The 46,637-nt window shown below is 59.4% G+C and carries 42 protein-coding genes (1 of these 42 only partly in view); 25 read left to right on the forward strand and 17 right to left on the reverse strand.

Annotated features, from left to right (window positions below):
* The 5 genes from AKL28_RS12810 to AKL28_RS12830 form a co-directional block, all read left to right on the forward strand.
* On the forward strand, positions 1–672 hold the 3' portion of the coding sequence (locus AKL28_RS12810; protein ID WP_050468530.1) for a type IV pilus twitching motility protein PilT. The gene continues 426 nt to the left of window position 1, outside the view; 672 of the gene's 1,098 nt are visible here — the last part of the coding sequence; its start codon lies beyond the left edge, outside the window; it ends in the stop codon at positions 670–672.
* Between the two features lie 215 nt (positions 673–887).
* Complete coding sequence (locus tag AKL28_RS12815; protein ID WP_050468531.1) at positions 888–1,289, forward strand: CesT family type III secretion system chaperone; 402 nt, start codon at positions 888–890, stop codon at positions 1,287–1,289.
* Between the two features lie 49 nt (positions 1,290–1,338).
* Positions 1,339–2,793: a hypothetical protein gene (locus AKL28_RS12820; protein WP_050468532.1), complete on the forward strand. Its 1,455-nt coding sequence runs from the start codon at positions 1,339–1,341 to the stop codon at positions 2,791–2,793.
* The gene (locus tag AKL28_RS12825; RefSeq protein ID WP_231602420.1) at positions 2,793–3,320 is read left to right on the forward strand and encodes a phosphoribosyltransferase; all 528 of its coding nucleotides are present in this window, start codon (positions 2,793–2,795) and stop codon (positions 3,318–3,320) included. Before AKL28_RS12820 ends, AKL28_RS12825 begins: the two co-directional genes overlap by 1 nt.
* Positions 3,321–3,645: 325 nt before the next feature.
* Positions 3,646–6,312, forward strand: a complete 2,667-nt coding sequence (locus AKL28_RS12830; RefSeq protein WP_050468533.1) for a hypothetical protein — start codon at positions 3,646–3,648, stop codon at positions 6,310–6,312.
* A gap of 132 nt (positions 6,313–6,444) precedes the next feature.
* Here AKL28_RS12830 and AKL28_RS12835 read toward each other — a convergent pair whose 3' ends face one another.
* Positions 6,445–7,290 carry an enoyl-CoA hydratase-related protein gene (locus AKL28_RS12835; RefSeq protein WP_169801841.1) on the reverse strand — a complete coding sequence of 282 codons (846 nt, stop codon included), beginning with the start codon at positions 7,288–7,290 and terminating at the stop codon, positions 6,445–6,447.
* Positions 7,291–7,688: 398 nt separating this feature from the next.
* On the reverse strand, positions 7,689–8,414 hold the full coding sequence (locus AKL28_RS12840; protein WP_050468535.1) for a response regulator transcription factor: 726 nt from the start codon (positions 8,412–8,414) through the stop codon (positions 7,689–7,691).
* A 331-nt stretch (positions 8,415–8,745) separates the two neighbouring features.
* On the opposite strand from AKL28_RS12840, the gene AKL28_RS12845 reads away from it, so the two are divergent.
* Positions 8,746–9,504, forward strand: a complete 759-nt coding sequence (locus tag AKL28_RS12845; RefSeq protein WP_050468536.1) for a TrmB family transcriptional regulator — start codon at positions 8,746–8,748, stop codon at positions 9,502–9,504.
* A gap of 51 nt (positions 9,505–9,555) precedes the next feature.
* Here the strand turns inward: AKL28_RS12845 and AKL28_RS12850 are convergent, their stop codons facing one another.
* The 8 genes from AKL28_RS12850 to AKL28_RS24475 form a co-directional block, all read right to left on the reverse strand.
* Entirely contained in the window at positions 9,556–10,554 is a 999-nt protein-coding gene (locus AKL28_RS12850) for a porin (protein ID WP_050468537.1), read from the reverse strand.
* Between the two features lie 339 nt (positions 10,555–10,893).
* Positions 10,894–11,580: an ABC transporter ATP-binding protein gene (locus AKL28_RS12855; protein WP_050468538.1), complete on the reverse strand. Its 687-nt coding sequence runs from the start codon at positions 11,578–11,580 to the stop codon at positions 10,894–10,896.
* 3 nt (positions 11,581–11,583) lie between these two features.
* A complete protein-coding gene (locus tag AKL28_RS12860; protein ID WP_050468566.1) occupies positions 11,584–12,309 on the reverse strand; it encodes an ATP-binding cassette domain-containing protein in 726 nt (241 codons plus the stop codon).
* Positions 12,306–13,337: a branched-chain amino acid ABC transporter permease gene (locus AKL28_RS12865; protein WP_082221478.1), complete on the reverse strand. Its 1,032-nt coding sequence runs from the start codon at positions 13,335–13,337 to the stop codon at positions 12,306–12,308. The genes AKL28_RS12860 and AKL28_RS12865 overlap by 4 nt, the downstream gene beginning before the upstream one ends.
* Before the next feature lies 1 nt (position 13,338).
* On the reverse strand, positions 13,339–14,205 hold the full coding sequence (locus tag AKL28_RS12870; RefSeq protein WP_050468539.1) for a branched-chain amino acid ABC transporter permease: 867 nt from the start codon (positions 14,203–14,205) through the stop codon (positions 13,339–13,341).
* A 30-nt stretch (positions 14,206–14,235) separates the two neighbouring features.
* Positions 14,236–15,462, reverse strand: a complete 1,227-nt coding sequence (locus AKL28_RS12875; protein ID WP_050468540.1) for an urea ABC transporter substrate-binding protein — start codon at positions 15,460–15,462, stop codon at positions 14,236–14,238.
* 69 nt (positions 15,463–15,531) lie between these two features.
* The gene (locus AKL28_RS12880; protein WP_050468541.1) at positions 15,532–17,049 is read right to left on the reverse strand and encodes an amidase; all 1,518 of its coding nucleotides are present in this window, start codon (positions 17,047–17,049) and stop codon (positions 15,532–15,534) included.
* A 247-nt stretch (positions 17,050–17,296) separates the two neighbouring features.
* Positions 17,297–17,593: a hypothetical protein gene (locus AKL28_RS24475; protein ID WP_156226328.1), complete on the reverse strand. Its 297-nt coding sequence runs from the start codon at positions 17,591–17,593 to the stop codon at positions 17,297–17,299.
* A 38-nt stretch (positions 17,594–17,631) separates the two neighbouring features.
* Here AKL28_RS24475 and AKL28_RS12885 point away from each other — a divergent pair, with 38 nt between their 5' ends.
* Positions 17,632–18,696: a phenylacetaldoxime dehydratase family protein gene (locus tag AKL28_RS12885; RefSeq protein ID WP_050468542.1), complete on the forward strand. Its 1,065-nt coding sequence runs from the start codon at positions 17,632–17,634 to the stop codon at positions 18,694–18,696.
* Positions 18,697–18,764: 68 nt separating this feature from the next.
* Here the strand turns inward: AKL28_RS12885 and AKL28_RS12890 are convergent, their stop codons facing one another.
* Positions 18,765–19,502, reverse strand: a complete 738-nt coding sequence (locus AKL28_RS12890) for a TrmB family transcriptional regulator (RefSeq protein ID WP_050468543.1) — start codon at positions 19,500–19,502, stop codon at positions 18,765–18,767.
* Between the two features lie 170 nt (positions 19,503–19,672).
* On the opposite strand from AKL28_RS12890, the gene AKL28_RS12895 reads away from it, so the two are divergent.
* Genes AKL28_RS12895 through AKL28_RS24480 form a run of 8 tightly spaced genes read left to right on the forward strand, consistent with a single transcriptional unit; the run spans position 19,673 to position 26,754 of the window.
* A complete protein-coding gene (locus AKL28_RS12895; protein WP_156226329.1) occupies positions 19,673–20,854 on the forward strand; it encodes an ABC transporter substrate-binding protein in 1,182 nt (393 codons plus the stop codon).
* A gap of 18 nt (positions 20,855–20,872) precedes the next feature.
* Positions 20,873–21,739: a branched-chain amino acid ABC transporter permease gene (locus AKL28_RS12900; RefSeq protein WP_050468545.1), complete on the forward strand. Its 867-nt coding sequence runs from the start codon at positions 20,873–20,875 to the stop codon at positions 21,737–21,739.
* Positions 21,736–22,704, forward strand: a complete 969-nt coding sequence (locus AKL28_RS12905; RefSeq protein ID WP_050468546.1) for a branched-chain amino acid ABC transporter permease — start codon at positions 21,736–21,738, stop codon at positions 22,702–22,704. Before AKL28_RS12900 ends, AKL28_RS12905 begins: the two co-directional genes overlap by 4 nt.
* Positions 22,701–23,432 (forward strand): ABC transporter ATP-binding protein, encoded by a 732-nt coding sequence (locus AKL28_RS12910; protein ID WP_050468547.1) that lies wholly within the window; start codon positions 22,701–22,703, stop codon positions 23,430–23,432. The genes AKL28_RS12905 and AKL28_RS12910 overlap by 4 nt, the downstream gene beginning before the upstream one ends.
* Complete coding sequence (locus AKL28_RS12915; protein WP_050468548.1) at positions 23,416–24,117, forward strand: ABC transporter ATP-binding protein; 702 nt, start codon at positions 23,416–23,418, stop codon at positions 24,115–24,117. Before AKL28_RS12910 ends, AKL28_RS12915 begins: the two co-directional genes overlap by 17 nt.
* Before the next feature lie 12 nt (positions 24,118–24,129).
* Complete coding sequence (locus AKL28_RS12920; RefSeq protein ID WP_050468549.1) at positions 24,130–25,062, forward strand: nitrilase-related carbon-nitrogen hydrolase; 933 nt, start codon at positions 24,130–24,132, stop codon at positions 25,060–25,062.
* 31 nt (positions 25,063–25,093) lie between these two features.
* The gene (locus tag AKL28_RS12925) at positions 25,094–26,578 is read left to right on the forward strand and encodes a methyl-accepting chemotaxis protein (RefSeq protein ID WP_050468550.1); all 1,485 of its coding nucleotides are present in this window, start codon (positions 25,094–25,096) and stop codon (positions 26,576–26,578) included.
* A 20-nt stretch (positions 26,579–26,598) separates the two neighbouring features.
* Positions 26,599–26,754, forward strand: coding sequence for a hypothetical protein (locus tag AKL28_RS24480; RefSeq protein WP_156226331.1), 156 nt, complete (start codon positions 26,599–26,601; stop codon positions 26,752–26,754).
* Positions 26,755–26,757: 3 nt separating this feature from the next.
* Here the strand turns inward: AKL28_RS24480 and AKL28_RS12930 are convergent, their stop codons facing one another.
* The gene (locus tag AKL28_RS12930) at positions 26,758–28,071 is read right to left on the reverse strand and encodes a hypothetical protein (RefSeq protein ID WP_050468551.1); all 1,314 of its coding nucleotides are present in this window, start codon (positions 28,069–28,071) and stop codon (positions 26,758–26,760) included.
* A 142-nt stretch (positions 28,072–28,213) separates the two neighbouring features.
* Positions 28,214–28,570, reverse strand: a complete 357-nt coding sequence (locus AKL28_RS12935; RefSeq protein ID WP_050468552.1) for a hypothetical protein — start codon at positions 28,568–28,570, stop codon at positions 28,214–28,216.
* A 421-nt stretch (positions 28,571–28,991) separates the two neighbouring features.
* Between AKL28_RS12935 and AKL28_RS12940 the strand changes: the two genes are divergently transcribed.
* The 9 genes from AKL28_RS12940 (at position 28,992) to AKL28_RS12980 (ending at position 37,898) form a co-directional block, all read left to right on the forward strand.
* A complete protein-coding gene (locus AKL28_RS12940; protein WP_082221481.1) occupies positions 28,992–29,567 on the forward strand; it encodes an RNA polymerase sigma factor in 576 nt (191 codons plus the stop codon).
* Positions 29,564–30,517, forward strand: a complete 954-nt coding sequence (locus AKL28_RS12945) for a FecR family protein (RefSeq protein ID WP_050468553.1) — start codon at positions 29,564–29,566, stop codon at positions 30,515–30,517. The genes AKL28_RS12940 and AKL28_RS12945 overlap by 4 nt, the downstream gene beginning before the upstream one ends.
* 147 nt (positions 30,518–30,664) lie before the next feature.
* A complete protein-coding gene (locus AKL28_RS12950) occupies positions 30,665–33,133 on the forward strand; it encodes a TonB-dependent receptor (RefSeq protein ID WP_231602421.1) in 2,469 nt (822 codons plus the stop codon).
* Positions 33,134–33,155: 22 nt separating this feature from the next.
* Positions 33,156–34,421 (forward strand): ComEC/Rec2 family competence protein, encoded by a 1,266-nt coding sequence (locus AKL28_RS12955; protein WP_050468554.1) that lies wholly within the window; start codon positions 33,156–33,158, stop codon positions 34,419–34,421.
* A gap of 41 nt (positions 34,422–34,462) precedes the next feature.
* Positions 34,463–35,470 (forward strand): purine-nucleoside phosphorylase, encoded by a 1,008-nt coding sequence (locus tag AKL28_RS12960; protein WP_231602422.1) that lies wholly within the window; start codon positions 34,463–34,465, stop codon positions 35,468–35,470.
* Positions 35,471–35,505: 35 nt separating this feature from the next.
* Entirely contained in the window at positions 35,506–36,156 is a 651-nt protein-coding gene (locus AKL28_RS25040; RefSeq protein WP_082221483.1) for an energy transducer TonB, read from the forward strand.
* 46 nt (positions 36,157–36,202) lie between these two features.
* Complete coding sequence (locus AKL28_RS12970; protein ID WP_050468555.1) at positions 36,203–36,991, forward strand: MotA/TolQ/ExbB proton channel family protein; 789 nt, start codon at positions 36,203–36,205, stop codon at positions 36,989–36,991.
* Positions 36,992–36,993: 2 nt separating this feature from the next.
* Positions 36,994–37,422 (forward strand): ExbD/TolR family protein, encoded by a 429-nt coding sequence (locus AKL28_RS12975; RefSeq protein ID WP_174525373.1) that lies wholly within the window; start codon positions 36,994–36,996, stop codon positions 37,420–37,422.
* Positions 37,423–37,460: 38 nt separating this feature from the next.
* A complete protein-coding gene (locus tag AKL28_RS12980; protein ID WP_050468556.1) occupies positions 37,461–37,898 on the forward strand; it encodes an ExbD/TolR family protein in 438 nt (145 codons plus the stop codon).
* Positions 37,899–37,944: 46 nt separating this feature from the next.
* On the opposite strand, the gene AKL28_RS12985 is transcribed toward AKL28_RS12980, so the two are convergent.
* The 3 genes from AKL28_RS12985 to AKL28_RS12995 all read right to left on the reverse strand — a co-directional run bounded on the left by AKL28_RS12985 (position 37,945) and on the right by AKL28_RS12995 (position 43,310).
* On the reverse strand, positions 37,945–38,364 hold the full coding sequence (locus AKL28_RS12985; protein ID WP_050468557.1) for a CesT family type III secretion system chaperone: 420 nt from the start codon (positions 38,362–38,364) through the stop codon (positions 37,945–37,947).
* The gene (locus AKL28_RS12990; protein WP_156226332.1) at positions 38,361–41,081 is read right to left on the reverse strand and encodes a hypothetical protein; all 2,721 of its coding nucleotides are present in this window, start codon (positions 41,079–41,081) and stop codon (positions 38,361–38,363) included. The genes AKL28_RS12985 and AKL28_RS12990 overlap by 4 nt, the downstream gene beginning before the upstream one ends.
* A gap of 168 nt (positions 41,082–41,249) precedes the next feature.
* A complete protein-coding gene (locus tag AKL28_RS12995) occupies positions 41,250–43,310 on the reverse strand; it encodes a hypothetical protein (protein ID WP_156226333.1) in 2,061 nt (686 codons plus the stop codon).
* 473 nt (positions 43,311–43,783) lie between these two features.
* On the opposite strand from AKL28_RS12995, the gene AKL28_RS24485 reads away from it, so the two are divergent.
* The gene (locus AKL28_RS24485; protein ID WP_174525374.1) at positions 43,784–44,113 is read left to right on the forward strand and encodes a hypothetical protein; all 330 of its coding nucleotides are present in this window, start codon (positions 43,784–43,786) and stop codon (positions 44,111–44,113) included.
* Between the two features lie 300 nt (positions 44,114–44,413).
* Here AKL28_RS24485 and AKL28_RS13000 read toward each other — a convergent pair whose 3' ends face one another.
* Entirely contained in the window at positions 44,414–46,105 is a 1,692-nt protein-coding gene (locus tag AKL28_RS13000; protein WP_050468560.1) for a phosphoethanolamine transferase, read from the reverse strand.
* Positions 46,106–46,637: the final 532 nt, after the last annotated feature.

The raw sequence follows: 46,637 nt of genomic DNA on the forward strand, positions 1-46,637 counted from the left end.
GCCGGCAAGACCACCACCATTGCGTCGATGCTCGATTACATCAATTCGACCCGGCATGGCCACATCATCACCATCGAAGAGCCGATCGAATACGAGCTGCAACGCAAGCAGTCGCTGATTTCGCAAAAAGAGGTTCCGACCGACACTGAAAGCTTTTCGTCAGGATTGCGCGAGGCGTTGCGGCAAAAGCCGGATGTGCTGATGGTCGGCGAGATCCGTGATTTCGATACCGCCGACACCGTCTTGCACGCCGGCGAATCGGGCCACCTAGTGCTGGCTACGCTGCATACCAGCAGCGCCGTGCGCGCCATCACCAAACTGTTGAGTTTCTTTCCGCAGGACCAGCGCGCCCAGCGGGCTGCCACGCTGGCCGAGAGCCTGGTGGGGGTGATCTTCCAGAGCCTGTTGCCGTCCGAAGACGGCGAGCATCACGTCATGGCCAGTGAAATGGTGTTCAACAACAACCAGCAGATCGCCGCCTACATCAATGACCCGGCCAAGCTGCACATGATCAATGACTTCATGAAACGCAAGGAAGACAACATGTCGCGCAGCCTCAACGAAGTGCTGTTGCAACTGGTGCACAAGAAGAGCGTATCGGCGCGCGATGCGCTGCGGGTGGCCTACAACCGGCTGGAACTGCATGAAATGCTCAACAGCGCCAAGCGCTAGATAGCGTACACGGCGTCATGCCCGGAAGCGACCTTCGAATGAAGGTCGCTTTTTTTATGCCTTCCGTATCCCGATGGGCCAACCGGGATAGGGCGGGCGCGCGGCCACCTGTTCCTGTGTCCTGGGGCATGAATTTTCTCTCAACGATCTTCAATGTCCGGAACCACACTTGCTGCACCGGGCACCCATGGGTGAAACCACAACAAGAGGAACCCATGTCCAGAAGCCGCTTTATTGAATTGACCAATGACTTCTGCGCGATCGCCAATATCGATCAGCCAGAACTGATGGTGCAAGGTAACGCCATCGAAGTCGATGGCATCGATTTTTTCGTCCAGTACGATGAGGAGTTCTCGCCCGATCACCTCATCGTCTATTGCGATTTCGGCACGCCCCCCCAGGAGCGCCTGCTGGACGCCTATCAGGCCCTGCTCGAAACCAACATGCTGATCTACGCAGCCAATTCTCCCGCCTTCATGCTGGGGCCGGACCAGCGCGTAACGTTCGGCTACCAATGCCGGCTCAACGAGCTGCGTGCACCCGAACTGATGACGATCCTGCTCAACCTGGCCGAACAGGCCAGGGATTGGCGCACCGACCATTTCCTGGACGCCTGAGCATATCGCTGGCGCCCCCCGAGACAACCGTATTCAACCAGGAGCCATCATGGGTCCCATCGATAACAAGCCCGTCAATTCCCCGGGCTACTTCCACCACATTGACGACGCGAGCAAGACCTCCACTGCGCTGCGCTCGACCTTTAATCCCAGCCCCAACAACAAGATCACCAACATGCTGGCGCGCCACCATATGCCGCGCGCGGCCGGCATGGTCAACGCGGTGCGCGACCTGGACCTGTCGATACGCAAGTCCTGGAGCCAGCGACGGCTCGACAGCGCCCGGAGCAAGCTTGAAAAAATGACCGGAGCGGAAGAAAAGCCTGGCGCCTTCGACTTGCAGCGCCAGCGCGCGGAACAGCACGAGCACAACATCCGTCGCCTGAACGGAAAGCAGTTCATAGGTCAGGATGCCAGGGCTGGCCGCCTGGATCATCAAACTGTTAGTGAGTTAGATGAGGCCCTGCAATCGCATCTGCAAGGGAAAGGCTATGTTCCCTTGTCCGGCTTGAGCGATGCCAAGCCCGAGAGCGTTCGAAGCCGGTATCTGAGCGACATCAACGACAACCATCGCATCAAGGTGCATTCCGATGGGCCACCCCGGTTGGCCAGCTATGTCGCCAATCGGGTCAGCGCTGCTTATGATCGCGGCGCAAGCGGCGCCGCCAGCCGCACTCGCAGCACGCTGCAGCACGCGCTGGTAGGGATCCAGGGCGCGGCCTTGTCCGTCAAGGGGGCGGTGGCGGGAAGCCTGATCGAGAGCAAGCACCTGGATGCGGGTGGCCGGGCGCGCATGGACGTGCGGGCGGCGCGTAGCGAGCAGAAGCGCACCATGTTGCAGGCTTCCCTGAAGGGAAATGAAGTGCTCAAGCAGGCCTATCGCGATGTCGTGGAGGAGCAGGCCAAGTCGGCCCGTGCCAGGTTCGCGCCCAGCGACAACCCGGATCAACCCAGCTATGTGGTTCGCTCGGCTGGGGACGGCAAGGCGCCTCCGCAGACGCGCTCCTGGGAGCGTCGTATCAATCAGCTCCGCCAGCAGCCTGATGTCGCGCCGGCAGCGGCGACGCTGGAGTCGCAGTCGACCGGTTACAGCACGGATGGCAGCATAGACAAGCCCGATGCCGAACAAGGTGCGCCACGCAAGCCTGGACGGCTGGCGCGCTTTGCCCTGGCCGCGAGCAATCTGCGCAACAAACGCGACTTGCACAAGGCCAGCGGAGATATGACATTGGTTTTTGCCAAGGTCATCGGCGTCAACAGCGAGCAACAGCATGCCGCTCACATGAGGGATTTGAAGCAGAGTCTCACCGCCAGCGACAAGGCCGGCCATAAGTATGTGGCACGCCGTTCTTTGCTGCAGGGGACGTTGATCGAGACCCTGGCAAAACCGGAGATGCGAGAAATGTTGGACAGATCGTTCCCGACCCAGAGGCGGGTGCATGATGACCTGCCGTGGCAGTCGCGGCCCACGCGACCCACGCCGCGCGATGACGAAGAGGCTTGATGACCATCATGCTTGACCTGACCCAATCGCAACCGCCATCGTGGATGGCCTTTGAACATACCCGCCACGTGCGCTGGCACGAGATCGAGGCCATGGTGCAGCGGCACCAGGCCGAGATTGCGGCGCGCTACGACTTGCTGGTGGCGATCCTGCGCGCCGGCAGTCCGGTCGCGGCTCTGATTTCCCGCAGTACCGGTTTGCCCATCGACTATCTGGTCTGCAGTCGACGCAATCCCCAGCCGCAGTTCCTGGATGGTCCGGCGCGGGCGCCGCACGGGCGCCGTATCCTGCTGGTGGACGATGTCTGCGGCAGTGGCTGGACCTTTGAACGCTGCCGGCGCTACTGCGAAAGGCTGGACAACCAGGTCGGCACCTTCAGCGTGTTTCGCTGTGACGCGCCTGGCATGTTCGCACCCGATTTCAGCATGGACGCCGATCCGCGCCATTACCTGCGCTGGCCCTGGGAGTACCAGGTTGAAAGCGAGATGCCGGGGTATGCGCAGGCGATCGCGGATCACGCGGCGTAGCCGGACCGCCGTGCCGTATTACATAAGTTTATTGACTGCACTGATGCAAAAGGCGCCCGTCGGCGCCTTTTTGCTTTTCTACCTACTGCTATTACTGCGGGACGCAGGAAGGCCAACACCCGGTGTTTCGCGTCGTGCCGTTTGTCATGGAACTGTCATGCCGGCCGTCGTTACCAATGGTCGGACGGGCAGCTTGAAGATCGCAAATCCGGTTTCGCCGCCTGTCTCCGCATAACTTATACGCATCGTTGGCGCCAATGCCCGATGCGACACCTGGCGCGATATTGCGCCCCAATCAACAACGCATACGAAAGAACGCAAGATCATGACTAGCATCGCAAACACACCTGGCCTGCATCCGACCCAGTCTATCCAATCAATTCAGTCCGACTTCACCACCGCCACAACCAGTTCGGACGCCACCGCCGGCTCCAAGAAACTGCACGTCTCTCTGGAAGAATTTGCCGCCCGCCAGCCCAATAGCCAGGTCAACCATCGCATCATCGTTGGCGCCGGTCCACGCGGTACGGCACAGGTCTGCGAAGACCTGCTGTTCATGCTGGAGCACAAGAAAGACTTCCTGAAGCTGGGCCAGAACAAGGACTACCGCATGGAGACCACCCTGATCGAACGCAAGCCCAAGGATTGGGTAGCGCGCGGTAACGGCTGGGGTCCCGACCAAGGCGTGGGTACCGTCAATACCTCGCCAGAAAAAGCACAGAAGCACAAAGAGCGCCTGAGCGCGCTGTACAAGGAATTTCGCGCCGAACTCGGTAGTAAGTACGCCGAAAAGAACCCAATTGCACACGCTGCCCTGGAAACCGCCTTCAAGGCGCCGGAAGGCACCGATGATGCCCCGACCACGGGCCGTGCTGCACTGACTCGCGCCGACCAAGGGCAGGAAGAACTGGATCATTTCACTGATCTGTGCAAACTGGCGCACGAAACCTTTCCGTTCTTGAAAATCAACGTGATCACCGAAGCCTCGGTGGACAAGATCGATATCTCGGACGCCGCTAATCCCAAGGTCCTGGTGCGTAACGTGAAACAGCCCGGTTCTTCCGCAGTCGAGCTCAGTGCTCGCGGTCTGGTGCTCAACACCGGCACCACCGTCAAGAATCCGATCTCGGACACGGAAGTGCAAAAGCTCACCTTTGCAAAACCGATGAACCAGGAGGATCTGAATGAGTTCCTGGGCGCCAAGGGCCTGCTTGACGCCGAGGGCGAATTGAAACAAGGCGCCAAGGTGCTGGTGGGGGGGACCGGCCTGTCGCTGTACGATCAACTGATCGCCCTGCACGGTTCGATGAAGCTGATGGAAGTCGACGAGCAGTCGCCCTTCGGCTACAAGCTGACCGACGCCGCCAAGGCTAAATACCAGGGCGCGCTGACCGTGGTCAGCTTCACGGGGGGCAAGTGGATCTCACCACGCCATACCAACTCTGCGGAGTGGACCCAGGAGAAAAAGCCCCTCGGCACCGCCGAAGAGCTGCATGCAATGTACCTGCACCAGGATGGCCAGGAAGTCTATAAGAGCTTTGCCAAACTGGCCATTGCGTCGGTGGCGACTACCTTGCGCATGACAATAGATGAAGTTCACCAGACCGGCCTGACCACCGAGGCATTGCTGGCGGCGCAGGGTGATTCGACCTTGAAGCACATGGACAAGCTGACGCAAGCCACCAGGCTGACCGGCCCGGCCCGCGAGCAGGCTTTGAAGGAAGCCACCTGGACGCTGGAAGGCGCCCGGCGCCAGGCTTACCTGCCAATGATCCTCGGCTATGGCCCGACCGAAAATCCGGATGAGACCATTGCCCGCATGACTGAACTGGCGCCGCTGACATTCAAGGGGCGCGCCGGTTACCTGATGGAGCGGGCGCAGCCGGCCGGTGTGACTACCAGCGAAGTTGCCCGCGGCCGCGGTAACAAGGAAGAGATGGACGTGCTCACCACGCTGACCAACGACATCACTGCATCGCCTTTCCGCGTGCATTATTTTGCGGTGATGCTCAAGGAAGCGGGTATTCTCGATTATCAGCGAGGCAGCTATGGCGATTTCAAGGTCAAACCGGGCGACAACCAGATCGAATTCAAGGGCCGCGACATGGCAGCATCGGCCAAGTTCGACGTCTTCGTGGTATCGCCCACGTTCGATCGCAAGGCTGAACCGGCACTGCAATCGCTGGCTGGCCAGGTGGTTCCGGTTGACGAGAGCCTGCCAGACCTGCCAGCACTGACCGGCAACCGCTTGATGACCCGCGTTAAGGTGGAAGCAGGCGAAGATGCTCGTGTGCCAGTCCAGGACTTCGGCTACAACGGCGCCGGCGCGGCGCTGCCCGGGACGCGGTCCAAGGTCGGTCTGGTGTCGTATGACGTCAATAACCGCGATTCGGCCTACGATGTGAGCCCAGGCTTGACGCTGCGCCGCATGGCCCAGGAGCACCTGTATGCCGCCAAGTTGTCCGGTGCGGCGTTCGAAGAAGTCGAGCGTCTGTATGACAAGCACGCCAAAGTGGCTCCGGCTGCATTCAAGGCCGAGGTGGGCCCGTTCAGCGACGCCTTCGACTCGGGCGAGAAGAAGGCCGCCTTCGTCACTGCCATCGATGACGCGATCAAGCAGGATCCAGCAGCGCTCAACAAGGGCGATACCTTCGCCGTATTGGCTGACCTGTTCGCCCGAAGCAAGCTGGGTCCGGACACGGCCGGTGTAGTGGCCAAGTATATGGCCGACAATCCTGCCAAGTTCGGTGTCGAAGGTGATGAGCGCATGCGCGCCTTCGTGGCAGCCGGTATCGAATACAACAGCAAGAAAGACGAGCTGCCCAAATTCGAGCCGGCCGACCAGCAGAAGTTGTTTGCCCGCTCGGTGGATTATCCGCTGCACGTGCACCAGGCCGTCTATGAAGAAGCCAAGCAGATCGCGGAGGACCGCCGCAATGAACCGAAGATCCGTCGCCGTCCGAATTTCGATACGATTAGCCGAGGCGCATGAGGCAGGTTGTTCGATTGTAGCGGCCAACCTTTAGGTCGCTAGCAATTTGAAAAATGGCGGGAAGGATTATCCTTCCCGCCATTTTCTTTGATTGAATTGCAGCACACCCAACGGTGTGCCATCGATAACGCCTCAGTCTGCTTCCCGCATCCACTCATCGAGCACGACGCGATGCACGGACAGAAATGGCCTTTCGACCGGTAGCGCCATGCGGGCGCGCAGCGATGGGCCGGCGCGCAAACGGGCGCCAACGCGCACGGCGTCCGCGGTCATGTCGACCGAGCCGGGTGCTATGGCAATGGCGCGAATCAGTTTGCTCGATGCTTGCTGCGCCTGGGCGTCGCCCAGCAGCAGTGACGCGATCAGGGCCGTAATATGCTCATCGAGCGCTTCAGGCGCAACGACCTCATGGACCAGGCCGAGTTCTGCCGCCCGCACTGCGGTAAGTTGTTCGCTGGTTTGAAAATAGCGCTGGCACTGGCGGGCGCCAATGGCGCGCACCAGGTGCGGCGTGATGACAGCAGGTGCCATGCCGAGATTGTCGTCGACCATCGTGAAGCGCACATGGTCGGCTGCGATACCTATATCGCAGGCCGCAATCATTCCTGCCCCGATGCCGACGGCGTTGCCCTGCACGCGAGCGATGGTCGGTTTTTCGCATTCGGCCAGGACCTGCAACAGCTGCGCCAGCTTGCGGGTGTCATCCAGTGCATCGCTCATCGACGCGCTGGCCTGCGCGCGCAGCCATCCCGATTCGATGCCGCATGAGAAGCTCTCGCCGCGCGCGGCCAACACGATCACGCGTACTTCCGGATTCTTGTTCAGCGATGCGACAGCACGGATGATCTCCTGCACCATACTGCGATCAATGACGTTGCCGTCGACGGGGCGATTGATCCAGATCCAGCCGACCCGCGACAGGCCGTGGTTCTTCATTTCGATATCGACGCTGGGAGGATTGACACGTGCAGTCATCATGATTTCCATCGGTTGGCAAAGAATTGCATCTGCTGGCGTGCGGGAGCCTGCCTGCCATTGCAGTCCGGTCCAGCGCCATGGAGTGCTTTGTCCAATGCGCGAAACGGGACTGCGGCATGCGGGCGCGATGGCAACCGGCGGGCAGCGGCCATGATTGGTTATGCGGGGCAAAGCCCTGGCAAGGAAGGCGGACAGATCAGCGCATCGGTGGCGCCAGGAAAAAATACCCGTACCTTGCGTCTGCCTTCACAGTCACTATAGATGGAGCTTGTTTTTTGTGTCAATAAATTTCGACAATTAAAAACATTTTGTTGCAATGTAGTGTGGAGAAAGCTTTATATAAGCTTATTGATGCAAGTTTCCGAAATTTTGTTTGTCGGAAATAAATGACGAATTGCTTATGCTTCGCGATAGGAGGGAGGTGGAATCGTCTGGTCCTGCCCGGCATCGACCGGGTCCAGGCGGTAGCCCTGGCTGTAGGCGGTGCGGATGATGACGATGTTGCGGTTGTCGATCTGTAATTTCTTGCGCAGCTTGTAGACGTGTTGTTCGATGGTGCGGCCGGCGATTTCGCTATCGGTACTCCAGATGACCGAGCCCAGCGTTTCGCGTGAGATATAGACGCCAGGCGAGGAAAAGAACAGCCAGGCCATGCTGAATTCGCGCGGGGTAAGCGAAATCGGGGACCCCAGGTAACTGAATTTGGCGGCATCGCGTTGCAGCTGGAAACCTGCGTACTCGATGACGCGACGATTATTCTTGGGGGCACAGCGGCGCATCACCGCATTGACGCGTGCAACCAGCTCGACCGCTTCGAAAGGACGCTGCAAGAAGTCGTCGGCGCCGTTGTCGAGTGCGTGCGCGACCATGTCGGCGGACCGGCCCGAAGACAGGATCAGGGTGGGAATCGGGTCGCCGCTACGCAAGCTCAGCCACGAAAAGATGCTGTCTTCGCTTTCGGCGCTGGACAGGTCGATGATGACGAATTCGAAGGTCTTGCGTTTGAGGGTGCGCAGCAGGGTGGTTTCGGAATCGAATTGCGTCGGCAGATAGCCGACCCTGACCAAGGCATTCTTGACCTGGTCATAGACGTTGGAATTGCGGATATAACATGCGATGTTCATTTGCTGACAATCGGTCGTTGTTATGGCCACTTTGCCGCTGCGCCGGTGATGGTGCGTTGGGCTTGAAAGGCGATTGCAAGCTACGTACGCCGCCCGAATTTCGGGAACGGATATAGTAGACTAAATCGCTTGCTTATACTCATCAAATTCGCTAAGCCGTTTTAATTTGACGCAAAACGAATAACATTATGGTCGACCGCGTCGCCGGCAGGCGACGCGGTCTGTTTGCGCAGCCGTACACCAGGATTGCTGGGGCGCGTCATTGGCACTTATGGTGTGACGAGTTAGTTGGCATAATACGAGTCCTTATATTTTTGTTGTCACCAATGTCATGTCCAAGATCGAATCGCAGTTGGAAGAATTGGGCCTGGACCAGAAAGAGATGCGCTTCTACCTGGCCGTGCTGCAATGCGGCTCGGCGCCGGTAACGGTGATCGCGGAGCGGGCCGGCGTCTCACGCACTAACGGTTATGCCTTGCTGGCCAAGCTGGAGAGCCGTGGGCTGGTCTCGCAACTGGCCAAGGATAACGGGGTCATGCATGTGGTCGCCGAGGACCCGGAGGTGCTGATCGCCCAATGGCAGCGCAGTCGCGCTTTGCTCGACGATGTGGTGCCGCAGCTGAAGTCGATGTTCAATGCCTCCGAGCTCAAGCCGCGCATTCATTTCTACGAGGGCAGGGAAGGGATCGTCAAGGCGCTGCAGGGCACCCTCGAATGCCATTCCGGGCCGTTGCTGGGCATCCTGTCGATGCACGAATTGAACGAAGTCCCCGGGCGTGACGCCATGGCCGCGATCATCGATGAGCGAGTGCGCCGCGGCATCGTATTGCGGGTCTTGCGCTCGCAGTCGCGCGACGTCGAGACGGTCTGGCCGAGTTCGCCTGAAGACATGCGCGAACTGCGTTATGCGCCGCCGTCGATCGACCTGGGCATGACCATGTACATCCACGACGACAAGGTGACGTACCTGTCGTCGAAGCGCGAAAATTATGGGTTGGTGATTGAAAGCCAGGAGCTGGCTGCGTTGAACCGGGCCATGTTCGAGGGATTGTGGGCCATCTCGGAGATGACCCCAACCAGGAAAAAGTAAGGCACTGGCGCAGGGGATCGGCGAGTCGCGCTCGCCGATCCCCTGCTTTTTTCAGAAGCCGTGCTGGATGCCCAGTTCCACCGTATTGGTAGCCGATAGCGTGCGCGCCTTGGCGCGACTCAGGTTGGCAAACAATGCAGTGCGCTTGGACAGGTCATGCTGGTAACCCAATGAGATCTTCGACAGTGCAGCGCGCTCCCCGGCTATGCAGGCACAGTCGTTGAGCCGGCCATAGGCGGCCTTGAGGGTGCCCTGGACGCCGACCGGTGCGGTGGCGGCCAGCGAGTAGGCACGGTAGCTGACATTGTTGACCTTGGATGTGGTGTAGGTCGCCATCGGCTTGATGAAACCGAAGTCATAGGCAGCCACCACGTCGGCCATGTGATCCTTGGTAGGGCTGTTGGTCATGCCGTGGCTCTGGTCATAGCCGATACCCAGCGACAGCGCGCCGTTCTTGTAGTCGAGCGCTGCGCCATCGTCGTTGGAGACCACGTTTTCGCCGGTGGAGTGCGCCAGCGAAAGCGTGAAGCCATGCAGCTCGGGCGAGACGTAACCCACCGTATTATTGGTCCGCAGATAAGAGGTGCTTTTGTAATTCGCGGTCTGGATCTGCCACCCGACCTGGGCCGAACTGGCGTTCCAGCCCCATGGGTCGTAGAACAGGATCTGGAAGTTGGCCGGGGTCAGCGAGCGGCCCATGTAGACTTCACCGAAGCGGCCGCCCAGGCGCAACACCGAACGCGAGCTGAAGAAGCTGTCGTTCTGGAACAGTGCGCCATTGTCGACCTGGAAGAACGACACCAGCTGGAAACCGGCCCACATGCCATCGCCCAGATCTTCCTTGCCGGACAACGCGAAGTTGGACAGCAAGTCATTCATGGCGAACTTGCCATTGGCGCTGGTGCCGTCAAGCTGGGTCTGTCCGTTGTTGCCGCGTGCGATGCCGACGTTGAGCAAGCCGGAAATGGTAACCGAGCTTTGTGCATGGACTGCGCCGGCGGTTGCGGCCAGTACTGCGAGTGCTGCAAGATGCTTGAACTGCTGTTTCATTACCCTCTCCCTGTTGTGAATCAATGATGGACCTCAAGGGTCGCCGTGCGCCGAAATGCACAAAGCGACCGTTCTCTGGCGGCTTTCGCCGTGCTGCAGCAGCTTTCTTTTTGTCAGGGCTTTTTTTTTGAGCAAAAAAAGTCCCCCGGGGGTCTGTCCCGTTTTGATGGCTGCTTGTCGGATGGACGCTGCGCCAGGATGGCGAGCGCGGATTACTGAAAAGGCGGCATCTGGTTAATGTTCAGGCAATACCCTCCCCTGCGGGCGCGCGAGGCGTCCGTTCAAATGGTGACGTGGATGGTGTCGGACGATGCCGCGCGGGTTTCCGCGCAGATCGGCTTATGAAAACGCGTGCGTGTTCTTCAGGAAGTCACTGGTGCTGCTTTCATTGGTCAGCACGCCTTTTTGCATCGTCATGACCCGGTCGGCCAGACTGCCGATGAAGGCCTGGTTCTGTTCGACCAGCAGCAGGGTGAGTCCGGTTTCCTTGCGAATCTCGTGCAGCGTGTCGACCATCTCGGAGATGATTGACGGCTGGATACCTTCGGTCGGTTCATCCAGCAGCATCAGTTTGGGACGCGCGCAGAGGCACCGCGCCAACGCCAGCAATTGCTGCTCGCCGCCCGACAGCAAGCCTCCGGCGCGGTCCAGGTAATTGTTGAGCCGCGGGAAGTGCTTCAACACCGACATGACGATCTGTTCACGTTCTCCGCCGGTAGTAACTGCCCCCATGCGCAGGTTGTCCATCACCGACAGGTGCGGAAAGATCGCGCGGCCTTGCGGCACCAGGCCGATGCCCAGGCGCGCACGGCGATGGATGGGCAGGCCGGTGATGTCCTGGCCCTCGAAATTGATACTGCCCGACTTTGCCTGCAGGTAGCCCAGGATGGTACGCATGAGAGTCGACTTGCCCATGCCGTTATGTCCCCACAGGCCCACGAATTCGCCCTGGCGCAGTTGCAGGTTGATTCCCCGCAGTACCCGGATGTCGCCGTAGCCGGATTGCACGTCCTTGATCTGCAGCATCGCTTATCCCTTCATTTCCAGTTCTTTGCCCAGGTAGACGTCCTTGACCCGCTGGTCCGCCAGGACGTTGTCTACCGAGTCTTCCATCAGCACGCTGCCACGGTTGAAGACGGTAACCGTCTTGGCAATCATGCGGATGAACTCCATGTCATGCTCCACCACGATCAGTGCGCTGCGCTGGTTGGCAGCCTTGATCAGGTCGGCCGTGCGTACGACTTCCTCGTCGCTCATGCCGGCGGCTGGTTCATCAAGCAGGATCAGATCAGGACGGGTGGCGCTGACGACCCCCAGTTCCACCCACTGCCGTTGGCCGTGCGAGAGGGTGCCGACCTGCTTGCCGGCGATCGGTGACAGGCGCACCATGTCCATGGTTTCGTTGACGGCCGCGCGGGCCTCGCGGGCGCTGTGCACGCGGCGCGCCGAGAGCCAGATGTTTTCTTCCACCGACAGTCCATCGAACACGCTTGGCACCTGGGTCTTGATGCCCAGTCCGAGCCGGGCGATCTGGTAGGACTGCATGCCGGCGATCGATTGGCCCTTGATGAAGACGCTGCCGCGCGTGGGTTTGTACTGGCCGCACAGCAGGCGAAAGAAGCTGCTCTTGCCGGCGCCGTTGGGGCCGATCAGGCAGCGCAGTTCGCCTGGCTGCAAAGTGAAGTCGACGCTGTTGACGGCATGTACGCCGCCGAAACTGACGCCCAGTCCCTGGGCCTGGACCAATGCGCTCATGGCTTGCCTCCTTGGCTGAGCGGGCGGACCTCGGCTGGCGCGGCGCGTCGGCCGCCGTTGAACAATTTACCCAGGTCGCCGAACAGTGACACGATGCCCTTGGGCAGCAGCAGCACGAATCCGATCAGCACCGCTCCCAGCATCAGGTTGGGGTTGATGAAGCCCAGGCCGCCGATATAGCTGGTCAGCCACTGCACGAAGAAGCAACCGATGATGGGTCCCAGCAAGGTACCGACGCCACCCACCAGCACCCAGATGATGACCAGCGCCGATTGCGTCAGGCTGAATACGGTCGGGCTGGTGAAGGCGCCCCAGTTGGCGAACAGGCAGCCGGCTACACCGGCCAGCGCGCCGCTGATGGCAAATGCGGCCAGCTTGTACTTGCGCGAGTCGTAGCCCAGCAGGTCGACGCGGAGTTCGTTCTCGCGCAGCGCCACCACGACCCGGCCAAAGTGGCTGGCCAACAGCAGGCGCAAGCCGATATAGGAGGCCATCAGGAACGCCACGCATACCATGAAGAAGACTTCCGGCGACAGCACCTGGTCAGGCTGGAACGGGATGTTCAGGGTCGGAATGGATGGAATGCCGTTGAAGCCGCCGATAGCCGCCTGGCCGATCTTGTACTGTTCGCCCGAGGTCGAGTTGACCAGGTTGAACAGGATCAGGGTCGCGGTCAACGTGATCACGCCCAGGTAGACGTCGCTGATGCGGCCGAAGAAGATGAAGTAACCCAGCGCCAGGGCGAACAGCGTCGGCACCGCGATGGCGACCAGGAAGGCGCCGGTCGACTCGCCGAAATTGATCGCTGCAATGGCATAGGCATAGGCGCCCAGCCCGAAGAATGCGGCCTGGCCAAAGCACAGGATGCCGCCATAGCCCCACACGAAACCGAGCGACAGGGCCAGGATCGACATGATCACGTAGACCGACAGTTCCATGAGGGTGAATGTTTCCAGCAGCAAGGGCAGGGCAGCGATGGCTGCCACGCCCAGCAGCAGGCAGGCAATGATGGGAATACGGTTATTCATGTCAGATACGTCCTCGGAAGAAGCGGCCGGTAATGCCCTGCGGGAGCAACCTGACCAGAACGATGGCCACCAGCAGCAGGCCGACCTCGCCGATGACAGGCGTGGTGGCGAAGGTAGTGAGCTGGTTGACCGCGCCGAACAAGCCCGATGCCGCCAGGGTACCGGTAATGATGGAGGCGCCGCCGCCGATCACGGTGATGAACGACTTTGCCACGTAGGCCACGCCGATGGTGGGCACTACACCGGTGATCGGCGCCAGCACGCCGCCGGCCAGGCCGGCCAGCGCCGCGCCCAGCGAGAAGGTGGCTGAATACACATGGGCCGGATTGACCCCGAGCGCGGCAGCCATGCCGGGATTCTGCATGACCCCGCGCGCAACCAGTCCGAAGCTGGTGCGGGTTAGCAGCAGGAACAGGCCAATCATGACAGCTGCCGCCACCGCCAGGATGAACAACGTGTACAGGCTGACCTGGTAGGCGCCGACGGTCATCGAACCCAGAGGAGAAGACAAGCCTATCGTGGTATTGCCGTAGATGGAGGTCACCAGGCCGATGAACAATAGCGAGAGCCCCCAGGTGGCCAGCATGGTATCGACCATGCGGCCATACAGGTGGCGCATGACGATGCGCTCGACGACGAACCCGATCAGGCCCACCACCAAGGGCGCCACCACCAGCGTGGCGATCCAGATATTGATGCCAAGACCGGACGCGGTAATGGCGGCGTATCCGCCCATCATGATGAACTCGCCATGCGCGAGATTGATGACCTTCATCATGCCAAACACGATCGCCAGGCCGACACTGGCCAGTAGCAGCGCGGCAATCGCATTCAACACCTCAAGACTTACAACGGCTATGTAATCCACAAACTCCTCCTCTGGGGCGATGATCTGCGCTTAAACCTTGATCACGAATTGCTTGTTTTCGTTAGGGCTCTTGATCAGGTCGCATACCGCAGCAGTATCGACTGGTTTCTGTTGCTTGAAGCTTTCCAGTATCTTCCATTTCTTGTTCTGGCATTCGGCGATCTGGATGTCGAGCGTGCAATGATGGGTGGCCGGGTCGATGGTGACCTTGCCGCTGGGGCCGTCGAACGAGATCCCGGTTTCGAGTGCCTGGATGGTCTTGAGGCGATCCACCGAGCCGGCTTTCTTCACTCCCAGCGCCCACAGATGCACGCCCTGATAGGTGGCAGCCGCCAGTTCGCCGATATAGGGATAGCTGGCGCCGAACTTCTTGTGCCAACGCTCCACGAAAGCCTTGTTGACCGGTGTATCGATCGATTCGAAGTAGCTGAAGGCGGTGACGATACCGTCGGCCTCGGCCGGCGACAGGACAATATGCTCGTTGCCGTTGTTGAAGGTAGTCGACGCCATCGGGATCTTCTTGTTCATGCCGGCGGCGGCCCACTGGCGATAGAAGGCCATGTGCGCACCGCCCACCAGCACCGAGATCACCATGTCCGGCTGGGCCGCCTGGATTTTCTGGATGGTGGGGCCGAACTGGTTGACGTCGAGCGGGAAGAAGTCGCTGGCGAGCACGGTTGCGCCCGACTGCGCGGCATACTTCTTGATCCAGTCATTGGTGATCTGGCCGTAGTTGTAGTCGGCCGCGACCACATAGATCTTCTTGCCCCAGCGCTTGGTGACGTAAGGGATCAGCTTGTCGACGTTCTGTGCCGGGGTCTGCCCGGTACAGAAGGTATTGCGGTCGCATACGCCACCCTCGTACTGGGTGTTGTAGAAGTACAGGGTATTGAAGCGCTTCATCACCGGGCGGATCACTTCGCGCGAAGCCGAGGTGATCCCGCCGAACAGCGCTGTGACCTTGTCTTTCAGGGCCATCTGCTGGGCATACTGGGCATACAGTTGCATGTTCGACTGCGGGTCCATGGTCGCGATGCTGACCTTCTTGCCCAACAAGCCGCCGGCGTCGTTGATTTCCTGCACGGCCAGCAGCATGGCGTCCTGCATGGGTTTACCCAGAATGTCGAGTCCGCCGGAGAGGTCGTGCAGGCTGCCGATGACGATGTCATCTGACTTGGCCAGAGAGGTCAGCGGGGCGGCGGCAAGGGCGGCAGCGCCGGCCAGGGTTTTCAGCGCGTTTCTGCGGGTGAAGCTCACGTTGGATCTCCTGAAGGATGAGTGATGGGACTGCGACGATTTGTTGTTGATCTCACTGCGGTGCTGCAATCAGGCCTGGCGCCAGTCGACTTCCCGTTCGAATGCCGCGGCCAGTTGGTACAAACGACTCTCTTCGAAATGTGCTCCGATCAACATCATGCCGATCGGCAGGCCATCGACCGATGCGCATGGCACTTGCAGAGCAGGATGGCCGGTGATGTCGAACGGCGACGTGTTGGCCATCATTTCCCAGGCGCGCTGGAACACCAGCGGCAGTGGCGCATCTTCAGGCGGAAGCGGCGTGGCCTTCATCGGCAGCGTCGGCATCAGCAGCACATCGTAATCAGCCAGCACCTGGTCGTAGGCCGCACGCAATGGGCGCACCAGGTTCTGTGCCTTGGCGTAGTAGGTACCGCCACCGGCGCGGGTCATGAATTCACCCGCCACCATCGAAAACTTGAGGGTCTCGGAAAGGTCGTCGGCGCGCTCGCGCCATCGGGCATGCGCCTGCATCATCGACGGCAGGTATAGTCCCTTCCAGTTGAAACCGAAGCCGTTGCCTTTCATCATTTGCTGGGTCGAGCCTTCGGTGATCAGTGCGGCCCAGATATGGGTGGCCACTCTGTGCATCGGAATCGAGACTTCATCCACCGTGGCGCCCAGGCGACGCAAGGCCGCCGCTGCTTCACGCACCTTGTTGTCGACCTCCGGTTCGGAATTGTCCCAGCCGAAACCTTCGGTGATGACTGCCACGCGCATGCCGCGGGCGCCGCGACCGAGCACTTCGGTATAAGGCTTGGCCTGTGCCAGGGCGCTCTGGCGGGGATCGAGACCATCGGGGCCGGCGATGACTTCCAGCACCAGCGCATTGTCGGCGACGGTACGGGTCATTGGCCCGACGTGATCCACGCTCGACTCGATGGGCATGATGCCGGTGTAGGGGACCAGGCCCCAGGTTGGCTTGAGTCCGACCAGGCCGCAGAAGGAGGAGGGGGTGCGAATCGAGCCACCCTGGTCGGCGCCAAGTGCGAAATCGACTTCACCAGCCGCTACCAGTGCGGCCGAACCGGACGACGATCCGCCGGCCGAGTATCCATGCTTGAGCGGGTTGTGTACCGCGCCCTTGGCGCCGGTATGAGAGCCGCCCGACAGGCAGTAGTATTCACAGTGCGCCTTGCCGGCAACGGTGGCGCCGGCATCGAGCAGGCGCGTGATGACGGTGGCGTCGACTTCGGGGACATAACCTTCCAGTACTGCGGAGCCGTTCATCATCGGCACATCGGCCACGGCGATGTTGTCCTTGACGGCGAAGCGCTTGCCCTTGAGCTTGCCGCCGGCAGCGCCCTTGATATCGGTCTTGACGTACCAGGCATTGAAGGGATTTTCTTCGGCGCTCGGAAAACTCCATGCGCTGCGCGCATATTTGACCGGCGGCAGCTCGACCTGCAACTGGTCCAGTACCTCGTAGGTATGCGCGACGGCTTCAAATTGCTGTTGGTAGGCTTGCAGTTGCGATTCGGACAGCGTGATGCCGAACTCGCTGGCGATCTGGACGATCTGCTCCTGGTTCGGTGTTGGTACTGGCATGGCTACTCTCCTGAAGAAGAAATGTCAGTGGCCCGGCGGCCTACGGAACGACGCATGGTGGTCGTCAAACTTAACGTCGAAAATGATCGACAATTATGCTTGTCTTGCTGCAACTCCGGGGCTGGAATCTTTTGTTTTTGTATTGCGGCAGATCGGTTGGGGCGCTTATTTTCATTCAGTCCGTCTGCGTAATGAGCGCATCATAAATTCGACCATTTTTATTGTCAACAAAGATCGACAATATAAATCAATAAATTATATATACTGGTTTAAATTGTTGATATGTAAGAATATTTTTTGATATATTTCTGTCTGGCGTTGTGGACTGCGGTGTTTTTTTAGTCTTTGATTTGTTCGTAAATTCCAGTGTTTCGCTGTATTTGCGGCGGTGCAAGAAATGCAAGATTGAGCGTTTATGGTGCGATTTCCATGGCGCTGCCGGGTTTTTTAATTCGCGTCGAGTCATTTCGACACCTTGTGGTGCAATTTTATTGTGCGGTGCATTGTTTTGGGTATTTGGCGGGTCGGCCGGAGTGCGTTGCATGCGATCGGTGACCGGTCTTTAATAAGAGAGGAGAGTTCATGTTTGAAGTGTCGTATCCGCGATCGGTGCCCGAGCGCCGGCCTGAGGGGCATCAGCCTGCGGCGCCCCGTTTCTCATTGCGCTGGCCGACGCCGCGCCTGACATTGGTCAGTGTGTATTTCGGCATGCAGCAGGACGCATTGTCGCGAGCGGACAAGCTGGCGTTCTTTGCGCGGATCAGGGGCTTTCTGGCGCAGGCCGATGGGCCTCAGGCCGACGAGGTGATGCAGTGCATCGATGAGGCCGGTCTTGATAATGCCATCGTGGTTGCTTATTGGACCGATCCCACTCTCTATGCGCGGTGGCTGGCAACGTCCGGGTTTCGTTCCTGGTTCGAGGCGCATGCGGCAGCGAATGGGGCGCCTGGTTATTGGCTGGAGCCGGTAGTGGTGCCTTATGACCGTCACGAAACCATTTATTCGGCCTCCAACTACAAGGTGGGTTTTGCGCGCACGGTTGGCGCCGAGATCGTGTCTATTACCACCAACGGTTTCTTTGGCGCGGCCCGTGATCGGCTGCCGCTATCGGCGGTGGATGTGCTGGAAAGTCCCGTGCATGGTGTCCTGCCGCCGGCGGCCGCGCGTACCTCGGCGCGCGGTCATTGGATTGCGGAGCTGCCGCACAATGCCACTCTGCTGCGCTCGGGGCAGTATTGGGAGGGGGCGGGGCAGGAGCAGCTTGAGGATTACATCGAGCGCCTGCAGCCCAAGCTGATGCGTGGCATGCAGCACCTGATGTCCACCCGCAGTGAAACCGGGTGCCTGTCGCTGCGCATTATGACCAATGTCAATGAGGATGGCAGTCCGCGCTCCGAGACTTCGGTGTATGCCGGTTTCATGTCGATGGCGCAGCTCGAGGCTTGGGCGGCATCGCACGAGACGCACCTCGATATCTACCGGCATGCCATTGCCATGAATCGCCTGCACAAGGAAAAGCGCGAAGTGGTGACCTGGCACGAGCTATTCGTGCCGCAGTTGGGCAACGTCTTCGAATATATCAATTGCCATCCGATGACGGGCATCCTGCCTTACGCACGTGCGTTGCGCGTGCAGGCAGGTGAATGACTCTGGTTTGGAGGGGCTCGATTTTCCGGGCCTCTCCTTTTTTGTCCTGGGTTCGAGTGTCTGGGATTTTACTTGTGGCGTTTGGACAGTTTCCACAGTGACTGGAACAGGCTTTTCTGCAAGGAGGCCAGTTCGCGGCTTTCGATGGTGAGTGCGTAGTTTTCATTCTTCGATGAAATGTAGACCACCGTGTCGTCGCTGATATAGGCAGTCATGCCCAGGTCCAGTTCCGTAGGCGCCAGGCGCAGTTCGCGCAACTCGCTGCGGGCAGCTGGCCAGATCGGCTCGGTCTCGCGTGAATACGAGCGCACCACATCAAGCTGAATGCCGCGCTGGATGCGTTCGGCGATGTAACCATCCATCCAGACCGGGCCGGGGATTTCAAGCAGTTCATGCATCGACAGGATGCCGTACAGGTGTTTCGACTGGCAATCCAGTGTGGTCCATAGTGCGCGCTGTATGCCTTCCTCACCCTCGTGAAACCGGATGCGCGGCTTGCGTGGCGTGCTGTTGAACATCGAGCGCAGTTCCGGCACCAGGTCGTCGAGCATGCTGCGCGTTTGCTCCCATTCCTTGATCAGGACATTGGGATCGGTCGGTATCACCTGGCGGATGCCTTCCTCGCCGTGTACTTGCGCCAGTAGTCCGCGACGCTCGAGCCGATTCAGCAGGTCGTAGCCATTGGTGCGCGTCACCCCCGCCCGCATCGCTACAACCGTCACCGGTGCGCTGCCCAGTTCCAGGGCCGCCAGGTAGAAGCGCTGCTCCTTTTCGTCCAGCCCAACTGCGGCAAGTTTTTCATGCATCCTGCTCTCCATGTCGATAATGTTCGACAGAAATATATCGCGTGGCATGTGGCTTTGTAAATAACAGTTACGCTGATTTTTTAACTTTATTGATATTTATGTCGAAATTCTTTGACATAAATTTTTACTGGTTCTATATTTTCATCGCTGACTAAATTTTGGGGATGATCATGAAGACTTTGTTCGCCGTACCGGCCATCGCAATGGCCATGTCTGTCGCATTTGTCACGAACGTCAACGCCGAAGTACTGAAGATCGGCGCCATATTTCCGCTCTCGGGCGCCAACGCGCAGTTCGGTGCGAATGCGCGCAACGGCATGGAGCTGGCGCTGGAAGACATCAACAAGAATCGCGCAGCAGCCGACAAGGTGCAGCTGGTGTTTGCCGACGTACCGGCTCCCAATGGCGCCGCAGCCGCGGTGCAGCGGCTGGTCAGCCAGGATGGCGTGGTCGGCATCATAGGATCGTTCGTCAGTTCGATCACGCTGGCCGCCTCCGAGGCGACCGAGCGACTCGGTATCCCGATGATTACCCACTCGTTTGCGGACCAGATCACTGGCCGCGGTTATAAATATATTTTCCAGGTGGCGCCCAAGGCTTCCACCTTCGGCGAGAAGCAGTTCGGTTACACGCTTGACCTGGCCAAGCAGGCCGGTACCAAGATCGAACGCATTGCCATCTTCTATGAAGATACGGCCTATGGCACCGCACAGGCAGACGGAATCCGCAAGGCCGCGCAAAAGGCCGGAGTGGAAGTCGTGATCGACGACGCCTATCCGCTGGGCATTACCGATGTCGCGCCGCTGATCAACAAATTGCGCCGCTCCAAGGCACAGGTGGTTTTTCCGGTGTCGTATTTCAATGACGGCATCCTGATCATCCGTACCATGAAGCAGCAGAAGGTGGACCTGCCCATCGTCGGCGGCGCTGCCGGCTACATCATTCCCGATTTCCAGAAGGCGCTCGGCCCCTATGCCGAAGACGTGTTCTCGATCGCGCCGGCCAACTACGACAACGTGCCCGAACTGGCGGCACGCTACAAGGCCAAGTACGGTACGTTCATGGCGCACGAGTCGATCATGTATGGGGCCGCCCTGCAGCACATGGTGGCCGCCGCCGACCGTGCCAAATCGCGTGACCCGGCCAAGATCCGTGATGCCATCACCCAGGTGCGCAACTGCGAGGGGCTGGCCACGGGTATCCCGGGCGGCTGTACCGTGTTCGATGCCAACGGCCTGACGTCCAGCGCCTATCCGATCTTCGTGCAATGGCGCGGGGCCGACCTGGTCACGGTGTTTCCCGCCTCGGCGGCACGCCAGGCGCCGCGCTGGCTTGGTCGCGAAGTCAAATAAGCCGATACCGGGGAAGACATGAATGCCTTGCTCCAATCACTGATAGATGGCTTGCTGATCGGCGGCGTCTACGGTGTCATTTCGGTTGGTCTGTCGCTGGTGTTCGGCGTGCTGCGCATCGTCAACTTCGCCCAGGCCGAGTTCCTCATGCTGGGCATGTATGCGGCGTGGTTCGCCTCGCACTACCTGGGTATCGATCCCATCGCCGGCGCCTTCATTGCGCTGGCGGTCGGCTTCGCCATCGGCTTCGTCTGCCAGTGGCTGCTGATCCGGCGCGTCATCAATGCTTCTCCGGTGGCGCAGATATTCCTGACGGTGGGTTTGCTGGCAGTGCTCGAGAACGGCGCCCTGATGCTGTTCGGTTCCACCTTTCGTAGTGTCACCACGTCTTATCAGACTGCCGCCATTGAAGTGGCCGACCTGTTCATCTCGGTGCCGTACCTGATCGCCTTTGCGCTAGGGGCGGCGGTGTGTGTGCTGTTGTGGCTGTTTCTCACCTATACCTGGACCGGAAGAGCGATCCGGGCGACCTCGCAGAACGCCATGGCAGCGCGCCTGTTCGGCATCGATACCAATCTGATCTACGGCATCGCATTTGGCCTGGGCACTGGGCTGACCGCCTTCGGCGGCGGCATCATCCTATCGTATTCGTCGGTCAATCCGACCTCAGGCGCGCAGTTCGTCACGCTCATGTTCACGGTGGTGGTGCTGGGCGGATTGGGCAGCGTGATGGGGGCGTTGGCAGGGGGGCTGGTGGTCGGTGTGGTGCAGGCATTCTCGGCGCTGTTCATGCCGATCCAGATGCAGAACCTGACGTTGTTCGTGTTTTTCATCGCGCTGCTGGCGTTCAAGCCGGAAGGGCTGCTCGGAGGAGCGAAGAAATGAAGAAATCCCTGTTGCTGATCGTCCTGTGCGGCGTGGCCTGTGTCGCCGCAGGCGCGTTGCTGCAGCCAACCGGCTATGCCGTGCGGGTGCTGTGCCTGGTACTGATGGCGGCCTCATTGGGCCAGTGCTGGAATATCGTCGGCGGCCTGGCCAACCAGGTTTCGCTGGGCCATGCGGCGTTCTTCGGTATTGGCGCCTATGCCTCCACGCTGTTGCAGATCCGTTGGGGCATCAGTCCCTGGTTCGGGATGCCGGTGGGCATGTTGCTGGCCAGTGTCGCGGCCTGGGTGATTGCGCTGCCGACGATGCGCTTGAAGGGCCCGTATTTTGCGCTGGCCACGCTGGCCTTCGGTGAAGCCTGTCATATCGTGGCCGTGTCGTTTCCGCAATTGACGGGCGGGCCGCAAGGGGTATCGATTCCCTTCATCGGCAATTCGTGGAGCATGTTGCAGTTCCGTGGCGCCGGGGGCTATGTGCCGGTGCTGGCAGCATTCTTCGTGTTGGTATGTGCGGTCTACCAGTTCATGGCCAGCGGGCGCATGGGGTATTACCTGCGTGCCATCCGGGAAAACGAGGACGCCGCCGAGATGTCCGGCGTCAACACCTTGCGGGTCAAGCTGATCGGCGGTGTGGTGTCGGCATCGCTGACTGCACTGGCCGGATCGCTGTTTGCCCAGTTCACGGCCTTTTTCGATCCCGACAGCGTCTTCAGCGTGGCCGGCATCTCGATCCGGGCAGCGCTCATTGCCATCGTCGGCGGTGTCGGCAGCCTGTGGGGGCCGGTCATCGGCGCGGTGTTCGTGGTGCTGGTCGAAGAGCTGCTCAATGCCGGATTCTCCGACCAGGCGGCGGGCGTGGCGCCATTCATCTTCGGCGTGGTGCTGATCGTGGTGGTGCTGGCGCGGCCACAGGGACTGGCCTCGCTGTCGTTGTGGCCGGCACGTACGGCAGGAGCGGCCAAATGAGCGAATTACTCAAGGCGCAGGGCCTGACGGTGCGCTTCGGCGGCCTGACTGCGGTGTCGGATGTGAGCTTTTCATTGCGCCAGGGCGAGATCGTCGGCCTGATCGGCCCCAACGGCGCCGGCAAGACCACGCTGTTCAGTTCGCTGGTGGGCCTGCAGCGACTGAGCGCAGGCGAAATTCACCTCGAGGGAAAACCATTGCATGGTCGACGCCCGCATGTCGTGGCGCGTGCCGGCGTGACCAAGACCTTCCAGAACACGGCGCTGTTTCCGGGCATGACCCTGCTCGACAACGTGATGACGGCAGCCCTGCTCAACAACACCGTCGCTTCGGCCCAGGAGCTGGCGCACGATTGCCTGGAGCGGGTCGGCATGGCGCAGGCCGCGCAACTGGTGGTGGACGACCTGACCTTTCCGCAGAAAGCGCTGGGCGAGGTGGCGCGGGCCCTTGCCACGCGTCCGCGCATCCTGCTGCTCGACGAGGTGATGGCGGCACTGACGCCGCTGGAGATGGACCGCGTCATGGATACCTTGCGCGAGCTGCGCGACCGCACCGGCCTGACCATGGTCGTGGTGGAGCATCACATGCGCGCCATCATGAATCTTTCCGAGCGCATCCTGGTGCTCAATTTCGGCAAGCTGATCGCCGACGGCTCGCCGCAACAGGTTTCGCGCAACGAAAAAGTGATCCAAGCCTATCTGGGGAGTGAACATGCTCAGCCTGCATAACGTGACGGGCGGCTACGGCCGACGTACTGTGCTCGACGATATCTCGCTGCAGGTGCACGCCGGCGAGACGGTCGCCATCCTGGGCGCCAACACTGCCGGCAAGACCTCGCTGATGCGCGCCATCCTGGGGCTGTTGCCGCGTTGTAGCGGACGCATCGAATTCGGCAGCAAGGACATTTCTTCGGTGCCGGCCCACCGGCGGGTCGAGCGCGGGCTGGCCTGCGTGCCCGAGGGCCGCCATGTGTTTGCCGACATGACGGTGCAGGACAACCTCCTGCTGGGTGGTTATCACCGCCGCCGCCAGATCGAACAGCGCGATATCGAGGATTGCTTCCGGCTGTTCCCGCGCCTGCAGGAGCGCCAGTTGCAGAAGGCCGGCACCTTATCGGGCGGCGAGCAGCAGATGGTGGCCATTGGCCGCGCGCTGATGTCGCGCCCTGCGATGCTGCTGCTGGATGAACCCAGCCATGGCCTGGCGCCGCTGATGGTGGCCGAGGTGCACGCAGCGATCTCGGAGGTGAACCAGCGCGGCATCAGCGTGTTGCTGGTCGAGCAGAACGTGGCAGCCGCGCTGAAGATCGTCAGCCGCGGCTACGTATTGGAAGCAGGCCGCATCGCGGTGGCCGGCACCACGGCCGAGTTGGCCAGCAATGACGATATACGCAGGACTTATCTTGGAATCTGACGGAGAACAGCAATGACAAAAATGACAGCATGTGTAGTGCAGGCTTCACCGGTGGCGGGGGATACCATCGCCACCATCGCCAAGGCCGCCGGCCTGATTGCCGAGTGCGCCAGGAAGGGGGCGCAACTGGCGGTGTTCCCGGAGGCCTTCATCGGAGGTTACCCCAAGGGCGCCAGTTTCGATATTCGCATCGGCATGCGTACGCCCGAGGGGCGTGAAGAGTTTGCCCAGTACTACAAGTGTGCGGTCGATGTCCCCGGCCCCGCGACCAAGGCGCTGGGCGAGGCGGTACGCGAAGCCGGGATCTTCCTGACCATCGGCGTCATCGAGCGCGCCGGCGGCACCCTGTATTGCACGGTGCTGTTCTTTGGTCCCGATGGCCGTTTGCTGGGCAAGCACCGCAAGCTCATGCCGACTGCTGCCGAGCGCTTGTGCTGGGGCTTTGGCGACGGTTCCACGCTGACCGCGGTCGACACCCCATGGGGCAAGATGGGCGCCGTCATCTGCTGGGAAAACTACATGCCGCTGCTGCGCATGGCGATGTACGACAAGGGGGTGTCGCTGTATTGCGCTCCCACTGCCGACGATCGTGACAGCTGGGCGGCTACCATGCGCCATGTGGCGCTGGAGGGCCGCTGTTTCGTGCTATCGGCCTGCCAATACCTGACCCGTGCCGATTTTCCGTCGAACATGCGTAACCTGATCAGCGACGACGATGGCCAGGTGCTGATGCGCGGCGGCAGCGTGATCATCAATCCGCTGGGCCAGATCCTGGCCGGCCCCGACTTCACCGGCGAGACCATCCTGTGCGCCGAGCTGGACATGGACGATGTGGTGCGCGGCAAGTTCGACTTCGATGTCGCCGGCCACTATGCGCGGCCCGATGTGTTCAAGCTGGTGGTCGAGGAGCGGCCGCAACTGGCCGTCACCCGCGCCGCCGATTGATCCGGCCACCTCAGCCTGGAGTACTCCCGTCGTGCGCGCATTCGATCTCCGTACCCGCCTGGTAGTCAGCCAGGCTGTCCTGTTGTGCCTGATGGCGGTAATGGCGGGCTTGCTGGCCTGGCAGGCTCCGGGCACAGATATCCAGGCTGGCGCTGCGGTGCTGATGCTGCTGCTTGGCCTGGTTATTGCATGGTGGAACCTGCGGGCCCTGGCACGGCCCTTCGATGCGATCACGGCGCATACCGCGCGCCTGGCGACAGGCGACGTCAGCCAGCGCCTGGTGACCCAGGCGCGAGGTGACATGGGCCAGTTGGCGCGGCACCTCGACACGATCAACCAGACGCTGTTCAAGGTCGTGGCCGACGTGCGCCTGGGCACCATGGCGTTGGCGGCGACCTCCGACATGATCGTGGCCGACAGTACCGCGCTGTCGGGGCGCACCGAGGCGCAGGCCAGCTCGCTGCAGCAGACCGCGGCGTCACTGGAGCAATTGAGCGCCAATGTGCGCCATAACGCCGACAGCACGGGCCAGGCCAATCGCCTGGCCATGGAGGCCGACCGCCTGGCCACGCAGGGCCAGGATGTATCCGGCGACCTGGTGCGCATCATGGGTGAGATCCGGGACAGCTCGGAGCAGATCAAGGAGATCGTGGGCGTGATCGATGACATTGCCTTCCAGACCAATATCCTCGCACTCAACGCGGCGGTCGAAGCCGCGCGTGCCGGCGAGCAGGGTCGTGGCTTCGCCGTGGTGGCGACCGAGGTGCGGGAATTGGCGCGCCATTCCGGGGCGGCGGCGCGCCAGATCAAGACGCTCATTGCCGATTCAGTGGACAAGGTCGAGCGTGGTAACGTGCTTGTGGGCGGCAACGGCCATGCCATGCAAGAGATCGCACTGGGAGTGCGCCAGGTAGCCCAATTGATCGGCCAGATCGCCACCGCCGGCGGCCAGCAAAGCATCGGCATCGCCGAGGTCAGTGCGGCCCTGACGCAACTGGATGATGCTACCCAGCGCAACGCCGCGATGGTGCTGGAGACCACGCGCGTGGCCGACGGCCTCAAGGACCAGGCATTGTCGCTGTCGCATGCGGTGCAGGCGTTCGTGCTGGGCGAACGCGAACTCGGCAACGCCGACGAGGCCCGTGCGATGGTGCGGCGGGCCGTTGATTTTGCCAGGCAGCAGGGCGTGGCTGCGGCTGTGGATGAAGTGCGCAAGCTGGCCAAGGGCAGTTTCATCGACCGCGACCTGTACCTGATCGTGTATTCGTTCGACGGCGAGATCGTCGCCCACGGCGCCAATCGCCGGCTCTGGGGCGCGGACTGGACTCGTATCGCCGACGCCGATGGCAAGTTCTTCAACAAAGAGATGACGCAGAAGCTGCAAGTGGCCAACTCGGGCTGGACCGATTACAGATGGGCCCATCCGTTGACGCGCAAGGTGCAGCTCAAGTCGGCTTATTTCGAAAAGTTGGACAAGCTGTTTTTTGTCTGCGGATATTACAAACGGCAGGATTGACCTGCACCGGGAGCGTGACCATGAAGGGATCGACCGAAGGCGAGTTGCTGTTGCGTTGCGCCGACGCCGTCCAGCACCACGTCAAAGGCAGCAAGCCGCTGCGACGCGTGGCATCGGGCGGCTTGCTGGGGGTGCTGCTGGATCAGATAAGGCGTCGCTGGCGCGGCCGGCAGTAAGGCTTATTCCTGCGGCAACCGTGCCAACTGCGCCGCTTCACGCTGGCGCAGGGGCAGTTTCTCCCACGCGGCCGACAGCGCCGCACCGGCCTTCTTGTCGAGCAGCGGGCCCACCGCGATGGCAGCGGTCCATAAAAAGGTGATCGGGAACAGCGCCAGCGCAAACATCATCTGCTGGTTGACGAACTTGTCGGTGTCGGACAGTTTGGGATTCTTGTTCAACTCGGCGGTCACCACGCTATAGAGCGACACGCCTCCGGTCCATACGGCGGCCTGCGCCAGTGTCGACAGGTTGGGCAGAGTCAGGACCGCCTGCTTCAATCCTTCGCCCACCTGGCCCAGCGTGTCCTTGTTGAACACATGGCTCAGGCCATTGGCGGCGGCGCCCTTAAAGGTGGCGCGCTTGAGTTCGTCCAGTGACCCTTCCCAGTCGTCCTCGGACAGGATATGGCCGGCATCGATGCGGTTGTAATGGCGGTCCATCATGTGGCCGGCGGCACTGACGATGCCGCTGGCCACTACGGCGGTGGTGGGGCCGATGCCGTACTGCGCCCTGACGCCGGTGGCCAGGTCGGCGCGGGCAATGCCCGAGGCCAGACCGCCGGTGACGGTAAAGGACACCGGGAACAGCTGGAAGGTGGTGCCGATCTTCTTGAATACATCGGTGGCCGTGAGCGGTCCACGCGGATCTTCCTCGGGCAGGATGTCTTCCAGCGACTTGGTCGTATTGCCCCAGCGCGGGGCGTGGGAGGCAACCTGGTTGATGGCGCTGGAGCCGGCATGCACCAGCAGGATGGTGATCGCGCCCGACAGTGCGCCGCTGTTGGCCGGCGTCAATGCCGGCAGGAATTTGGCGATCAGGTTGGCTATCGAGAACGGCACCCCCAGCGCGGCGCCCTGGACGGCGTCAGCCGGCAGGTCGATAGCGAAATTGGAGAAGGCGAACAGAGATTCGAGCTGGCGCGGGTTTTCGCCGCGGTCCAGCATGCGTTGCGCGCGCTGTTGAACGCGTGTCTCGAATTGTCCGGCTTCTTCGTGGCGCCCGACCAGCATGTGCTTGCGCGCCACCGTGACCAGGTCATTGAAGCGTTCCTGGCGTGCTTCGGGCGTTTCGTTGGCCAGCGCGCCGGCGCCGGCGGTGCGGCCATGTTCGGAGCGCAAGCTCAGTTCCATGGCATTGCCGCTGCGTACGGCCTGCTCTGAAATTCCCTGCGAAGGCGGTGGCAGCGGCGGCTGGTTGCGCGTCGGTGCGGAGGTGATGGCGTCGAGATGAGCGCCATCGACGGGGACGGTAGTGTTGTTCGATGAGACTTGCATGATGTGTTCCAAGGCAATGAGGTTACCGCGGCCAGGCGTCACGAAATGCGCCCGGCGCGGATCGGGTGGCGCCAGGCGCCGTTTAATCCGCTATTGAGCTTGGGTGTCGCGCAACCTCTTGCCGGTTCCATCGGCGCGCTCATCAGACACACTTGAACAGCACCTTGACCTCATAGTCATCGTTGGCATCGAGCGCCGGAAAGCGGGGGGAATTGACGTAGGTGGCCAGTTCGGCGGCTGTCTCCTGCGGCTCGGCCCGGCGCAGCGGCAGGCCGCGGTATCGGGTGTCGGCATTGACGATGGCATGGCGCAGGTTGCGCTCGCGGCAGGTGGTTTCGGCCAGTTTGAGCGAACTGCCCAGGGCCTGCTGCTCGTTTTCCGAGTAGGCCAGGCTGCGGTAACTGCCATCTTCCAGCGGCATCAGGCTGGCCACGGGGGCGCTGGCGCAGGCGGTCACTAACAGCAGGGGCGAAACGATGGCGACGAACTTGTTGATCATGGCGAATTCCCGGTGAGGTGGCGTCGAAATGCCTGGCGAGACGAGCTCGGTGGCCGGGATGAGTGGCGGCGCATGGTGCCATGGTTCCACCAAGGCGGGTAGTGCGGCCCATGAAATGTGTGGCCTGGCGCATCGTTGCGGCCGATTTATCGATCCCCGTGGGCAGATGTAATGGCCGCGTCACAATCCCTTCCTAGAATACGCGCACAGCAGGTTTGTTAAACATTGAAAAACCGATGTTCATACAACCAGTGGCAAGTTCTTTGTCGTATTCCGAAGTCACTGTTGCAGTGCCCGATGAGAGTAGCCGACGACAGGCAACGGATCCTCGCAGGTTTCTCCGCTTCAAATTCCATAAAAAAATCAGGAAGACGTTCCGGATTTCCGGCGCATCTTCGTCTAACCTTTCAAAGCCAAGTCGATGATGCGTTCAGATACTGACGATTGGTTCGTCACTCAGGTACTGCCGCTGGAAGAGTCCCTTTGGCGCTTTCTCAGGCGCAACTGTCACAACGGAGACGAGGAAGTATCTGACCTGATGCAGGAGGTCTACGTACGATTGTATGAATCGGCGCGTACGCGCAAGCCCGAACAGGTGAAGCCATTCATGTTTTCCATCGCCCGCAATCTGCTCATCGACCGGGCGCGCAGGTCGCAGGTTGTTTCCATCGAAGCCTATGCCGACCTGGATGCATTGGATATGACCGTCGATACACTTTCGCCGGAGAGGCATCTGATCGGTATGGAAGAGTTGCGACTTCTGCAGAACGCGCTGGACGATTTGCCTGTACGTTGCCGGGAGGTAGTGCAGCTCAGGAAAATAGATGGCTTGTCGCAACGCGATGTCGCCGCCCACATGGGTATTACCGAAGATACGGTCGAGAAGCAGATGTCGAAGGGGATTAGGGCGCTTGCCGAAAACCTGCTCCGAAGAGGGGTGGCCGTGACACTGGCAAGAAAAGTTGGTGCGTATAGAAAAAGGATCGGCGTGGAATGAAGAATGCGTCTCGGGTCGAGGCGGAAGCCGCAGACTGGATCGTCCGACGCGATAGCGGAAACTGGACGCAAGAACTGGAGAACGAGTTGCATTCCTGGCTGGAAGATGCAACCGCGCATCGTATCGCCTATCTGCGCCTGGAGCGTACCTGGGAGCGAGCCGACCGCTTGCGCAGCATGAAGACGCCCGATGCCTGGTCGGTGGCGCGGCATGTTCCTTTCTGGAGGCGCACGCCGGTGATACGGCTGGCCGCCGGGCTGGTTCTGGTGCTCAGCGGGGCGCTGATGAGTGCAAGTTACTGGATGGACAGTGGCCGATACAGGACGGTCGTGGGCGAAAGCCGCTCGATGGCGCTGGCCGACGGTTCGCGTGTCACGCTGAATACCGATACCCTTTTGCGGGCAGAAGTCGAGAAAGAGCAGCGTACGGTCTGGCTTGATGAAGGCGAGGCTTATTTCGAGGTGGCCCATGACGCTCGCCACCCGTTCGTCGTGGTGGCTGGAGAAAATCGCGTTACTGTGCTGGGTACGCGGTTTTCTGTGCGCCGCAGTGGCGACCGGCTGAGTGTGGCCGTCGTGGACGGCCGTGTGCGCGTAAGCGCGCAATCGGCTATGCATTCTCAGAACGAAGTGGTGATTGGCAAGAGCGAAATGGCGATAGTCGATCACGGCGCGATCCTGAAAAGTGCAAAAACTCCTTCGGAAATCGAGCGCCAGTTGAGCTGGCGGCAGGGCAAGTTGGTGCTCGATCAGATGACCCTGGCCGATGCGGCTGAAGAATTCAATCGCTACAACAACAAGAAACTTGTCATTACGGATGACACCGTTGCGAAAATACGGATCGGCGGCAGCTTCAATGTCGATAACGTGGAAGGGTTTGCACGTCTGCTTAGTCAAGGATTTGGATTGAAGGTCAAGAACGGTGATAAGCAAATAGAAATCGGAAGTTAGCATTCCGGATTGTGGCCGCTGGATCGTCTTAGTAGGGGAAGTCATAACACTAACCTACTAATGGGGAACAGGATGATACGTCACAAGATTGCGGCCGCGATTTCTACATTGGCCTTTTGCGTTGCCGCCCACGCGCAAACGCATGAATTGAACATCCCAGGCGGTGACCTGAAGGCGGCGCTCGACGCGTATGCATTGCAGTCCGGCACCCAGATCATTTACAACGCCGACGAGGTGCGCGGGCAGCGTACGAGCGGCGTCAGCGGCCGTCTCTCGAACGAGCAGGCGCTCAGTGCGTTGTTGAAGGATACGGGGCTCTACGTGAAGCACGACGGCAGCTCTGCCGTTGTCATTTTTCGCGGCACCATGTTCGACGTGCCCGCCCAGCCGCTTGATCGGGCGATCGCAGCCATCGAAGCGCAGTCTCAACTGAAGGTGATTCGTCCCGCCGCCATGCCGGATGCGATCAGTAATGCAGTACACGGCGTATATGCGCCGAGCGACGCGCTGCGCATGGCAATCGATAGCAGCGAACTGGCGATCAAGTCGGAGCAGGGTGATCGCATTGTGCTGGCGCGCCAGGAGGCAGGATTGAGCACGGTCATCGTGACGGCGCAAAAGCGGGCACAGTCGGCGCAAAGCGTGCCGATTTCCATGACCACGTTGTCGGGCAAGACATTGGATGCCTTCCGTGTCCAAAGCCTGCAGGATGTCTCGCGGCTTACGCCGAGCCTGCTGGTGTCTTCGTTCAGTCAGAACAATCCGACCGTGGCCATCCGTGGCGTCAGCAATACGTTCTCGCAAATGGGTGTTAGCAAACCGGTGGCGGTCGTGGTGGACGATGTCTTCATTCCACGTAACAGTGCTTCCAGTTTCGAGTTGTACGATCTCGATTCGATCAGCATCCTCAAGGGGCCGCAGGGAACCCTGTTTGGCCGAAACGTCACGGGCGGCGCGATTGTCATCAATACGCGGGTGCCGTCATTCGAAGAACGCGAGATCGAGACCCATACCAGCGTCGGCAACTACGGTGACCGCCAGTTCAGTGGCCTGGTCAGCGTTCCCTTGAGCGATAGCGCCGCATTCAAGATCTCTGCCAATGTTCATCACCATGATGGCTATGGATACGACCGCCTGACCGGGCGCGAACAGGACGACCTGAACAGCCGTAACGTGCGCACGCAATGGCGTATGAAGTTCAACGCCGATGCCGAGGCAACCTTCAGTGTGGACTACGGTGAGGACTGGAACCGTGGCCGCACCTTGTCTTCCGATACGCTTGGCAGCGACGGCAACAACCGGACCTCTGAACTGGGCGTGAATCAGGGCTTCAACCGCAGTCAGTACGGTATTTCGGCCAAGGTCAATTGGAAAGTCGGGCAGGGCGATATCACTTCCATCACCGCATATCGCGATTCCCGCTCCAAGGAGACCTACTCCGGCGTGGGCACGAACTATCGTTTCCTTGTCACGGGTGCGCAGGCCCTCAATACCGATGCCGATCAGGTGGGCACCTTGTCGCAGGAATTGCGCTATGCCAGCCCGAAGTGGGAGAGTGGCGACTTCGTCACCGGCCTGTATTTCATGAACGAGGCAGGTAACCGCCAATTGCGTACCACCGGCCTTGCCGCCGTGACTGGCGCGGTCAATAGCGATGTGTTGTCGGCGGCCGGTGTCAATACCACCAGTTACGCGGTATTTGCCGACGGTACGCTGCATCTGCCGGCATCGGTGGATTTCACCGCCGGCCTGCGCTATACCCGTGACGAAAAAGACGCTTCGCTGACGCGTACCGATTTCCGCAGTGCGGCCAAATCCTTCAACGTGAGCGGCGCCTCTTCCAGCTGGAGCCAGGTGACGCCGCGCGGCGTACTGAGCTGGGAAGCCCGGCCCGGTTTCATGACCTATGCCAGTGTGACCAAGGGCTTTACCGCCGGCGGCTTCAACACAGAAGCGGCGACGGCGGATATTTTCCGCACGCCGTTCCAGCCTGAGACCGTGCTCAACTACGAAGCCGGTATCAAGTCACAATGGCTGGACAACAGGCTGCGGGTGAATGCTGCGATATTCCGCATGAAATACAAGAACAAGCAGGAACTGGTGTTCAACGCCAACAACGGCATCCTGACCATCGTCAACGCCGGCAAGGCCACGGTGAATGGTGGCGAACTGGAAGTTGCCTACAAGCCGACTCGCTGGCTGGATCTGTCGCTTGGGTATAGCCGGCTGGAGGGTGTCTATGACGATTTCGTCGTCGGTGCCGTCAACAACACGGGCCATCCGCTGGGCAATTCCCCGCAAGACCAGTACTCGGTCGCGGCCAGCATGAATCTGCCCTTGAACATGGGCGGCTATCTGACCGGATCGGCCAGCTATTCCTGGGTAGACAGCTATTACACCGGCGCCACCCAGGACCCCAACCTGAAAAACCCGAGCTATGGCTTGGTCAACGCCAGCGTCGGCTATGACAGCAGTGACCGCAAGTGGGGCGTTAGCTTTTGGATCAAGAACCTGACCAATGCCTATTACGTCCAGACGCGATCCACCCAGGTGGTCAATGCCCAATACGCTGCGCCACCGCGCACCTTCGGCGTCACCCTGAACACCCGCTTCTGAATCCAATCGAAAGGGAACCGATATGTCAGATCGTAAACGACGGCAATTGATCCAGGCAATCTTGAGCGCCCCGCTGGCCGCCGGCGCTGTTCTTCCGGGCCGCGCCGCTGCTCAGGGACAGAGCCTTCCCGCCTGGCAGCCGGGCCTGCTCGACATCCACCACATTGCCACCGGGCGCGGCAATGCCACGCTGATGGTGCTGCCGGACGGCACCACCCTGCTCATGGATGCAGGAGCGACAGACGATTCACTGGACGTCTCCTTTTCTCCTCGCCCGGACGGCAGCCGCCGTCCCGGCCAATGGATTGCGCGCTACATCCAGCGGCGCCTGAAGGAGACCGGGACGCAGGCACTCGACTATCTGATGGTCAGCCATTTTCATCCCGATCACACCGGCGACGTCGGAGCGGATGCCCCGCCCTCGAGGTTGGGGCCATATCGCTTGTCCGGTGTCACAGATGTCGCCGAAATGGTGCCGATCGGCACGGTGGTCGATCGCGATTTCCCCGGCTACGATTACCCCACGGTGTGGACCGCTCCTTTTGCGACGAACTACTTTTCCTACGTCAAGAGCAGGGTGGCCAAGGGGCAGGATGTGCAGCGCTTCAGGGTCGGTACCGACAAGCAATTCGTCGGTAAGGGCCACCATCGCGTCCCCGGCAAGTTCGGCGTGCGTAACCTGGTCGCTAATGGCGAGGTGTGGATGGGTGTGGGCGAGGGTACGGTAAAGATGTTTCCACCGCTCGATACCCTGGACCGCAAGGATTATCCCAACGAAAACCTCTGTTCGTCGGGCCTGCGACTGGACTACGGCGACTTCCGCTATTTCTCGTGCGGCGACCTGACCAGTTACACCTACGACGGCGAACAACCCTGGCGCGATGTTCTGACCGCTGCCGCACGCGCGTCCGGTCCGGTGGACGTTGCGACTGCAGACCATCATGGATTGTTCGACGGCCTTAGTGCCGATACCGTGCGCCTGTTGCGCCCGCAGGCCTGGATGATCCAGACCTGGCATATTTCGCAGCCCGACCTGCTGCAACTTGAGCGCATGTTCAGCGAACGTCTCTACCCGGGAGCACGCGAAGTTTATGCGACCTCCGTAATGAAGGAAAACCTTGTCGCCAATCGCCGCATGCTGTCACGCTTGAAGAGTATCGATGGCCATATCGTGGTGCGTGTGGCGCAGGACGGCACGTTCAATATCTTTGTCACGGACAATGCAGATGAGAGTGACCGCGTCAAGATGGTGAGCGGACCGCATCGTTCCAGCCGCAAGAGTGCATGATGGCGTTGCTAACGACAGCAAGGCGCATGCGGCGCGTGGGCATGGTGTTGGCTCTGGTAATGCTGGCCTGGTTTCAGGCCGCAGCTGCACAGGACGCGCCGCGGCCGGTCAAGGTGATGGTTCTATCGATGTTCAAGCCCGAAGCACAGTACTGGCTGGCGCATTGGGGCAGCATTGAACAGATCGCCGTGCCCGGCCTTGCACCGGACAATCCTGTGGTGCATTGCCGCCAGGACGGGGCATGCCTGGCTGTGCTGGGCATGGGGCATGCCAACGCTGCCGCGTCAATGATGGCGCTGACATTGTCTGGACGCTTTGACCTGCGGCAGGCGTATTTCCTGATCGCCGGCATCGCGGGTATCAGTCCCGAATACGGCACGCTGGGAACGGCAACCTGGGCCGGCTACGCTGTGGACTTCGGGCTGCAATGGGAGCTCGACGCGCGCGAGATTCCCAAGCGCTGGCGCACCGGCTACCTCGGCATCAATACCCGCCATCCGGATCAGAAACCGGCATTGGACTACCGGACCGAAGTGTTTCAGCTCAATGAAGCATTGCAGCAGGCGGCCTATCGGCTTTCGCGCAACGCGGTACTGGCCGACGATGAGCAAGCGGCCAGCTACCGGGCCAGGTATGCGCAGGCCGCCGCGCGCGGCAAGCCGGAAGTCGTGCGTTGCGACACTTTGTCCAGCGATACCTGGTTTTCCGGCCGGCTGTTGAGCCAGCGGGCGACGCAATGGATGGGTTTGCTCACTGATGGGCGAGGCCGCTATTGCACCGCCCAACAGGAAGACAACGCGACGCTGGAAGCGTTGCGCCGCGCCGGTGCTGCCGGGTTGGCCGATCCGGCGCGCGTGGCGCTGTTGCGCACGGGGTCGGATTTCGATCGACCGGCGCCCGGTTTCTCCAGTGCCAGCAACCTTCTGAATTTCGAAACCCAAGGTGGTTTTGCCATTGCGACAGAGAACCTCTACCGCGCCGGTTCACCTTTGGTCGAAGCTATCGTCTCGAACTGGGCTCGCTGGTCGCAGGGTGTTCCCTCCGAGTGAACGAGAAGATCGCATGCACGACGGAGAAAACAACCATGCATTTTTCTAACGAAAAACCGGCATCGTCGCGACGAGCCATCAGCATAGCCATGGTGATTGGTTTGCACATCGCGCTGGCATACGCATTGCTCAATGGAATGGGCAAGGAAATCGTGGAAGTAGTGAGCCAGCCGGTCCAGGTCAGTATCACCGAGATTCCCAAGCCCATCCCGGAAGTGAAACCCGAGACGGCGCCGCCGGCGCCGGCACCAGCGCCAAAGAAACCGCAACCGGCCTACGTGCCGCAACCCGAAGTCAAGACCGATGCGCCGGCCATGCCGGCCGTGGCTGCTGCCAGTACGCCGAGTGTGCCTGTGCCGTCTGTGGCGCCAACGACGCCCGCCGTACCTGGCGCTGCCAAGGGACCATCACGTACACCGGCGGTGGTGGACTCGAGCAAGTGCGGAAAACCGGCCTATCCCAGCGCCTCGCAACGCAACGAAGAAGAAGGGACGGTGACCCTGGCTTTCCTGATCGGGGTGGATGGCGCCGTGCTGGATGCCAAGGTGCAGAACTCCAGCGGTTATCCGGCGCTGGACCGCGCCGCGCGCGACGGCCTGAGCCTGTGCAAGTTCAAGCCGGCCACCGTGGATGGCGTACCTGAACAGTCCTGGACCAAGATGCACTACGTCTGGAAGCTGGAGTGAATGCCAGGCCTTTACACATCTTTTGCATTTTCAATTTGGAGCAAGCATGTTCAATTCCCGTAAATATATTGTTTTACTGGCAGCGTCCGTGGGCGCCTCGATGGCGGTCTCAACGGTACATGCCGCCGAGACGGTCGCCGTGGAAAATCCTTACGGACTGGCCGCGCTGTGGGCCGGTGGCGATATCGTGGCCAAAGCCACGCTGTTGATACTGGTGACGATGTCGGCGGCGAGCTGGTACGTCATCATCGCCAAGTTTCTCGACCAGATGCAGCTCGGGCGGCAAGGCCGGGACGCCGCCGACAAGTTCTGGAAGGCGGCGAGCGTTGCCGGGGGCATCACCCAACTCAAGGATGGCAGTCCTTACCGCTATATCGCGGAGACTGGCAATACCTCCAGCGAACACCATGAAGGGGCGCTGCTGGAGCAAATCGACCTCAATACCTGGATCACGATGTCCATCCAGCGTGCGGTAGAGAGGGTCAACAGCCGGCTGCAGAACGGAATGTCCCTGTTGGCCACGGTCGGTTCTACCGCTCCCTTTGTGGGCCTGTTCGGCACGGTGTGGGGCATTTACCATGCACTGACGGCAATCGGCGTGGCCGGCCAGGCATCCATCGACAAGGTGGCGGGGCCGGTAGGCGAAGCGCTGATCATGACGGCCATCGGATTGGCCGTAGCGGTGCCGGCAGTATTGGGATACAACTGGCTCATCAGGCGCAACAAGAGCGCCATGGAAGAGGTGCGCTCGTTCAGCGCCGACCTGCATGCGGTATTGCTGGGTGGTGCCATGCGTGCTGCACCGGGCGCGGCATTGTCCAAGAAGGTTGCCTGATCATGGCGATGTCCTTGGGAGATGCCGGTGGCGGCGAGGAAGAGGTGATCGCTGCCATCAACACTACGCCGCTGGTCGATGTGATGCTGGTTCTGCTGATCATCTTTCTGATCACGGTGCCGGTCGTCACGCACACCGTTCCTATCAAGCTGCCCAATGAGATCAACCGGTTATACGAGCCCAAGGTAGAGAACATCAACCTTGCCGTACGCAGCGATGGCCACCTGTACTGGAACGACGAGTCCATTGCCGGTCAGGCTGTCCTGCTTGAGCGACTCAAGAAAGTCGCGGCAATGAAGCCGCAACCAGGGATCAATATCCGGGGCGATCAAAACGCGCGCTACGAATTCGTTGGCCGTACCATCCTCACGGCGCAACGCGCAGGTATCGTCAAGATCGGTTTCATCCTGGAACCTCCAGCGCGCAGTTGAACTATCACCGCCGCAAAAAGGCGATATGGAGAAGCAGTATGGCCATCAATACAGGCGCCCCGTCAGGTAGCGATGACGACGCACCGATGCTGGAAATGAATATGACGCCTCTCATCGACGTCATGCTGGTGCTCATCATCATGTTCATCATCACCATCCCCATCCAGAATCACATGGTGGAACTGAACATGCCGGCGCCAGCACCGGCAGTTCAGCCGCCGCGCTTGCCGCAGACGCAGACGATCGATGTCACCGTCGATGGCACCCTTCTCTGGAATGGCGTCATCCTGGCTGGACGTGCCGAGCTGGAAGAAAAACTGGGAGAGGTCGCACGCCAGGCCGATCAGGATGAAGTCCATATCAGACCCAACAAGCTGGCACCGTATCGCGTAGTGGCGGCGGTATTGGCGGCAACGCAACGGGCCGGCGTCATCAAGTTGGGGCTGGTGGGCAACGAGCAGTTCCTCGATTCCTGAACAAGCTCGTTGCCCGCTTTTCTTCCGGCTTGATACCGTGTTGGTGTCAAGCCGCTTCGGTCTCCAGAAAATAAGATTGCTTCCAGTTGGCGACCACCGCCACATGCTTGAGCATGCTCTGCATGGTCTGCGCCGGATCCATGGCCGCCAGCGGCAGCGCCGACATGGCAAGAACATGACCAGAGCCGGGATCCATCGAAAATACCGGGGAGTGCAATCCGTGCATGTCGCGATTGGCCGCCAATAGCGCTTCGAGGATGGCGCAGCGGTTTTCCTTCGGCGCTTCGCCAAAGTCGCAAACGATAGCGACGTTTTCCTCTCCCCACTGCGCTGCATCATGTGCGATCATGAACGGCACACCATTCAGGTCGAGCCGCAGTATGCCAGGAGCGGGATCCAGCGTTAGGCCCATTTCCTTGCTCAACTCGTGTACGAAGGTTTCAAAAGTGGCTTGCGTCTTCATCATGTAATGTCCAGTACTTTGTCGTTGTGGGGACGGGCCTGCGCATTCGTTTGATCTTGCCGATCCTGGGGCTCGTCTGTCACCTCCGCGATGCGCTCCGAGTCTCCCAAAGCCTCTTGCTGGGCCAGTCTGTCGAGCTGTGCGTGTGCTTCTCTGATCAGCTTGGCTGCCTGCTTCTTGATGCCGGGACCGGTGAAGATGCGCTCTCCGGCGTAGTCGGTAACAGCCCGGCGGGCGGAATAAAGATAATGCTCCCTGAACATCTCGATGAACGAAGGTCTGCCTTCTCGCCTGGTAAAGAACTCCCGTCGTACGCGAGCCGTATTGACTGCCTGTGGTCCGCCCCAGGCGGCGAGTACGGCAAATCCGAGCGGCAGGGCAGATAGGCCCATCATGACGTAGGAAAAAGTTCTTGAGTGATCGTTCGGTCCTTCGCCGGGAGTGCAGGTAAAGGTCTCGGGACGAGACCTGCGCGCCATGCCGGCGCCAGCCTGCAGCAGGAAGAAGAAGCCGGTGCCGCCGACCCCCATGAAGGTTGCGCGGGCAATTTGTACTACCAGTGCGGGGACGATATAACCGGGCATGTTCCAGCGCGTCGTGATTGCATCCTTGGTGTTGCCCAGCCAGTTTTTTTCGCCCAGGAACACATTGGCGATGGCTTGCGTGGTCTCGTATGTGAGGCGTGTGTAGTCGAACGGCAAGAGAATCCGGTCCAATTGGTGATGCCGGAGTTTTTTCAGCAGATCCTGCACCTGAGCCATCGACTTCGGCTCTTTGAGCAGCTTGCCGGCCGCGAGGTCGTGATTAGTAACGATCCTGTCAGCATCGGATGCGGACGCATCGATATGCGGTCGTACCCTTAACGTCTGTAGCAACGCGTGCTCGTAGGGGGTCAAGGACTTGTCTCGGCGCGCCTGGTATTCCTGGGCTTCTTCTATGTTCTGGGCCGCCGGAGCTGTCTTCCAGCCGTCGATGTTAAGGGTGCTGCCTCGCGCCTTGTCCTCCAGGCGCGTACGCACCGCCAACTCCAGCGGCGTCAGCACGGCAGCTTCGGCGCGCGCCATTTCTGCCCATTCCAGGACCTGCTCCCGCTTCACATCGACGAAATCATCGACCTCCAGCAGCTCACGGGTTTCGTATTTCTTTTGCAGCTGCTCCAGCTGACCGGCCAATGCGGGCGGAAGCGGACCTTGTCGGAGCGCTTTCGCCGCCGCCAGCGAATCGAGTCCCAGCGCGTCGCGCAGTAGCTCAAACGGGGTGTCAGTCTCGTATTTGGCCTGCAGAGATGCGAGGTTCCTAACGGCTTCCGGGGTTGGTTCTTCGTCGTTGGCAGGTGCCTCGAGCGTCAAAAGCTTGTTCAGCTCTTCCAGTACCATCAGTTTTCCGAGTTCCTCGAGCGCTCCATCGCAATTGGCCAGTGCCGGACCTTCACAGCTTGACTTGAATTCATTCCAGCGCTCCCTTACCTCGGGACTCATGGGGGGAGAGAATTTCGCCAGGTTGAATCCGCCGGCTTCGTCAAACGTCTTGATCAGTTTGGCGGTTGTGTCGAACTGCTTGGCGATTTTTTCAAGCACCGCATCGCAGCGGGTCGTAATGCCGTCGCCGATCAACCACATTTGTTGCACATATCGCGCTCTGAACATGTCACGAACTTCATCCTTGGTCTGGACCAGTCCGGAAGAAATGTTCGCGGCCATGATCAAGCGTCCCTCGCGCATCCGATCCGTCGGCGCAGCTGCCAGCTGCAACAATTGCACCATGGCGGCCGTGCCCATCTGTACGTAGAAGGCATACTGACTTCCTTTGCAGTCCTTGTTCTGCGCAAATGAAATGTATTGCGTCAGGTTCAGCAAGATCTGTTTCAGGGCCGACAGGGTTGATTGTGCCCAGCGTCCATGGTCGAAACTGTCGTCATGTATTTCGCGGCGATAGCGCGCCTCCATTGCCGCTTCGCTGGCGTCAAGCGCCTGTTCAAGCTTGTTCTTGGTCTCCTGCGAAGGAGCGCTTTCCACCGCTGCCAGCGCTTCCTTTAGCTTCTTGTTGGTGGCAGTCATTTCGGTCGAGGTGGCGGCCAGGGTTTTGGCGCCTTCCAGGTTCCTGCTGCGCCCCGGAATCCCGGCATCGCGCGCAAAGTCGAAGCCGTAGAATGCCGCATTGAAGACGTGGACGCTCAAGTAGGGTTGATACACCTGCGCCAGCAGCGACCAGCCGAACGACACCAGGGCCGCATTGCTTTTTGGGCCGAGGCCGCCATACAGAGTTGGCAAAATGCCGATCGCATTGTTCACGGCGCCAGCAGCCTGAAGGGCCAGTGCCTCACGGACCAGCTCCTTGGCTGCGGCGCTCGGATCGACCTTGAGCGCTTCAAAGATATGATCCACGTATTCCATCGCTTTATCGCTTCGACTATTCACGTCGAGCGTCAGCAGCAATTTGTTTATCTCGAGCACGGTGGCCATGCTTTCGTCGGAAATCGGGCGATGGCTGGTTTGCATGACAACGTCATGATGCAAGGTATTCAAGGCGTGCGCTCGGTCGTGCTGATATTTCCGTTGTAATGGATTGCTGCCGCGATGCTGCAAGGACAATCCCTCGACAGGGGGCATGTCGATGGCGATGTGCGCGTCTCGTAGATTTTCCGTGCGTGCTGTCTGTAGATTGATGTTATCCAGTTCCAGCTCCGGAATGCGGGGCGAATTATTGGAGATCGGTTGCATGATGATTTTCTAAAAATATTAATGAATGCGATTGTGTTTCTCGATATTCCACTGGCTGGCATAAAAGGGCATGGCCTGTGCAAGCAGTGGAATGAAGCGTTGGGATGGCGGTCGATGGACGTTCCCATCGGGTCGCGCAAGGCGGCCCGATGGCAGATGATGGTCAGATCAGAGGTCGTTGATTTTTTCTTCGATTTCTATCTTGGCTTCAACGATCTGGTCAGCATCACCGCTTCGCAGTGCTTGGAAGTATTGTTTGACCGGCTCTTCGAGATTCTTGCGCAGGCCAGACTGGTTAAGTTCGATGGCGCTCAGAACGGTATCGTATTCCAGCGCCAGGTAAACCTGATCCACCTCCGCCGCGGCATGCCGGGCGCATTGTTGCAATGCCGGATCAGACGACTGGAAGATGTCGCGGTAGCCAACGCGGTCTTTGTAGGTCAGACCCGGCCCCTGATCGGTGGCGAATTTCATCCCAACGCTAGCGGCCATTACCTCGTCATAGCTGTGATGGCGCTTATTGCCGACCAGGGCCGCCAACAAGATGGCGCGGAATGTTTCCAGGGAGGGGAAGGGGATCGGCTGGTCTTTCTGTTCTTTCCTTTGCGCGGCCCATTTATCCACGGCCGCGCAATACAGGTTGAGGTAGCCCAGCGTATGTCCGCTCATGCCTCCCACGATCGGCCGCTGATTGTTATAAGCGCTGTCGTACCAGTCTTTTTGCTTGCTGATGAAATCTCGCTTCAGAAAATCGGACGAATAGTGGATGCCGAATTCCGAGTCGCGGATATGAAATTCCGCTGAGTCTCTTGGGATGTTGAGCTTACGGCGAATCTCTTTGATGTACTTCTCGCATGCGACTTCAGGTTTTTCCAGGATGTTGCCGTGCACGCCGGCCACGTTCATCAATCCTACTTCCCGTTCCGAGGTCACCAGCGGATGGCGATAGTCGAGTTCTTCGGCGTTGATATGAGTATTGTAGGTCTGCTCGAAACTTTCGCCGCCATGCAAGTGCGCATCGGACCAAGGAATCTCCGCGATGTCGCCATAGAGGAATTTTCGTTCGTCCTCGTTGGCGGCGGTCCAGATCTCTTCGATGGAAAGCTGGTCTGACGGTTTCCCGGTTTCTTTGGCGATGCCGGACATCAGCTTATTGAATTTCCGGCTGTATTTCTCATCCTGGATATGTTTTCCTGACCGTTCCGGAAGACGTTTTTCGCGGAATTGATACACGCCGTTTTCCAGTGATTTCTTCATCGCCTTCGACAGTTCATTCCATTCTGCTTCGGCCACACCCGTTCCCAGATTGCGTTGGTTCATCAACGGCACCAGGCCGCTTTCCCTGGTGCGATAGTCGGCAAGGGGTTTGAGCAACAAGTGGCCGTAGCAGTTTTTGCCGATCGGGATGGAGCGGTCCGGGTCGCGCGTGATGGTGCTTAAGTGATAGATCCAATATTCCATGCTGTTCTCGATGCCCTGCTTGTACTCCACCGATCCACCGAAATAAGGAAACTGGCCAAACAACATCTTGAGCAACTTCATGTAACCGATGACGCTGGCCTTCTCGGTTTCGTCCACGTCTTTGGAGATCGGATGTTTCGCGAGAAATGCCGTGATGGTTGAATCACTACCATCGCGCTCCTCGAATAATCTCTTGAGGGGCTCCAGCGGGAAGTAGTTCTGGAATTTGTTGAACAAAAAATCAAGACGGCTGGATCGATGTTCCTTCCCCAAGGGGGCATCGGGGGGGAGCACGATCGACTCGATGTCGAGCTGCTTGTGAATGAGCTCGATGATCTTCTTCAGTTCCGCCGTAAAGTGCGGTTCGTGTTCGATCGCATGTTGCAGTTTTTCTTCGAACATCAAATTGAGGTCCAACACCAGGTTCGCCGCCACGTTGGCGGCCCTGCTATGCGTGCCGCGGTCGCCGTAGGTGGTAGCGATCACGGTCGGCGTTTCGCTACTCAGACGTGGTTTGCTAAGCAAGAGGCCGGTTTCCCGGCAGAGGTTGACGCTGTTTGCAAGAAATGGCTTGGAACGATGGGGCGAGTGCAGATTTTTTTCAGCCAGCTTGGTCTGTACGAAGACGCGGCCGGAATTTTCCGGACCGCGCACCGTGCCGCTGGACGCGGTCGGCACCACCACCTGTTTGGCTTGTGCTTGGGAAGTGGGAGGGGATGAATCGGGTATTGGATCGAAGGATGTCTTTCGGCTTGTGGTTGGAAACATGTTTGTATTCCTTTAGAAAATCTCCGCCCGCACGATTCAATTTGAACAGGCGAAGAAGGATAAATAAGCGCAGCAACTTGATGATCGTTTCGGACCATGCCTCTGCGTCGTTAAAGATTTTTCGATAAGCGCACGAATGTCGCGAGCGGTACTGGCTGAGTGCATTGACATGTGGGATGGCCTGACAAAATCTCTTCGCACGTGTGGACCCATCAGCGCCAAATTGCGACGATGGAATACGAAAAAATCACCGATGGGTGGTGGGTTGTCGATGCATGTTCCTGCTTCATAAAAATGTCATTTAAATGAAACGGGAATGTCATGTTTGATCAATGAAACCCGCTCTGCATAAGGCTTTCAGAGAAAACGTTTACTGTGAGTCGTAACGCGATGATGATGTGTCGTTACGATGGAGTTGGAAAAATATCGACTTACAACAGTGTTAGATTTTGATGATTTAATAGATTATTTTTTTGATCGAATATGACGTGATTGCAATCGATCTGGAGGAAGAAAAACTGCGCGAAAGCTATCTGCTGCCAGATGTGAAGGGTCGCAACGCGACGAATATATCGAGGGGGCCGCAGTTGTCTAACTGCGTCACTACACAAACCGGCGTCAACAATTCGCCGACGCTGATAAAGCGCAGGGTTCGCACGTCACGGTCGGTCGCTGACGGTGATATCGTTATCATTGGTAGTCTGGAAGAGAACCGTGAAAGCTCAGGCTGTGCTGGCTTTTCGTCTTCCGGCTTCTTCAATGATGCTATATGTAGCAGTTACCGTAGCGACCGGGGCGGTTGAGCTGCGCTAGCGCACTGCGTAGCCGTGAATCCAGCATGTGGCGACGTGGCTTCGGGCGTGATGAATGTATTGCAGGGGCGGCACGAGCGTAATGACGATGCTCTTGGCATTCCCGTGTACGAAAGCGCTTTTATGGATTCCGGACATTCAGTCGTTCAAAGACGGACTACATGGTGCTGCATGGTGCTTCCCCAAAAAAAGACCAACTCCGAAGAGTTGGTCTAAGTGCGTGATTTAATTGGTGCCGGTAGATGGAATCAAACCGTCGACCTACTAATTACGAAGAACCCGAGCATGCTCTCACTGGTTTGCCGGGTTCACAGGATTTTGTTGGTATATGACGGTGCGCGGCTCGTAAGGCCGACCATTGATGCGGCGAAGGCCGTTGACGAAATCCTGGCTGTGAAAATTCTCGCTGAGGATATCCCGCGAAGCTTCGTAGTACATTGAGCGAACACCGAGAAGGCCCAGTACGGTGTGCTCCAAATGGTCGGTTTGGTACGCACGATGTTCGAGCATGGCCTTCTCTTCCGGATTTTTCCCGATAAAAGACCTTGTCCACAAAAGCATGGGAATTTCATACCCTGTCACGTCCGAAATGGACTGGCCGGCATGGTTTCTCGTGTGGCCGACTTCCTGTCCATGGTCTGAACTGAAGACCAGGCTGGCGTTGTTCTGGCGTGTCGCCTTCATCGTCAACTGCAGCATGCTCCCGACAACATAGTCGTTGTATGCGATTGCGTTGTCGTATTCATTGCGCAGCTGGCGAATCCACACCGGGCGGTCGGCTTTGGCGAGTTGTTCTGAAATGTGGTCGACGGCGCCATCGAACTTCGCATATTCCTGTGGATAGCGCATGTCATATGTTGGATGGGCGCCCAAAAGATGGACCACGATAAGCTTTTTCGGGGCTGGATTATTTAGCGCGGCTTCCAATCCGGGCAGCAGATTTCCATCGAAGTTGTTTTCGCCGCGCCCGGCCCCCTTGTTGATAAAGAGCTTTTCGCTGGCGCGGTTGGATACCAGGCCCAGCCAGCCATCGTTGGGGACCTGGTTGGAAATCCAGAACGTCTTGAAGCCGGCTTCATGGGCCAGCATCAGCACGTCGGGCTTGCGATTCCACTCGTCCGGTTCATCGATGTCTGCCGGCGTGAACATTTTCATCAGCGAAGCCATGGTCGCCGGCTCCGACGAAACAACATCCTGGAAAACGATCAGGTCCTTGCGCATCGAACTCAGCAGCGGCGTTGTGTTGCGCGGATAACCGTACAAGGACATGTTGGCGCGGTTGATGCTTTCTCCGATCACCCACACCACAGTGTTGCTCTCTGGGCCTTCATACTGGACTTTCCAGTCGGATTTCTTCGCCATATTTCGCTCGATGTCCCTCGACATGTTCTCGGCCCGAACTACCTGTTCGTGATAGTCCATGTAGCGCAAAGGCCAGAAAAGAAGCGGATTTTCCTTGGCCATCGTGGGATTGAAATGCAGGGCAAGGAACACTGTGAGAAGCGCGCCAATTCCGGCGAGGCTCCGCCGCTTCAGCGGTGTGGCAGTGGCATCGGGTTCCATGCCGGCAAGTTTTCGTTGGGCCAGAAATGCCAGGAAGCTGGCGGCCAGAAAGACGAGCACGGCTTTCGCCACGTCGCGCCAGTTGTGCTGAAAGAATTCTCCTGTTTCACCGGGGTTCGAGTTGAAGATGGCCTGTAAAACCAGGATGGGATTGGGGCGCAATCCAAAGTAATCGCGCAGGAATCCTTTCAGCGTAGCGTCGAGGAAAAAAAGCAGGAGAATCAGGAGCGTGCTCGTCGATAGCCATCGTGGTCTCCGGCGGAAATAGGGGATGGCAATGAAAATTCCTGTAATCCCCGGCAGAGCGCTCGCCATCAGGATGCTGCTCTTGGCCAGCTCATTCGTACTCACCATGCCTAGCATCCAGAAAATGCTCAGGCCGACCAATCCGATGCAAAGTCGATTGCGCAATTGTTTCAATTTTGCTCTTTCTGCCGCCCTCGTCGGCAAATCGTTGCAGCATGCGTATGGGGTCGTCCCTTCGAACCCCAATTCCTGTTGTGTGGCGCCTGTTCTGGAAAGCGAGTCATTCTTGGGAGTTGCTCAGAGAACGCAGGCCGCGCGGTATGACACGCCAAGAGCCGATTTGTTTCGTTGAAAGCACAAGCCATCAAAAAAATATTGTGCAAACAACCAATTTCCAGACCGCAACAGCGTTCTGTTTGGACGGGAAAGCTTTAGCGCGTTTACGAAAAGGAGATGAGAGGGGGATGTTGATGCAACTGAGGAGGGGGTATTCGCCGGTTTGGCTAGTCGCCGAGCGGGGCGGTCAGGCTAAAAACTAAAAACATGCTCATCACTGCAACTAAAAGAGCACCAAAGACGAAATACCCGATTATCCGGATTGCAGTTTTCATATCGGCATTGCCTGATTGTTGGATGCCTGAGGTGGGGGCAAGCCCCCACCCCGGAAATTGGCGCGCCTACTAGAATCGGTACGCAGTAAAGATGG

Source organism: Herbaspirillum chlorophenolicum, from assembly GCF_001189955.1.
Classification (GTDB): Bacteria; Pseudomonadota; Gammaproteobacteria; order Burkholderiales; family Burkholderiaceae_D; genus Herbaspirillum; species Herbaspirillum chlorophenolicum.

What these genes read in the sequence shown, in the direction of transcription:
- AKL28_RS12890 (WP_050468543.1), bottom strand. Translation starts at nt 19,502, where the DNA reads ATGCATGAAAAACTTGCCGCAGTTGGGCTGGACGAAAAGGAGCAGCGC.
- AKL28_RS12900 (WP_050468545.1), top strand. Translation starts at nt 20,873, where the DNA reads ATGAATGCCTTGCTCCAATCACTGATAGATGGCTTGCTGATCGGCGGC.
- AKL28_RS12920 (WP_050468549.1), top strand. Translation starts at nt 24,130, where the DNA reads ATGACAAAAATGACAGCATGTGTAGTGCAGGCTTCACCGGTGGCGGGG.
- AKL28_RS12995 (WP_156226333.1), bottom strand. Translation starts at nt 43,310, where the DNA reads ATGTTTCCAACCACAAGCCGAAAGACATCCTTCGATCCAATACCCGAT.
- AKL28_RS12830 (WP_050468533.1), top strand. Translation starts at nt 3,646, where the DNA reads ATGACTAGCATCGCAAACACACCTGGCCTGCATCCGACCCAGTCTATC.
- AKL28_RS12970 (WP_050468555.1), top strand. Translation starts at nt 36,203, where the DNA reads ATGTTCAATTCCCGTAAATATATTGTTTTACTGGCAGCGTCCGTGGGC.
- AKL28_RS12815 (WP_050468531.1), top strand. Translation starts at nt 888, where the DNA reads ATGTCCAGAAGCCGCTTTATTGAATTGACCAATGACTTCTGCGCGATC.
- AKL28_RS12885 (WP_050468542.1), top strand. Translation starts at nt 17,632, where the DNA reads ATGTTTGAAGTGTCGTATCCGCGATCGGTGCCCGAGCGCCGGCCTGAG.
- AKL28_RS12905 (WP_050468546.1), top strand. Translation starts at nt 21,736, where the DNA reads ATGAAGAAATCCCTGTTGCTGATCGTCCTGTGCGGCGTGGCCTGTGTC.
- AKL28_RS12880 (WP_050468541.1), bottom strand. Translation starts at nt 17,049, where the DNA reads ATGCCAGTACCAACACCGAACCAGGAGCAGATCGTCCAGATCGCCAGC.
- AKL28_RS24475 (WP_156226328.1), bottom strand. Translation starts at nt 17,593, where the DNA reads ATGCAACGCACTCCGGCCGACCCGCCAAATACCCAAAACAATGCACCG.
- AKL28_RS12860 (WP_050468566.1), bottom strand. Translation starts at nt 12,309, where the DNA reads ATGAGCGCATTGGTCCAGGCCCAGGGACTGGGCGTCAGTTTCGGCGGC.
- AKL28_RS12945 (WP_050468553.1), top strand. Translation starts at nt 29,564, where the DNA reads ATGAAGAATGCGTCTCGGGTCGAGGCGGAAGCCGCAGACTGGATCGTC.
- AKL28_RS12940 (WP_082221481.1), top strand. Translation starts at nt 28,992, where the DNA reads ATGATGCGTTCAGATACTGACGATTGGTTCGTCACTCAGGTACTGCCG.
- AKL28_RS12840 (WP_050468535.1), bottom strand. Translation starts at nt 8,414, where the DNA reads ATGAACATCGCATGTTATATCCGCAATTCCAACGTCTATGACCAGGTC.
- AKL28_RS12910 (WP_050468547.1), top strand. Translation starts at nt 22,701, where the DNA reads ATGAGCGAATTACTCAAGGCGCAGGGCCTGACGGTGCGCTTCGGCGGC.
- AKL28_RS12850 (WP_050468537.1), bottom strand. Translation starts at nt 10,554, where the DNA reads ATGAAACAGCAGTTCAAGCATCTTGCAGCACTCGCAGTACTGGCCGCA.
- AKL28_RS12935 (WP_050468552.1), bottom strand. Translation starts at nt 28,570, where the DNA reads ATGATCAACAAGTTCGTCGCCATCGTTTCGCCCCTGCTGTTAGTGACC.
- AKL28_RS12990 (WP_156226332.1), bottom strand. Translation starts at nt 41,081, where the DNA reads ATGCAACCGATCTCCAATAATTCGCCCCGCATTCCGGAGCTGGAACTG.
- AKL28_RS12895 (WP_156226329.1), top strand. Translation starts at nt 19,673, where the DNA reads ATGAAGACTTTGTTCGCCGTACCGGCCATCGCAATGGCCATGTCTGTC.
- AKL28_RS12865 (WP_082221478.1), bottom strand. Translation starts at nt 13,337, where the DNA reads ATGAATAACCGTATTCCCATCATTGCCTGCCTGCTGCTGGGCGTGGCA.
- AKL28_RS12955 (WP_050468554.1), top strand. Translation starts at nt 33,156, where the DNA reads ATGTCAGATCGTAAACGACGGCAATTGATCCAGGCAATCTTGAGCGCC.
- AKL28_RS12835 (WP_169801841.1), bottom strand. Translation starts at nt 7,290, where the DNA reads ATGATGACTGCACGTGTCAATCCTCCCAGCGTCGATATCGAAATGAAG.
- AKL28_RS12980 (WP_050468556.1), top strand. Translation starts at nt 37,461, where the DNA reads ATGGCCATCAATACAGGCGCCCCGTCAGGTAGCGATGACGACGCACCG.
- AKL28_RS12915 (WP_050468548.1), top strand. Translation starts at nt 23,416, where the DNA reads ATGCTCAGCCTGCATAACGTGACGGGCGGCTACGGCCGACGTACTGTG.
- AKL28_RS12930 (WP_050468551.1), bottom strand. Translation starts at nt 28,071, where the DNA reads ATGCAAGTCTCATCGAACAACACTACCGTCCCCGTCGATGGCGCTCAT.
- AKL28_RS12960 (WP_231602422.1), top strand. Translation starts at nt 34,463, where the DNA reads ATGGTGTTGGCTCTGGTAATGCTGGCCTGGTTTCAGGCCGCAGCTGCA.
- AKL28_RS12985 (WP_050468557.1), bottom strand. Translation starts at nt 38,364, where the DNA reads ATGATGAAGACGCAAGCCACTTTTGAAACCTTCGTACACGAGTTGAGC.
- AKL28_RS24480 (WP_156226331.1), top strand. Translation starts at nt 26,599, where the DNA reads ATGAAGGGATCGACCGAAGGCGAGTTGCTGTTGCGTTGCGCCGACGCC.
- AKL28_RS12825 (WP_231602420.1), top strand. Translation starts at nt 2,793, where the DNA reads ATGACCATCATGCTTGACCTGACCCAATCGCAACCGCCATCGTGGATG.
- AKL28_RS12845 (WP_050468536.1), top strand. Translation starts at nt 8,746, where the DNA reads ATGTCCAAGATCGAATCGCAGTTGGAAGAATTGGGCCTGGACCAGAAA.
- AKL28_RS25040 (WP_082221483.1), top strand. Translation starts at nt 35,506, where the DNA reads ATGCATTTTTCTAACGAAAAACCGGCATCGTCGCGACGAGCCATCAGC.
- AKL28_RS12855 (WP_050468538.1), bottom strand. Translation starts at nt 11,580, where the DNA reads ATGCTGCAGATCAAGGACGTGCAATCCGGCTACGGCGACATCCGGGTA.
- AKL28_RS12820 (WP_050468532.1), top strand. Translation starts at nt 1,339, where the DNA reads ATGGGTCCCATCGATAACAAGCCCGTCAATTCCCCGGGCTACTTCCAC.
- AKL28_RS12975 (WP_174525373.1), top strand. Translation starts at nt 36,994, where the DNA reads ATGGCGATGTCCTTGGGAGATGCCGGTGGCGGCGAGGAAGAGGTGATC.